Source organism: Tabrizicola flagellatus (assembly GCF_046295235.1).
Classification (GTDB): Bacteria; Pseudomonadota; Alphaproteobacteria; order Rhodobacterales; family Rhodobacteraceae; genus Tabrizicola; species Tabrizicola flagellata_A.
On record NZ_JBKBLV010000017.1, the window covers coordinates 33,381 to 78,203 of the forward strand.

At 66.8% G+C, this 44,823-nt stretch carries 43 protein-coding genes, 1 tRNA gene and 7 pseudogenes; 23 read left to right on the forward strand and 28 right to left on the reverse strand.

Features of this window, described 5'->3' with window-relative positions; translation table 11 throughout:
* Positions 1-498: 498 nt before the first annotated feature.
* The 3 genes from ACK4IU_RS09330 to ACK4IU_RS09340 are packed head-to-tail and all read right to left on the reverse strand — an operon-like array spanning position 499 to position 2,271.
* Positions 499-1,380, reverse strand: a complete 882-nt coding sequence (locus tag ACK4IU_RS09330; RefSeq protein ID WP_409734152.1) for an MBL fold metallo-hydrolase — start codon at positions 1,378-1,380, stop codon at positions 499-501.
* Between the two features lie 14 nt (positions 1,381-1,394).
* A complete protein-coding gene (locus tag ACK4IU_RS09335; RefSeq protein WP_409734155.1) occupies positions 1,395-1,826 on the reverse strand; it encodes a DUF6691 family protein in 432 nt (143 codons plus the stop codon).
* A gap of 1 nt (position 1,827) precedes the next feature.
* Complete coding sequence (locus tag ACK4IU_RS09340) at positions 1,828-2,271, reverse strand: YeeE/YedE family protein (RefSeq protein ID WP_409734158.1); 444 nt, start codon at positions 2,269-2,271, stop codon at positions 1,828-1,830.
* Positions 2,272-2,505: 234 nt separating this feature from the next.
* Here ACK4IU_RS09340 and ACK4IU_RS09345 point away from each other — a divergent pair.
* Positions 2,506-2,596, forward strand: a tRNA-Ser gene (locus ACK4IU_RS09345).
* 252 nt (positions 2,597-2,848) lie between these two features.
* On the opposite strand, the pseudogene ACK4IU_RS09350 reads toward ACK4IU_RS09345, so the two are convergent.
* The 5 genes and pseudogenes from ACK4IU_RS09350 to ACK4IU_RS09370 form a co-directional block, all read right to left on the reverse strand.
* Positions 2,849-3,973, reverse strand: a pseudogene (locus tag ACK4IU_RS09350) (IS5 family transposase).
* Between the two features lie 179 nt (positions 3,974-4,152).
* Complete coding sequence (locus ACK4IU_RS09355; protein WP_409734161.1) at positions 4,153-4,581, reverse strand: type 1 glutamine amidotransferase domain-containing protein; 429 nt, start codon at positions 4,579-4,581, stop codon at positions 4,153-4,155.
* Entirely contained in the window at positions 4,562-4,885 is a 324-nt protein-coding gene (locus ACK4IU_RS09360; protein ID WP_409734164.1) for a DUF2793 domain-containing protein, read from the reverse strand. Before ACK4IU_RS09360 ends, ACK4IU_RS09355 begins: the two co-directional genes overlap by 20 nt.
* An 11-nt stretch (positions 4,886-4,896) precedes the next feature.
* Positions 4,897-5,667: a LysR substrate-binding domain-containing protein gene (locus ACK4IU_RS09365; RefSeq protein ID WP_409734280.1), complete on the reverse strand. Its 771-nt coding sequence runs from the start codon at positions 5,665-5,667 to the stop codon at positions 4,897-4,899.
* A 3-nt stretch (positions 5,668-5,670) separates the two neighbouring features.
* A pseudogene (locus ACK4IU_RS09370) lies at positions 5,671-5,862 on the reverse strand (LysR family transcriptional regulator); the annotation flags it as partial.
* A gap of 74 nt (positions 5,863-5,936) precedes the next feature.
* Here ACK4IU_RS09370 and ACK4IU_RS09375 point away from each other — a divergent pair.
* From ACK4IU_RS09375 to ACK4IU_RS09415, 9 genes are all read left to right on the forward strand, one after another.
* The gene (locus ACK4IU_RS09375) at positions 5,937-6,569 is read left to right on the forward strand and encodes an NADPH-dependent F420 reductase (protein ID WP_409734167.1); all 633 of its coding nucleotides are present in this window, start codon (positions 5,937-5,939) and stop codon (positions 6,567-6,569) included.
* A gap of 3 nt (positions 6,570-6,572) precedes the next feature.
* On the forward strand, positions 6,573-7,283 hold the full coding sequence (locus ACK4IU_RS09380) for an SDR family oxidoreductase (protein ID WP_409734170.1): 711 nt from the start codon (positions 6,573-6,575) through the stop codon (positions 7,281-7,283).
* Between the two features lie 26 nt (positions 7,284-7,309).
* Positions 7,310-8,125, forward strand: coding sequence for a type 1 glutamine amidotransferase domain-containing protein (locus tag ACK4IU_RS09385; RefSeq protein ID WP_409734173.1), 816 nt, complete (start codon positions 7,310-7,312; stop codon positions 8,123-8,125).
* Positions 8,126-8,201: 76 nt separating this feature from the next.
* Positions 8,202-8,576 (forward strand): GFA family protein, encoded by a 375-nt coding sequence (locus tag ACK4IU_RS09390; RefSeq protein WP_409734176.1) that lies wholly within the window; start codon positions 8,202-8,204, stop codon positions 8,574-8,576.
* Positions 8,569-9,123 carry an antibiotic biosynthesis monooxygenase gene (locus tag ACK4IU_RS09395; protein ID WP_409734179.1) on the forward strand — a complete coding sequence of 185 codons (555 nt, stop codon included), beginning with the start codon at positions 8,569-8,571 and terminating at the stop codon, positions 9,121-9,123. The genes ACK4IU_RS09390 and ACK4IU_RS09395 overlap by 8 nt, the downstream gene beginning before the upstream one ends.
* 12 nt (positions 9,124-9,135) lie before the next feature.
* Positions 9,136-9,873 carry a type 1 glutamine amidotransferase domain-containing protein gene (locus tag ACK4IU_RS09400; RefSeq protein ID WP_409734182.1) on the forward strand — a complete coding sequence of 246 codons (738 nt, stop codon included), beginning with the start codon at positions 9,136-9,138 and terminating at the stop codon, positions 9,871-9,873.
* Positions 9,874-9,922: 49 nt separating this feature from the next.
* Positions 9,923-10,873 (forward strand): SGNH/GDSL hydrolase family protein, encoded by a 951-nt coding sequence (locus ACK4IU_RS09405; RefSeq protein WP_409734185.1) that lies wholly within the window; start codon positions 9,923-9,925, stop codon positions 10,871-10,873.
* A 5-nt stretch (positions 10,874-10,878) separates the two neighbouring features.
* Positions 10,879-11,700 (forward strand): aldo/keto reductase, encoded by an 822-nt coding sequence (locus ACK4IU_RS09410; RefSeq protein ID WP_409734188.1) that lies wholly within the window; start codon positions 10,879-10,881, stop codon positions 11,698-11,700.
* 4 nt (positions 11,701-11,704) lie between these two features.
* Positions 11,705-12,847 carry a low temperature requirement protein A gene (locus ACK4IU_RS09415; RefSeq protein WP_409734191.1) on the forward strand — a complete coding sequence of 381 codons (1,143 nt, stop codon included), beginning with the start codon at positions 11,705-11,707 and terminating at the stop codon, positions 12,845-12,847.
* A 7-nt stretch (positions 12,848-12,854) separates the two neighbouring features.
* On the opposite strand, the gene ACK4IU_RS09420 is transcribed toward ACK4IU_RS09415, so the two are convergent.
* Positions 12,855-13,583, reverse strand: coding sequence for a hypothetical protein (locus tag ACK4IU_RS09420; RefSeq protein WP_409734194.1), 729 nt, complete (start codon positions 13,581-13,583; stop codon positions 12,855-12,857).
* A 175-nt stretch (positions 13,584-13,758) separates the two neighbouring features.
* Between ACK4IU_RS09420 and ACK4IU_RS09425 the strand changes: the two are divergent.
* The 5 genes and pseudogenes from ACK4IU_RS09425 to ACK4IU_RS09445 all read left to right on the forward strand — a co-directional run bounded on the left by ACK4IU_RS09425 (position 13,759) and on the right by ACK4IU_RS09445 (position 16,795).
* Positions 13,759-14,551: pseudogene (locus ACK4IU_RS09425) on the forward strand (DDE-type integrase/transposase/recombinase).
* Between the two features lie 64 nt (positions 14,552-14,615).
* Positions 14,616-14,738 carry a hypothetical protein gene (locus ACK4IU_RS09430; protein ID WP_409734197.1) on the forward strand — a complete coding sequence of 41 codons (123 nt, stop codon included), beginning with the start codon at positions 14,616-14,618 and terminating at the stop codon, positions 14,736-14,738.
* A 38-nt stretch (positions 14,739-14,776) separates the two neighbouring features.
* Positions 14,777-15,391: an SDR family NAD(P)-dependent oxidoreductase gene (locus tag ACK4IU_RS09435; protein WP_409734200.1), complete on the forward strand. Its 615-nt coding sequence runs from the start codon at positions 14,777-14,779 to the stop codon at positions 15,389-15,391.
* Entirely contained in the window at positions 15,340-15,570 is a 231-nt protein-coding gene (locus tag ACK4IU_RS09440) for an SDR family oxidoreductase (protein WP_409734203.1), read from the forward strand. The genes ACK4IU_RS09435 and ACK4IU_RS09440 overlap by 52 nt, the downstream gene beginning before the upstream one ends.
* Positions 15,571-15,790: 220 nt before the next feature.
* Positions 15,791-16,795 carry a LacI family DNA-binding transcriptional regulator gene (locus ACK4IU_RS09445; protein ID WP_409734206.1) on the forward strand — a complete coding sequence of 335 codons (1,005 nt, stop codon included), beginning with the start codon at positions 15,791-15,793 and terminating at the stop codon, positions 16,793-16,795.
* A 19-nt stretch (positions 16,796-16,814) separates the two neighbouring features.
* Here ACK4IU_RS09445 and ACK4IU_RS09450 read toward each other — a convergent pair whose 3' ends face one another.
* The 17 genes and pseudogenes from ACK4IU_RS09450 to ftsH all read right to left on the reverse strand — a co-directional run bounded on the left by ACK4IU_RS09450 (position 16,815) and on the right by ftsH (position 34,676).
* Entirely contained in the window at positions 16,815-17,795 is a 981-nt protein-coding gene (locus ACK4IU_RS09450; RefSeq protein WP_409734209.1) for a hypothetical protein, read from the reverse strand.
* Positions 17,792-18,742: an ABC transporter permease gene (locus tag ACK4IU_RS09455; protein WP_409734212.1), complete on the reverse strand. Its 951-nt coding sequence runs from the start codon at positions 18,740-18,742 to the stop codon at positions 17,792-17,794. The genes ACK4IU_RS09450 and ACK4IU_RS09455 overlap by 4 nt, the downstream gene beginning before the upstream one ends.
* A gap of 3 nt (positions 18,743-18,745) precedes the next feature.
* Positions 18,746-20,266, reverse strand: coding sequence for a sugar ABC transporter ATP-binding protein (locus tag ACK4IU_RS09460; RefSeq protein ID WP_409734215.1), 1,521 nt, complete (start codon positions 20,264-20,266; stop codon positions 18,746-18,748).
* Between the two features lie 57 nt (positions 20,267-20,323).
* Positions 20,324-21,286, reverse strand: a complete 963-nt coding sequence (locus ACK4IU_RS09465) for a substrate-binding domain-containing protein (protein WP_409734218.1) — start codon at positions 21,284-21,286, stop codon at positions 20,324-20,326.
* A gap of 24 nt (positions 21,287-21,310) precedes the next feature.
* Positions 21,311-22,348 carry a carbohydrate kinase family protein gene (locus tag ACK4IU_RS09470; RefSeq protein WP_409734221.1) on the reverse strand — a complete coding sequence of 346 codons (1,038 nt, stop codon included), beginning with the start codon at positions 22,346-22,348 and terminating at the stop codon, positions 21,311-21,313.
* Complete coding sequence (locus ACK4IU_RS09475) at positions 22,345-22,995, reverse strand: D-lyxose/D-mannose family sugar isomerase (protein WP_409734224.1); 651 nt, start codon at positions 22,993-22,995, stop codon at positions 22,345-22,347. Before ACK4IU_RS09475 ends, ACK4IU_RS09470 begins: the two co-directional genes overlap by 4 nt.
* The gene (locus tag ACK4IU_RS09480) at positions 22,992-24,140 is read right to left on the reverse strand and encodes a Gfo/Idh/MocA family protein (RefSeq protein ID WP_409734227.1); all 1,149 of its coding nucleotides are present in this window, start codon (positions 24,138-24,140) and stop codon (positions 22,992-22,994) included. The genes ACK4IU_RS09475 and ACK4IU_RS09480 overlap by 4 nt, the downstream gene beginning before the upstream one ends.
* A gap of 2 nt (positions 24,141-24,142) precedes the next feature.
* Positions 24,143-24,955, reverse strand: coding sequence for a class I fructose-bisphosphate aldolase (locus ACK4IU_RS09485; RefSeq protein ID WP_409734230.1), 813 nt, complete (start codon positions 24,953-24,955; stop codon positions 24,143-24,145).
* Positions 24,956-25,196: 241 nt separating this feature from the next.
* Positions 25,197-25,826 (reverse strand): annotated as a pseudogene (cybH, locus tag ACK4IU_RS09490) (Ni/Fe-hydrogenase, b-type cytochrome subunit); the annotation flags it as partial.
* Positions 25,827-25,862: 36 nt separating this feature from the next.
* Positions 25,863-26,890 (reverse strand): annotated as a pseudogene (locus ACK4IU_RS09495) (IS3 family transposase); the annotation flags it as partial.
* A 54-nt stretch (positions 26,891-26,944) separates the two neighbouring features.
* Positions 26,945-27,109: pseudogene (locus ACK4IU_RS09500) on the reverse strand (IS5/IS1182 family transposase); the annotation flags it as partial.
* 717 nt (positions 27,110-27,826) lie between these two features.
* Positions 27,827-28,330 carry an Hsp20/alpha crystallin family protein gene (locus ACK4IU_RS09505; RefSeq protein WP_409734233.1) on the reverse strand — a complete coding sequence of 168 codons (504 nt, stop codon included), beginning with the start codon at positions 28,328-28,330 and terminating at the stop codon, positions 27,827-27,829.
* A 26-nt stretch (positions 28,331-28,356) separates the two neighbouring features.
* Positions 28,357-28,758 (reverse strand): Hsp20/alpha crystallin family protein, encoded by a 402-nt coding sequence (locus ACK4IU_RS09510; RefSeq protein WP_409734236.1) that lies wholly within the window; start codon positions 28,756-28,758, stop codon positions 28,357-28,359.
* Positions 28,759-28,775: 17 nt separating this feature from the next.
* Positions 28,776-29,198: an Hsp20/alpha crystallin family protein gene (locus ACK4IU_RS09515; RefSeq protein ID WP_409734239.1), complete on the reverse strand. Its 423-nt coding sequence runs from the start codon at positions 29,196-29,198 to the stop codon at positions 28,776-28,778.
* Positions 29,199-29,487: 289 nt separating this feature from the next.
* Positions 29,488-32,304: an AAA family ATPase gene (locus ACK4IU_RS09520; protein ID WP_409734242.1), complete on the reverse strand. Its 2,817-nt coding sequence runs from the start codon at positions 32,302-32,304 to the stop codon at positions 29,488-29,490.
* 36 nt (positions 32,305-32,340) lie between these two features.
* On the reverse strand, positions 32,341-32,853 hold the full coding sequence (locus tag ACK4IU_RS09525) for a phosphate-starvation-inducible PsiE family protein (RefSeq protein WP_409734245.1): 513 nt from the start codon (positions 32,851-32,853) through the stop codon (positions 32,341-32,343).
* 5 nt (positions 32,854-32,858) lie between these two features.
* The gene (ftsH, locus tag ACK4IU_RS09530; protein ID WP_409734248.1) at positions 32,859-34,676 is read right to left on the reverse strand and encodes an ATP-dependent zinc metalloprotease FtsH; all 1,818 of its coding nucleotides are present in this window, start codon (positions 34,674-34,676) and stop codon (positions 32,859-32,861) included.
* A gap of 158 nt (positions 34,677-34,834) precedes the next feature.
* Here ftsH and ACK4IU_RS09535 point away from each other — a divergent pair, with 158 nt between their 5' ends.
* The 8 genes from ACK4IU_RS09535 (at position 34,835) to ACK4IU_RS09570 (ending at position 42,520) form a co-directional block, all read left to right on the forward strand.
* Positions 34,835-35,410 (forward strand): NADH dehydrogenase ubiquinone Fe-S protein 4, encoded by a 576-nt coding sequence (locus ACK4IU_RS09535; protein ID WP_409734251.1) that lies wholly within the window; start codon positions 34,835-34,837, stop codon positions 35,408-35,410.
* Positions 35,411-35,515: 105 nt separating this feature from the next.
* Positions 35,516-36,268 (forward strand): rhomboid family intramembrane serine protease, encoded by a 753-nt coding sequence (locus ACK4IU_RS09540; RefSeq protein ID WP_409734254.1) that lies wholly within the window; start codon positions 35,516-35,518, stop codon positions 36,266-36,268.
* Entirely contained in the window at positions 36,259-37,086 is an 828-nt protein-coding gene (locus ACK4IU_RS09545; RefSeq protein ID WP_409734257.1) for an SDH family Clp fold serine proteinase, read from the forward strand. The genes ACK4IU_RS09540 and ACK4IU_RS09545 overlap by 10 nt, the downstream gene beginning before the upstream one ends.
* Positions 37,087-37,145: 59 nt before the next feature.
* Positions 37,146-37,571, forward strand: coding sequence for a thioredoxin TrxC (gene trxC, locus ACK4IU_RS09550; protein WP_409734260.1), 426 nt, complete (start codon positions 37,146-37,148; stop codon positions 37,569-37,571).
* A 260-nt stretch (positions 37,572-37,831) separates the two neighbouring features.
* Complete coding sequence (locus ACK4IU_RS09555) at positions 37,832-38,713, forward strand: RNA polymerase sigma factor (protein WP_409734263.1); 882 nt, start codon at positions 37,832-37,834, stop codon at positions 38,711-38,713.
* Positions 38,714-38,717: 4 nt separating this feature from the next.
* A complete protein-coding gene (locus ACK4IU_RS09560) occupies positions 38,718-40,154 on the forward strand; it encodes a phospholipase D-like domain-containing protein (RefSeq protein ID WP_409734266.1) in 1,437 nt (478 codons plus the stop codon).
* Between the two features lie 62 nt (positions 40,155-40,216).
* The gene (locus ACK4IU_RS09565) at positions 40,217-41,923 is read left to right on the forward strand and encodes a cation:proton antiporter (RefSeq protein WP_409734268.1); all 1,707 of its coding nucleotides are present in this window, start codon (positions 40,217-40,219) and stop codon (positions 41,921-41,923) included.
* A gap of 270 nt (positions 41,924-42,193) precedes the next feature.
* Entirely contained in the window at positions 42,194-42,520 is a 327-nt protein-coding gene (locus tag ACK4IU_RS09570; RefSeq protein WP_409734271.1) for a hypothetical protein, read from the forward strand.
* A 46-nt stretch (positions 42,521-42,566) separates the two neighbouring features.
* Here the strand turns inward: ACK4IU_RS09570 and ACK4IU_RS09575 are convergent, their stop codons facing one another.
* Both ACK4IU_RS09575 and ACK4IU_RS09580 read right to left on the reverse strand, forming a co-directional pair.
* Positions 42,567-44,039, reverse strand: a complete 1,473-nt coding sequence (locus ACK4IU_RS09575) for a DUF2793 domain-containing protein (RefSeq protein WP_409734274.1) — start codon at positions 44,037-44,039, stop codon at positions 42,567-42,569.
* A 194-nt stretch (positions 44,040-44,233) separates the two neighbouring features.
* A pseudogene (locus ACK4IU_RS09580) lies at positions 44,234-44,823 on the reverse strand (ParB N-terminal domain-containing protein); the annotation flags it as partial.

Genomic DNA, 44,823 nt, shown 5'->3' on the forward strand with positions numbered 1-44,823 from the left:
CCGGTGGTCCGGTCGTCGTCGAGGAAGAGGGTCAGCCCGAGGTTGTCGCGGAAACGCCGCGTTCCGGGTGGATCGTCCCGGTCGTGGTCGGCATCGTGCTGCTCTGCGCGCTGGCCTGCGGGAACGACGAAGAGGAACAGGCCGCGCCGACCTCGACCGCCACGGGGTCTTGATCCTTCGGGCAATCCCGGACCGGGGCGGCGGCCGGATGTGCCGCCGTGCCTGCCCCGGCGGTCTTGACACTGGCCTGTCATGGACGGGACCGTGAAATTCCCGAGTCCATCCGGAGGCTGTCGCGGAACGGTTTCGCGGTGGTGCGGCCTCGACCTGACGACCGCCTGCCGCGACGGGGCGGCGCTCTGGTGCCCAAGGTTTGCGTCGCGCTGAGAACCGGAGCAAAGCCTGACGCCGATCAGGTCATGGGCGCGTGGCGGCCTTTTGGCGGTCCGGCCCGGAGTGCCCGGTGCCAGACCATTCGCAGGCCAGCTTTGGGGCGGCCTAGAGCCCGTTGATCGGAACCTTGAGGAAGCGCTTCCCGTCCTTGTCGGGCGGAGGCAGGTCGCCGGCGCGCATGTTCACCTGCAGGGACGGGATGATGAGTTTTGGCATGGCCAGCGTCCGGTCGCGGGCGGTGCGAAGCGCGATGAACTCTTCGCGCGACTTGCCTGCGATGTGGATGTTGTGCGTCTTTTCCTCGCCCACCGTGGTTTCCCACCGGATGTCGCGTCCGTTCGGGCCATAGTCGTGGCACATGAAAAGCCGCATCGAGTCCGGCAGGGCGAGCACCTTCTGGATGCTGTCGTACAGCTGGCCCGCATCCCCGCCCGGGAAATCCGCCCGGGCCGAGCCTCCGTCGGGCATGAACAGCGTGTCGCCGACAAAGGCCGCATCGCCCATGATGTGGGTCATGCAGGCGGGCGTGTGGCCGGGAGTGTGCATCGCGATGCAGCGCATGCCTCCGACCTGGTAGGTGTCGCCATCGTCGAACAGCCGGTCGAACTGCGAGCCGTCGCGCTGGAACTCGGTCCCTTCGTTGAAGATCTTCCCGAAGGTGTCCTGGACGATGGTGATGTTGCGGCCGATGCCGATCTTGCCGCCCAGCTGCTTCTGGATGTAGGGCGCGGCCGAAAGGTGGTCGGCGTGGACATGGGTCTCGATCAGCCACTCCACCTTCAGCCCCTTTTCCCGGACATGGGCGATGATCTCGTTGGCGTGGTCATAGGTGATGCGCCCGGCGGCATAATCGATGTCCATGACAGAGTCGACGATCGCGCAGGCGTTGGAACCCGGGTCCTTCACCACATAGCTGATGGTGTTGGTTGCCGGATCGAAGAAGCCGGTCACCTCGGGCTTGACGGACATGTCAGGGGTTATGGTCATGTTGCCTCCAGCTGTCAGGCGGGTTTGCGGGCGGGATAGCGGGCCTGTAGCCACCGGGCTGCAAGCATTCCGGCGATCAGTGCCGCGACGAAGACGAAAACCGAAGCCTCCCCGGTGCCAAGCGCGGGCAACGCACCACCCGGACAATAGCCGGCGATGCCCCAGCCGATCCCGAAGGCGGCCGACCCCAGGATCAGCCGCTGGTCGATATGTTGGGTTTCGGGCAGTTCGAAACGGGGGGCGAGCGTCGGAAGCGGACGTCCGAGCACCAGTCGGTAGCCCGGGATGGCGACGGCGAGGGCCCCCGCCATCACGAAAGCGAGGCTCGGGTCCCAGGTTCCGGCAAGATCGAAGAAGTTCAGCACCTTGGCGGGGTCGATCATGCCCGAGATGCTGATGCCGAGACCGAAGATCAGGCCGATTGCGAAGGCTGAGACAAGGCGCATGTCAGGCTCCTACAACGTGGCGCACAACGAAGACGGTGGTGATGGCCGCGGCCATGAAGCAGGCGGTCGCCACGAGCGAGCGGCGCGATAGGCGCGCAATGCCGCAGACGCCATGGCCCGAGGTGCAGCCTCCGCCATAGCTGACGCCTATCCCGACGATCAGACCGCCCAGCACGATTTCGGCCAGAGACACCGGCTGGCTGATCTGGGCAGCGTTTCCCGACAGCAGGAAGAAGGCCAGCGGCCCGGATGCCATGCCGGCGACGATGGCCGCCCGCAGTGCCCAGTCCTGGGGGTTCCCCAGGCGCAGGAGCCCTCCAAGTATGCCGGTGGCCCCCATGATCCGACCGTGCAGACCCATCATCAGAACTGCCGCCAGTCCGATCAGAGCGCCGCCTGCCAATGCGCTCCAGGGAGTGAAATCTGTTGTCATAGGTTCCGCCATTCTGGTTTCCTTGCAGTATCTAGGGAATTTCGCTTGGGAATCCATGGCCTGTCATGCAGGCTTTTTCCTGGGCTGCGGCTTGCTTGGTCCGGGTCGTCGCTCTGGCGGGCCACGCTATCGCCCGCTGACTGATTGTCGGCTGACCGGATCGCGTCCGTCACCGGTCCTGGAACCCAGCAAACCGGAGTGCCTTTCCCCTTGCCCTTCGCTGAATTCCCCAATAGACGGGCAGGCGGAGACGTGGCCGAGTGGTCGAAGGCACGCCCCTGCTAAGGGCGCAGACCTCTAAAGGGTCTCGAGGGTTCGAATCCCTTCGTCTCCGCCATCACCACTAAATATAAGATTTAGCAAGAGAAATCCTGCGGATGTCCATAAGTTTTTTGTCCAGAATGCACCATATGACGGACAGCAAGGACGACATGCGCTATCTGATCCGGCTCCGAGGTGCGGGGAAGAGCTGGGCTTTCAGGATGCTCACACCGCGGCATTTGGTCGGGTTGCCAAATCCTTGGGACCGGAAACCGTCTCTGTTGCGCAAATCGGTTGATGGGCGGGGTTCCCCTTTCCCTGCACAGCCCTATCCGGCGGCTTCTGTGATGGGTGCTCCGAGCGCTGTGAAGCCGTTGAGCACGGCGACGCGGACCTGGAACTCTGCGACCTGACGGTCGAAGTTGCGGGCAGAGAGGCGCGGCCCCGGTAGCTTGCCGCGTGCATCGTGGTCTCTGCGCGGCTTCGGCGGCGATAGCTGCTCCATCGTTGCCAGATCGTGCGACCGACGCGCTTCGATGTCCTCAGGATTTGGTTTCGGGCGATGGCACCGGGGGGGCGCCACGGCTTGGCGTTCTTGCGGGGTGGGATGATCGCTGCGGCACCGCGCGCGGCGATGGCGTCGTGGCACTTGCGGGTGTCTAAGGCACCATCGGCGGTGACGGAGGCGATCTCCTGCTCGGGCGGGATCTGGTCGAGCAGTTGGGGCAGCATCCCTCGGCGGTTCGCGCGAACCGGTGGCACTCACCGGCTCGACATCGCCCACGTCGCTGGTGGTGATCTCGGCCGCCCGGATTTCCAGCCGTCGTCGGAGAAACGGTCCACTGGACCGTTTCCTGATCTTCCTCCATCGCGTCGATCCCGATGCGGATCTTGCGCCAGTCGAGCTACGGGTTCGCCACCGGTTCGAAAAACCATTGCGAGGGGCGCTTCGTGCCCCCATGCTTGCGGGCGTTCCACTCCCCTTCGCCTTCCACCTTGATCCCCCTCGCCATGGTCACTCGGACCAGTGGCGTTCCCGTGGCTCGATGTCGACCAAGAGGTGCAGCGGGCCGTCCAAGCCGCGGTAGGAGATGTTGACTTTCAGTGTTCGATGGGCCTACGCGGCCGCACTGCGGCCACGGTCCCATCTCACTCTGGCGCCGCGACAGCGTGCTGAAGTCGGGAACGGCCCAGTCCAGACCGATCAGGCGCAAGAGGCTTTCGACGAACCCGGTCGTCTGCCTCAGCGCCATGGCGAACAGCACTTTCATGGTCCGGCAGGTCTGGATCGCGGCGTCGCCCCAAGCGGGCTGGCGGCCACACTTGCCGGTGGGCGCGGCCACCCAGGTCATGGCGGGGTCGAACCAGATCGCCAGCGAGCCTCGGCTCTTCAGCGCATTGTTACAGGCGGGCCAGTTCCCGGTCTTGTCGCTCGGGGGGGCGGTCTGCTCATGCACCGCAGCTACCAGACTGGATTCACGAGATGAATCCACTCAGCCGATTTGTACAACAGAGCCTTTGCAGGGGGCACCAGCGCAAGCGCGTGCTCGGTGGACAGAAGGAAGCGGCGGGTCGGCATGGGAAGCTCTCTCGGAGGTGGCGCGGGCCGGGGTGCGGCCCGCGCGTCTGGTCTCAGCAGCCCAGCGTCTGGACGACGAGCTCTGCCGCTGCCCCGCCCGAGAACTGCTGCTGGCCAGTGATCAGGTTGCCGTCGCGCAGGGCGAAGGGCTTGAACATCGAGTTGACGACGAAGTTGGTGCCCTCGATCTTCTTCGCCTCTTCCTCGATCCAGAAGGGCTGGATCTTCCGGCCCACCCAGGCGTCGGCGAACGCCTCGTCGCTGTTGGCAAAGCCCGTCCAGGTCTTGCCCTTGACCAGAAGGTCGCCGTTCGACAGCCGGGTCTTCAAGAGGATGCATGTGCCGTGGCAGACGATCGAGACGATCCTGCCCGCCTCGTAGGCTTTCGCCACGAAGGCGTGCAGGGCTGCGTCGTCAATCATCGTGACCATAGGCGATTGCCCGCCCGCGAGGAAGATCGCGTCATAGGCGGTCGGGTCCACCTCGGCGACCCTCGGCCGCGACCCACGTGAGCCAGCCGGTGCGCGGGACGAGGCGGAGCCATGCGCCGTCCACCCAGAAGGCGATGTTCAGGTCCCACCCGGCCCAGAGGCCGGTGGCGCCCGAGGCCACGAGGTGTCGGTCGCCGTCTGCCGGGCTGGCGGGCGGCGCGGTGCGCGTGCGGTCGAGGACCGAGATCTGCACCATGGCGTCGAGCAGCCGCAGCGCCTCGTTGTGGGTGACATGCTTCTGCGCCTGGGCGGCCAGGAGGTAAGGCAAGCCCAAATGGGTCGTGGTGTCGGACATGGGAAATCCCGTCAGAATTGGAGGGTCACGGAGGCGGGCGTGCCGCGGCCAAGGCGGTTCGAGAGCTGGTAGATGCGGATCACAAGCGTTTGGCCGGGCCCGAGCGGCGCACCCCAATCGGCAGTCTGCTGGGCGGCGGTATATAGGACGGAGGTCGTGGTGCTGGTCAGCGTGCGCTTGACAAGGCCGAAGCCGGGGGCGAAGGCCTGTGCCACGCGGGCGGGCAGCGTCACCAGCGCGCGCACGGCGGCAACGGCGGCCAGTGCGGGCAGGAAGGCCGGAAGGCCCAGCACCACCCGGCGCGCGCGGCCCATGGCGGCCAACTGGTCGTCCACCACACCGCGCAGATCGCCGCCGGGGGAAATCAGCACGTGGTCGGCGGCGCAATAGGTGTCGAGGTCCAGCTTCGGCGCATGCGGCAGAACCTCGGGCCGGCCGGCGACCAGAAAGCCTTCGTCGTAGAGGCGTTCGCTGCGGATGGCCTCGGGCATCTCCCAGATGAACCCCAGGGCCAGATCGGCACGGCCTTCGGCCAGCGCCTCCATCGCCGCCGCGCGCCCGACCGGCAGCACCGTCAGCGTCAACCCCGGCGCGCGGGTGTGCAGCCTCGCGGCCAACGGCGGGATCAGCACCGCCTGTTCGGCATCCAGTGCCGCGATCCGCACCAGCCCCGTCGCGGTGCTGGGGTCAAAGGCCCGCGCCGCACCGAGTGCCCCGCGCAGGGCATCGACCGCCGCCGCCACCGGTGCCTCCAGGGCCAGCGCGGTCGCGGCGGGGTCCATCCCGTGCGGACGGCGCAGGAACAGCTCGTCCCCGAAGATGTCGCGCAGGCGTTTCAGCGACTGGCTGATGGCGGATTGCGTCAGGCCCAGGTCAGCCGCCACGTCCAGCGCCTTGCGGTGACGCAGAAGGCCGAGGAACACGAGGAGAAGCGTGAGGTCCAGCCACCTGAGTTCGGATGTGCTTAAGTCAGACATGAGAGCTATTCGTTACCATTTCTTTCGTTTCGCGCATATCTTCCTTTCATCGAATGAAGCAAGGAGAAAATCATATGCGGATCGCGATCATCGGCACCGGCAATGTCGGCGGTGCCATCGCCCGGGGACTGAAGGGCAAGGGCCATGCCGTGACCCTTGGTGCGCGCAGCCCGGACGATGCTGAGGTGAAGGCGCTCGCCGCAGAGACGGGCGCGGGCGTCGCCTTTCCCGCAGAGGCGTCAGCACGCGCCGATCTGGTGATCCTCGCGCTGCCCTGGGGCGTGGCCGAAGGCGCGGTCAAGGCGCTGGGCGACCTTTCGGGCAAGGTGGTGATCGACTGCATGAACCCTCTGGGCATGGTCGCTGGCGCGCTGGGGTTGACCATCGGCCACGCCACCAGCGGCGGCGAGATGGTCGCGGGCTGGCTGCCGGGCGCGCAGGTGGTCAAGACGCTCAACCAGGTCGGCGCCGAGATCATGGCGCAGAACGCCCATCTGCCGCATCGCCCGGTGATGTTCATGGCGGGCGACAATGACGCTGCCAAGGCGCAGGTCGCGGCCCTGCTGGCTGACCTCGGGTTCGAGCCGCTGGACGCGGGCGACATCACCAAATCCCGCCTGCTGGAGCCCTTCGGCATGGTCTGGATCAATCAGGCGCTGTTCCGCGGCAAGGGCCGCAATTGGGCCTTCGCGGCGGTGGAGGGCTGAGCGATGACTCTGACCAACACCCATATCCTGATCATCGGCGGCACCAAGGGCATCGGCCGGGCAACCGCCACGGCGGCCCTCGCCGCAGGCGCGCGCATCACCGTCACCGGGCGCAGCGCCGCCAGCCTGGACGCGCGGCCCGAAGGCGCGGCGGGCGTCGTGCTCGACTTCACCGAACCGGCCTCGGTCGCGGCTCTGGCCCACGGCATCGGCGCGGTTGACCATCTCGTGCTGTCGGCCTCAGACGCCGTCGCCTGGGGGCCCTTTGCCGAGGTGAGCGAGGACGCCCTGCGCGCCGCTTTCGACGCCAAGTTCTGGGGCTACTGGCGGGTGATCCGGGCGCTGGCCCCGCACTTGGCCGCCACCGGATCGGTGACGCTGGTCACCGGGGCGGCGGCGCGGGCGGCCCTGCCCGGTACCTCGGGCCTTGCGGCGGTGAACGGCGCGCTCGAGGCGATGGCGCGGGTGCTGGCGGTGGAGCTGGCGCCGCGCCGGGTCAACACCGTCTCGCCCGGCATGACCGCGACCGAGGCCTATGCTGGCCTGCCCGAGGCCGCCCGCGACGGCATGTTCGCCGCCACCGCCGCGCGCCTGCCCGCAGGCCGCATCGGCGCGCCCGAGGATATCGCGCAGGCGATCCTGCTGGCGGCCGCCAACCCCTTCCTCACCGGCGCCACGCTTGACGTGGACGGCGGCGCGCATCTGGCGCGGTGACTATCACCCCTTCAAGGAGAACCAACATGACCCTGACCCGCAGAACCTTCCTTGCCGCGGCCCCCGCCGTGGCCTTGACCGCCGGCACGCTGCCCCTTGTCACCAAGGCCCGCGCCGATGCCCCCGCCGCCGCCCCCGGCAACATCTTGATCGTGGTGGCGAACGAGATCGCGCATCCGACGATGGGCTTTCCGCTGGGCTTCTGGGCGGCGGAGCTGACGCATCCCTACGCCGAACTCGTCGCCCACGGCCACGCGATCACGATCGCCAGCCTGCAAGGCGGGCGGGTGACGGTGGATGCCTATTCCGACCCGCGCCACGAGTCGGGCTATTCGGCGCAGGACTTCGTCTCGCTGGGCTTCCTGACCTCGCCGAAACATGCGCCGCTGCTGGATGCCACCGCCGCGCTGGCCGACATCAACCCGGCCGATCACGCCGCGATCATCGTCGCGGGTGGGCAGGCGCCGATGTTCACCTTCCGCGAGAACACGGCCCTGCAAGGGCTGATCCGCGCCTTCTACGACGCGCGCAAGCCGACGGCGGCGCTGTGCCATGGCGTCTCGGCGCTGGTCGATGTGAAGCTGGACGATGGCAGCTACCTGATCGCGGGCAAGACCGTGACCGGGTTCTCGGCCGCCGAGGATGCCTATGTCGATGAGGTGCTGGGCGCGAAGCTCTTCAACTGGTGGGTGGAACCGGCGATGCGCGAGCGCGGGGCCAACTACACCGACCGCGGCATGTGGGCGAACTATGCCGTGGCCGACGGCAACCTGATAACCGGGCAGCAGCAGAACTCGGGCGGGTCGGTGGCGCGGCTGATCCTCGAACAGCTCGCATCCTGAGACAGCGCTGGTCCGGCGGCCCGACTGCCGCCGGACCCGTGGCAAACCAAACCCGTTCACATCCTGAGACAAGCCCATGACCCAGACCCTCACCGCCACCTGCCATTGCGGCGCCGTGCGGCTGACGCTGCCTGCCGAGGCGTCGGGCGTGATGGCCTGCCACTGCGGCGACTGCCAGAAGATGCACGGCAATTTCAACGCCTTCGTTGCCGCCCCCCGCGAAGCCATCGGGGTCGAGGGGGCGGCGGCGCTGGTCTGGTATCAGTCCTCGCCCGCCAGCCGCCGCGCGTTCTGCGGCACCTGCGGCGCGCGGGTGGTCAAGGAACAGCCGGGCCGCTGGCTGGTCTCGGCCGGGCTGATCGACGGGCCGACCGGGCGGCACCTGATGCGCAACCTCTGGGCGCAGTCGAAACCCGACTGGTATGCCCTGCCGGAGGTGCATCATGAGTGATCCCGTCACCATCGTCGTGCGCCGCAAGGTCAAGCCAGGGCGCGAGAAGGATTACGAGGTCTGGCTGGAACGCCTGACACGCGGGGCGGCGGAGAAGTTTGAGGGGTATCTGGGTGCCGAGTTCCACCGCCCCGCCCAACCCGGCGGCGAATACCGCAGCGTGTTCCGCTTCGACAGTCTGGAACATCTGGAGGTGTTCGAGCGGTCAGGCTTTCGTGCACAGATGCTGGCCGAGGCGTCGGACATGTTCGCTGCCGATGCCGCCTGGCAGCGGATGACGGGCCTCGAATTCTGGTTCGACCCGCCGCCGGGCACCAAGGTGCCGCAGCCCAGCCCGCACCGCATGGCGCTGGTGCTGATCGCGGTGGTCTTCGTGCTGGTGCTGATCCTCAACCTGATCCTCGGCCCGCTGATGACCGGCTGGCCGCTGGCCCTGCGCGTGCTGGTGACCGTCACCATCCAGGTATCGCTGATGACCTACGTCATCATGCCGCGCCTGACGCCGCTGATCGCGCGCTTCATCTATCCCTCCTCCAAAACCCTCTGAAAGGATTGCCAAATGTCTGCCTCCATCGACGTGCACGCGAAGAAGAAAGTCCTGATGATCGCCGCCAATCCCGGCACCTCGCCCACCACGGGCTGGCCCGTGGGCTTCTGGTGGGCCGAACTGACCCACCCCTACTGGACCTTCACCGAAGCCGGCTACGAGGTCGAGATCATCAGCGCCAAGGGTGGTGATCTCGTCGCCGACGGGTTCTCGGACCCCGAGGATGCCAGCGGCTATTCCGCCCACGACCTGATCTCGCTCGGCTTCAAGAAGTCGGAAAAACACGCGGCACTGCTGAAGGGCACCAAGTCCATCGCCGAGGTGGACCCGACCGCCTATGACGCGATCTTCCTGGCGGGCGGGCAGTCGCCGATGGTGACGATGATCGACGATGCGGCGCTGCACGCCTTCGTCGCCAAGGCCTATGAGGCGGGCAAGATCGTGTCGATCGTCTGCCACGGCACCTGCATCCTGCTGAAAACCCGGCTCTCGAACGGCGATCTCCTGGTCAAGGGCAAGACCTGGACCGGGTTCGCCAACAGCGAAGAGGCCTTTGCCGATGCCTGGGTGGGCCAGAAGATCCAGCCCTTCTGGATCGAGGAAGAGGCGAAGAAGATCGAAGGCACCAACTTCGTGGTCAATTCGATGTTCAAGCCCTTCGCGCTGCGCGACGGCAACCTGATCACCGGCCAGCAGCAATTCTCGGGCGGGGCGGCCGCCGAGCTGGTGGTGCAGACGCTGGGCCGCTGACGGCCAAGGGGGCGGGTTCCGGCCCGCCCCATATCCGAAAGGCCGATCCATGATCTCCCGCCGTATCCTCCTCTCCTCCGCGCTGGCGCTTGCGCTGGTGCCTCAGGCAAAGGCCGATCCGATGCTGCCCTATTCCCGTTTCGTCGTCTTTGGCGACGGCCTGTCCGATCAGGGCCGCTGGGGCCCGCTGACTGACTATCGCTATCCGCCCAGCCCGCCCTTTGCCGCAGGCCGCTGGACCGGCGGGCCGACCTGGGTCGAGCACCTTTCCGCCCTGTCGGGCGTGCCGCTGGAGGCCCGCGACAATCACGCCATGGGGGGCGCCATCACCGGCTGGTGGAACATCAACGAACCCCTGCGCGCGGCCCTCGGCCTGGCCGCCGATGTGCCGCTGCCCGGCCTGCGCGGGCAGGTCGAGGCGGCGCTGGCGGCGGGGCCGGCTGACCCTGAGGCGCTCTACATCCTCTGGGCCGGCGGGCACGATATCGGCAACTGGCTGGACTACGGCCAGCCCGACATCGCCGCCGAACCGCCCGCCGCCAACCTCCGCGCCGCCGCCCTTCGCCTGATCGGCGCGGGCGCGCGGCACATCCTGGTGGGCACCATGCCCGACATGGGGGCGACCGCGATCTATGCCGGCACCGACAAGGCCGCCCGCGCCACCGCGGCGACCGAGGAGTTGAACGCGGGCATCCGCGCATGGGCGCCGGAACTGTCAACGAACGGCGGGCAGGTGACCGTGCTCGACGGCGCTGCGGCCTTCGGCTCGGCCTTTGCCCGCGCGGGCGAGTTGGGCATCACCGTGTTCGACGAAGCCTATCTGCCCTACGACATCATCGACTTCGCCAATCCGCTGGCGCCTGCGCGCCCGGTGCCCGAGGGGCGCGACCCGAACGCCTATTTCAGCTTCTGGGCGGTCTCGGCCGGCCCGCAGGTGCACCGCGCCATCGCCGATTACGCGCTTGTCGCGCTGCGCGTTGCCGCGGGGCAGAAGGGATGAGGACCATGACCCAGGATGCACTGCCCCCGATCCCGCTCAACACCGGTGCCAGCATGCCCGCCGTCGGCCTCGGCGTGTTCCGGGCCACGCCCGACGACACCATTGCCGCCGTGACAGCGGCGCTGATGGCCGGCTATCGCCATATCGACACCGCGCAGGTCTATGGCAACGAGGGCGAGGTGGGCCGCGCGATCCGGGACAGCAGAGTAGGCAAGGCGCAGGTCTTTGTCACCACCAAGGTCGCCCCGGCGAACATGGCGCCGGACCGGGTGGCCGGATCGGTTGCGGCCTCGATCGCCGCACTCGGCTTCACGCCCGATCTGGTGCTGTTGCACTGGCCGCAACCGGAGGTTCGCCGCGACGCCTGGCGGGTGTTGGAAGACATGCATCTAGGCGGCGAACTGCCCGCCATCGGCGTGTCGAACTTCATGGCCGGCCACCTGCAAAAGCTGCTGGACAGTGCGCGGGTGATGCCGGCGGTGAACCAGATCGAACTGTCGCCCTTCCTGCAACAACGCCAGGTGCGGGCGGTCTGCCGGGCGGCCGGCGTTGCCGTCGCCGCCTATTCACCGCTGACCAAGGGCCGCAGGCTCGACCATCCGGTGCTGGCGCGCATCGCAGGCCAGCACGCGGCCACCCCGGCGCAGGTGCTGCTGCGCTGGGGACTCGATACCGGCGCGGCCGTCCTGCCGAAATCGGTCCGCCCCGCGCGGATCGCCGAGAACATCACCCTTTCGGCCCTGAGCCTGAGTGCCGAGGACACCGCCGCGCTGGACGCGCTGGAGGAAAACCTCGTCACCGGCTGGAACCCGCAAACCATCGTTTGAGATCATGACCCCGACATCCCAAATCCTGACCCACGACCACGGACGCAAGGCGACGTGGTTCGAGCTGTTCTTCGATCTTGTCTTTGTCGTCGCTGTCGCCGCGCTGGCCGGCCGGCTGTCGCAGCACTACGACTGGCAGGGCGCGCTGGAGTTCACCTTCCTGTTCCTCGTCCTGTGGTGGCTCTGGCTGGGGCATACCTTTCACGCCAGCCGTTTTGACAAGGATCGCCCCGACCAATGGGCGGTGGGCTTTGCGCAGATGCTGGCGGTGGTGTTCATCGCCTATGGGGCCGGGGATGCCCTGGGTGCGCGGGCCTGGGCCTTTGCCGGCGGGGTGGCCGCGTTCAAGGCGTTTCTGATGCTGGGCTACCTGCGCGAGAGGACGCGGCCGGGGCTGGCGCGGCTCTGCACGATCTATGGGGTGATCTACGGGGGGCAGGCGGTGCTTTGGGCCGGGTCGATCTGGGCCGACCCGGCGCTGCGCACCGCGCTTTGGGCCGCGGCTCTTTCGGTTGACGTCGTGACCCCCTTCCTCGTCGCGCGCGAAACCCATCGCGCCCCACCGCATCCCGAACATCTGCCCGAACGCTTCGGCCTTTTTACCATCATCCTGCTGGGCGAAACGGCGGCGGCAGCGGTGCATGCGCTGGATCACGGATCCGAGTTGCACGGCGACACCCTGGCGGTGGCGCTGCTTGGCGCCGCTCTCGGTTTTCTCTACTGGATCGGCTATTTCCAACGCGCGCGCGGCATGGCCGAACGGCACATCCGGGATGAAGCAGCGGGCCGCAACCTGCGTCTATGGGCTTACGGTCACATCCCGCTTTACCTCGGGATCGCCAGCCTCGGCGGGGGAACCGTGTATCTGGCGCATCACACGGCGCTGGTGGGGGCGTCACCATGGGTCTATTCCATCGGCGCCGCCCTTGCCATGGCAGGCGTTACGACCATCTCGCTCGCAACATACCGCCGACCCTTGACCAGCGGCTGGCCATACGTCCTGATCGCACTGGCCGCCACCGCGATGCCGGCCTTGGTCAGGACGGCGCCTTTCCTTCTCGGCGGTCTGGTCGCCATGGCCGCCGCTCAGATCGTCGCATCAATTCTCCTGAACCAGCGTCTGGCTGTCGCTGCAAACCAAGCCTGAAACATCGTCAGAAGTCGGTCTCGACATACACCCCCGAGCAGTCATAAGCGACTGCTGCCGCCGTTGCCCCGTTGTTCATGAACAGCCGCGGTGACAAGAACTGCGTGTTCGCTGGCAGATCGACCGTGATCTCCTGCTCGAACACCGCGCCCGAAACCTCGTCCACCACCCGCACCCAGACGGAACTGCCATTGGGCGGTGCCGCGATGAACATGGTCAGGACACCACCCGTCGCGATGGCGAAACTCGTCCCCATGTCGGTCAGCGTCGGCGCACCTGTGCCGTCGTTCGTCACCAATTGCCAGCGGGTGTGGGAGCCGCGCTGGAAACCGATGCCGATGCAGTTGATGGCCGTGGCCAGCGTCAGTGTGGTCGTCAGCGCGGCGATGGAACCGTAGAGGCCGAAAAAGCCCATGCCCGTCGCCTGAAGTGTCGTAAGCGAAATCCGAGTGACGAAGGTCCAGCCACCGAGGCCCGCAGCGTTGCCGCGCCAGCAGGCCCATCCGGCAGAACGCTGTTCTGCGGCCGAATCCACCACCGCCGCCGAAGTCAGCCGCCAGCGGCGCATGCTGGCGGCCAGGTTTGTGGCGGCCAGCGTGGGCGTTGACACGGTACCGACCGACGTGACGGGCAAGCCTTCGGTGGTGATCGTGCTGGTGACAGATGGCGACCAGTTGGCGATCCGGTTGACCCCGAAATGCGGTTGCAGCGGGAAGTCTCGGCCGGAGGGGCGCATCACGTCGATCCAAGGGGCCCCCGCTCGGTTACGGGCATACACGGCCGCCTTGCCAGTAGGCGGAGGAGACCGATACGCGACCAGACTTCCCGCGCCAGATCCCCGAGCAGCCGGAAGGCTTCACCCACGCCACCGACATCAGAATGCCCGTCTCACCGTTTACAGTCGAGTAGAGATCGTCTTGCGGATCGCGGCGGGCGAGACCGCGGCGCAGGTGGCGGCGGCCTTCGCAGTGTCCGTCCGCACCGTGCGCAAATGGCTGGCCCGGTTCCGCGCGGGCGGCTGGAGAGGGCGACGGCGGCGGTGATCGGGCATCTGCGTCGGACGCTGCGGATGACGGGGGCGGCGATTGCCGCAAAGTTGAGCCTGGCCGGCTCGACGGTGGCGCGCTGGCTGCGGCGCGAAGGGCTTGGGCGGCTGGCGCAGATCGACCCGCCCGAACCGGTGCGCCGCTATCAGCGGGCGCGGCCGGGCGAGCTGATCCATCTGGATATCAAGAAGCTGGGCCGGTTCGACCAGCCCGGCCACCGCGTCACCGGCACGAGGCTGGGATGCCGCAGCCGGGGCGCGGGCTGGGACTTCGTCCATGTCTCCGTGGATGACGCCACCCGGCTCGCCTATGTCGAGGTGCTGGGCGACGAGCGCAAGATCACGACCACCGGCTTCCTGTTGCGCGCCCTGCGCTGGTTCCGCGACCAGGGCATCCGGGTCGAACGGGTCATGACCGACAACGGCAGCGCCTATCGCTCCCGCCGCTTCGCCAAGGCGCTGCGACTGCTGGCCATCGCCACATCTTCACCCGGCCCTACACGCCGAAGACCAACGGCAAGGCCGAGCGGTTCATCCAGACCCTGCTGCGCGAATGGGCCTACGGCCTCGCCCATCCGACCTCGACAGCCCGAAACGCAGAACCTCCGCGGCAGCACTGCCGCCGCCGCCGCAGTGCTGTGTTTCGCAGTCCCGTTTGACGAAACGCTGATCACGTTGCTGTTGACCGGAACTGAAAGCACCTTTCCGGTGCGGCTGTGGGGCATGACCCGACTTGGCATCACCCCGGCCGCAAACGCCGTTCTGGCCATACTTTTGGTCCTGACCCTTGGCCTCGCGGCCCTGGTCATCGCGTTCCAAGCGAAGATGCGCCGCAAGGCGAGGTGAACGGATCGGATGACCTATCCCACTGAAGGACACTTCCCATGAACCGACCGCTGCCAAATGCCATTTATCCCGGGCTGAAGGGCCGGACAGCTTTTGTCACCGGCGGCGCGACGGGCATTGGCTGTGCCATGGTCACACCCTTCGCGCGTCAGGGTATGCGGGTGGGCTTTTGCGACATTGCAATACCGGAGGGCGAAGCCCTGGCGGCAAGTTTAGGCGCAGCAGGACACGAAGCCCGTTTTGACCCGGTCGATGTCCGCGACACCGATGCCTTGCAACAGGCCCTTAGAAACACCGCAGACCGCTGGGCCACGATCGACGTGCTGGTGAACAACGTGGCGAATGACAGTCGCCAAGATTGGCGAGACCTGACCTGCGCCGAGTGGGACAACGCGATGGCCATCAACTTGCGCCCCGCGTTTTTTGCAATTCAAGCGGTGCCTCCCGGCATGATCGCGCGCGAACACGGTTCGATCATCGACCTCGGCTCCATCTCGTGGAAGGCGAAATATGGCACGATGCCGGCCTATACCACCGCCAAAGCCGCAATTCACGGTCTTACACGGTCTTACACGGTCTTACACGGTCTTTCATACAGGAGATGGGGGAACACCATCTTCGTATCAACACGATCGTTCCCGGTTGGGTTCTGACCGAACGGCAATTGCGGGATCACTTCCACGCAGAAGGGGAACAGCTGCTTCATCAGAAGCAGTCGCTCGTAGGCACGATCCGCCCGGAAGACGTTGCTGCCTTGGCGCTCTTTCTGGCCTCGGACGACAGCGCGATGTGCTCGGGCCAGGAATTCACGATAGATGGTGACTGGATCTGAGAGGAAACTTCCTGAGCTGCCCCGGCTCTGTTGATGGCGTGCATGCCTGCGCCAGACGCACGCCACCCGAAAGCTGCCGATCTGTCGCCTGAGAACTGACGTCTTGCGTTTCACATCTGCCCGAAAGACAGGGATGGCAATTTTGCCGGGCAACTCCGCGCGTGACATCCGCAGCGGGTCCATGCCAATCAAAGGCTTGAACAGGCAGGAGTGGTGGCACATGACCGGGATCCGCGATATCGCAAAACGTGCGGGCACGTCGATTGCCACGGTATCGCGCGCCCTGAATGACAGCGGCTATGTGCGCGCCGACACGCGAGCCCGGATTGAACAGGCGATGCACGAGTTGCAATTCACCCCCAACGCCGGCGCGCGCCTGATTCGCCGCGGCACCAGCCGGGTGGTGGGGGTGCTGGTGCCGGCATTGGATGTGCACTTCTTCGGCATCCTTGCCCATACGCTGGAGCAAGAGTTGTTTGCCCGCGACTATCACGCCATCATCTGCTCGACCGCCGAAAGCCAGGAGCGGGAGATGCAGTATATCTCGGCGCTGCTTGCACAACGCGTGGATGGCGTGCTGGCGGTCAGTGTCAGATCAGACGGCGGGCCGTATCGGCGGCTGGTGGAAAAGGGCATCCCCGTGGTGGCCTTGGACCGGACCCTGCCGGGCATCACCGACGTGACCGTCACCTCGGATCATGCCTTGGGCGGGCGGATGATGGTGCGGCACCTGCGTGCGCTAGGCCACCGGCGGATTGCCGTGGTGGGGGCGCCGGAGCACAGCGCGCCGATCCAGGACCGCCTGCGCGGCGTGACCGAGGAACTGGCGCTGGAGGGCCTGTCCCCGCTTGCGGTGCATCTGGGCCGGGTGCACACGTTCGAGGAGTGCCGCGAACTGGCGCTGGCGATGCTGGCGGGTGGGGCTGCGCCCACCGCCATCATCGGCACCACGGATATTGCCGCAATCGGTGCCGTGCACGCGGTTGTGGCGCAGGGCTTGTCGGTGCCGGGCGATATTTCGGTGATCGGCTTTGATGATCTGCCGGCGGCCCGCTACGTCATTCCGCCATTGACCACCGTGGCCCAGCCGCTGCGGGCTTTGGGCCGGGTGGCGGTGGCCCGGCTTTGCGGCCTGATGGCGGGCCGTTCACCGACCGAAGCTGATGCCACCGACCTGAGCCTGCGGCTGGTGGAACGCGGCACGACCGCCCCGGTCCGGGTCTGACCGGGCGCGTCGGCCGGGGTTACAACGGCTCGACACCAATCCGATACGACGTTCTCCATGGCGATCCGGCCTGCAAGGCGATAGCCGTCGCAGCGCCGGATCGGGTCAGCGGGTTGTCCTGCGCCGAAATCGCGGTGCCAAGGTCGAAGGCCGCACAGCACGGCTCGACCCCAAGCGCCAGATGCCGCCCCTGCCACGGCGCGTCGGCGCGGCCACGGTTGCTGACCCACAGCATCAGATGCGGAAAGGCGGTGCTGTCCCAGTCCAGCACAGCCCTGTAGCCTTCGGCCGGATTGTCGAGCGCAAAGCGGCCACTGGCGCAGGTCAGCAGGATGCGGCTTTCGCTGGCTTGCGCCAGGGGCAGATGCGTCATGTCCACCGTGCCGCCATCGCGCCCCGGCAGGGTGGCCAACGACGTGGCGGTGCTGTCCGGGCGCAGCGGACAGGGATCGGGGGACTGCGCCGGATGGGTCCAGATCAGGCCATGCGCGCCGGGGTTCAGGAGGGCCTTGCCGGGGGGGACGGGCAGCCGGAACACCGGATGCACGGCCACCGGCAGCCGGCAATCGCGCCGGGGGATGATGGTGAGCGTCATCTCGACCCCGCCCGCACAAGGGGCCACGCTACGTGTCAGGGCCGCAACCGGGTGATCCTCGGGATAGCGGATGTCGGCGCAAAGCCGGTTTTCGTCGCGCCAGACCCGCCAGACCTCGTTGGCGGCGAACCCGTGCGGCAGGCCGTGCGGGGCGCCTTGCCCCACCTGCCAGCGGTCGGGCAAGGGGGCCGGGTCGTCGGCTCCGAACGGCACGCAGGGCCATTCACCGCGCAACCGCCGCAAGATGCCGGGCAGCGCATCGGCCCCTGCTTCATCGGCCCAAGGGGCAGTGTGCAACGGATGCACCCTGCGCCCGTCCGGCAAATCCAGCGCCAGGCCGTCCAGCATCGCGCCCAAGGCTTGCAGGCCGACCGTGCCGCCGTCCCAGTCCAACCTTGGCATCATTTGCGGTCGATCACAAAGTTCACCAGCACCGCGCCCAGGATCAGCGCGCCCTTGACGACTTGCTGCGCATAGGGGTTGAACCCCCACAACGTCATCGCGTTCAACAACACCCCGAGAAACAGCACGCCGACAAAGGCCCCCCAGATCGACCCCTTGCCACCGAACAGGCTGACCCCGCCGATGATGACGGCCGAGATCACCTCAAGCTCCAGTCCGCGGGCGATGGTGGAATTGCCCGAGTTGATCAGCGAGGAATAGACGATGCCGCCGATCGCCGCGAACACGCAGGTTATCATCAGGCAGATCGTCTTGACCCGCCAGACGTTGATCCCCGACAGCCGCGCCGCCTCGATGTTGCCGCCGACGGCATAGATCTCGCGCCCCAGTGCGGTGTGGTTGGTCAACACCCAGGTCAGCACAAAGGCCAGCATCAGCAGATAAACCGGCACCGGCACATGGAACAGCCGGCCCGAGCCGATGACGTAATACCAGGACGGAAAGCTCTCGATGGGTGCGCCGCCGGTGATCAGGTTGGCCATCCCCGCCAACGTCGCCATCATGGCCAATGTCGAGATGAACGTCGGCACGCCGATCTTCTGGCGCAGAAGTCCGTTGAACCAGCCCACCGCGGCGGCAAAGCCGACCGTTGTCAGCATCGCCGCCCCCACCACCCACACAGATGCCTCGAATGCGCCGCCCGACAGCCAATCGACCATCCAGGCGGTGATGCAGGCCGACACCGCCACCATCGAGCCGACCGACAGATCGATCTCGCCCACGATGATCACCAGCGCCATGCCGAAGGCGATCATCCCCGGCACAGCCACATTGCGCAGGATGTTCAACTGGTTGTCCAGCGTCAGAAACCCCCGCCCGGTCAGGGCCACCAGGATATAGAACGCGATCAGGATCAGCAGCATGGAATGCTGGCGCAGCAGGTTCGACATGGCTCAGGCTTTCTCGGTTACGGGTTCGGCTTGCGCCAAAGGGGTCATCGTGGCGGCATACAGCGACTTGGGCTCAAGCGCCGCGCCGGTGAACTCTGCGGTGATGCGCCCGCCACGCAGGACGATCACCCGGTCGCAACATTCGGCCAGGTCTTCCAGTTCGGTGGACACGACGATGCTGGACACGCCGCGCGCAGCCTGATCCCAGATGATGCGGTAGATCTGGCGCTTGGCCTGCACGTCCACGCCGCGCCCCGGCTCATCCAGAAGCAAGACGCGCGGCGCGGTGTTCAGCCAGTTGCCCACCACGATCTTTTGCTGGTTGCCGCCCGACAGGCTGGCCACCGGCAGCATCGGGTCGGCCACCTTGATCTGAAGGTCCGCGATCTGGCGGGCAACATGCGGGCGCTCGCGGCCCAGCGAGGTAAAGCCGCGCAGGGCCATCTGGCGCAAGGAGGCCAGCGACAGATTGGCATGCACCGAATGGTCCAGCACCAGCCCCGCGTGCTTGCGGTCTTCGGACGTATAGGCCATCCCGGCTGCCTTGCGCGCCGGCAGGTCATCGTCCGAAACATCCCGCCCAAGCAGCACAACTCGCCCCGCATCGAAGCGGCGCGCGCCGAACAGGCCCAGCAAAAGCTCGGTGCGCCCCGACCCCAGCATGCCGGCAATGCCCAGCACCTCGCCCGCTGCCAAATCGAAACTGACATCGGTCAGCCAGGGTGCCATCGCCAGATTGCGCGCGCTCAGCACCGGGGTACCGGCGGCCGGCGCGCGGATTGGCCGGTCCAGCGGCGGTATATCGCCGAACATCATGTCCAGAATGACCTGCGGCGTCGCCTCGGCCATCGGCACAGACCCTGCGAACAGCCCATCGCGCAGCGCGGTCACGGTATCGGCGATCTGCGGCAGTTCGGCCAGCCGGTGCGAGATGTAGATCACCGTCACCCCCCGGTCGCGCAGGCGGCGCACCAGCGCAAACAGGCTGTCCACCTCGGTCGCGGCCAGCGCCGACGACGGCTCGTCCAGCAGCAGGATCCGCGGCTCCAGACTGCTGGCCTTGACGATCTCGACCAGTTGCTGGCGGCCCAGCGACAGCCGTTCGACCGGCATCCGGGCGTCGATGTCGCTGGCCCCCATGTCGGCCAGCAGCCTGGACGCGCGCTCAAAAAGCTGCGGCCAGTCGATAAGACCGTGCCTGCGCGGCAACCGGCCCAGAAAGATGTTTTCCGCGACCGAAAGGCCCGGCACCAGGCTCAGTTCCTGATAGACGGTGACGATGCCCGCGCGCAGCGCCTCTTGCGGAGTGCGAAAGCGCAAGGCGGTGCCGTTCACCGCGATCTCGCCCGAGGTCGGCTCGACCGCGCCCGACATCATCTTGACGAAGGTGCTTTTGCCCGAACCGTTCTTGCCGATCAGCGCATGCACCTGCCCTGCGGCAAACCGGTGCGAAAACCCCTCCAGCGCGCGCACAGTCCCATAGTGCCTGGTCAGCCCGCGCAGTTCCAGATCGAAACCGGACATGCTCCCCCCTTTCCGTCGATCCCTGCCGCCGCCATGGGCGGCAGGGAAAGGCTGCACTTATTGCAGCGTGGCGAGGAATGCCTCGACGGCGGCGGGGTCACGGCGGGTCAGCAGCAGCGTCGGCACGGTGGTTTGCGCCTCGACCGCCTCGCCCTTCAGCACCTTCAACGCAGCCTCTGCCCCCATGCGGCCCATCTCGACCGGCGATTGCGCCGTGACGGCTTGCAGCACGTTGTCGCCCGCCATCAGGCCCTTGGCCAGTTGTTCCGACCCGTCCACACCGAACACCGCCACCTGCCCCGCACGGCCGGCATTGCGCACCGCCTGCATCGCACCCACAGTGCCGCCTTCGTTGGCGGCAAAGATCACGTTGATCTCGGGGTGCGCGGTCATCATGTCGGTGGCCACGGTCACGGCCTTTTCCGGCAGCCAGGCGTCCTGCTCGGAGACCACCTCGATGGTGGTGCCCACCGCTGCGGCCTCCTTGAAGCCGCCGGTGCGCTGGCCGCTTTGTTCCGGCAAGAGCGACGAGAAGCCTAGGATGCCCACCTTGGCGCTGCCGCCCAGGTTGTCCTTGATGTAGGCCGCTGCCTCGATGCCGCTGGTCTTGCCGAGGTCGGCGTTGGCGGTCGAGAAGGTGGCGGCGGCGATGCTGCCATCCTCAAGTCCGCCGTTCAGCGCGATCACCACGATCCCGGCATCCTTGGCGCGTTTCAGCGCCCCGGCCGAGTTGGTGGCCGACAAGGGCGCAATGACGATGGCCTGCACGCCGCGCGCGATATACGTGTCGATCGCTTCGGCTTCCTTGGCCTGGTCGCCGTCGATGTTGATCTCCAGCACCTCGGCACCGCCCGCTTCGGCACCTTCCCTGATGCCCCGTTGCAGCGATTTCATGAACTGGTCGCCCTGGAACACCACCGAGGCGATCACCGGCTTGTCCTGCGCCACAACCGGCTGGCCCAGGCTCAGCGCCAGCACGGCAAGGGTCGTTTTCAAAAGGCCGCGTTTGGTCAGTTGCATGGTCTTTCCTCCCTGAAAGGTTGCTTACGTCTCTTTCCCCTCGATGATCCGTTGCCCGAGCGGGGGATGATCGGGCATCAGCCGCGCCAGCGGCGGGATGGCATCGGTGGCGGTCGCGCCGCGCAGCGCCGCCGCCGCGGCCCGGTGGGCAAGGGTCAGCGCCACGTCGGGCGTCCAGCCTTCGTGAACGGCCAGCAGGACGCCGGCGCAAAAGGCATCCCCTGCCCCCACCGGGCTGACGATGTCCTGCGGCGGCACCGGCAGCGCCGGGCGGGTCAGGCGCAGACCGTCCGCCCCGGCCCAGAGGGCCAGATTTGCCGTGTGCATCACGACAGCCCGGCAGACGCCCCGCATCAGCAGATGATCGGCGGCGCGCAGCAGACCCGCGGCATCATCGGGACCGCTGACCGCAAGGCCGGTGGCGCGCGCGGCCTCGACCTCGTTGAGAAACAGATAGTCGATCTGCGGCAGGGCAGCCTCGACCGAGGCCCGGAAGTCCGGGTGGTCACGCGAGACCAGATCGACGCAGGTCGTCAGGCCTGCCGCCCGCGCCCGCGCCAACAGGCGCGCGGCACCGGTGCTGCCCGCGTCCAGCGCATCCAGCCGCGCCAAGAGGTTGAGATAGCCCAGGTAGAACAGCCGCAGCCCCGCCATGTCCTCGACCGGCACCTCGGGTTCGGCCAGCAGATCGTTGCTGCCGGGGTGATAAAAGAAGGTCCGGCTGTCGCCCGGCACGGTCATCACATGGGTATGCGCGGTGGGGGCGGCCTCGGTCGCGCCCAGCCAGCGCGTATCCACCCCCGCCGCCGCGCAGGCCCGCCGCACCGTCTCGGCGTGACGATCCTGGCCCAACAGCCCGACGCCAAACACTGGCAGACCGGTATCGAACGCCGCGAGATCCAGAGCCACGTTTGCGGCGCCGCCGCCCACGCCCTCGGCCTCGGCATGGATCTGCACCAGATCGCTTTTCGCCGGCCAATGGTCGATGCTGTGGACCACATCGACGATCCAGTTGCCCGCACAGGCGATGCCGCGCCGCGTCATGTCCGGGCTGCCGCTCATCGCGCAGCCTCGTTCCACAGGGGATAGAGCGGGGCTTCGTCCTCGTCGATTTCGGCAAAGCGCCCGACCGGTTCCAGAAAGAAATTGTCGGCGTGATCGTCGTTGCACTGGCTGACTTCGGCCACGAAGGCCGGCGCGCCCTCGGCCCAGAACCGGTGCATCAGCCCGCGCGGAATCGTCACGCTTTCGCCCGCGTTCAGGCGGATCGGTCCGGCAAAGGCGTCCACCCGCCGCCCATCGACCCAGACCGGGGCATCGGGTTCAAAGCTGCCTTCGCCCGTGAACTCCACCACCAGCGTGCCGCCGCCGCGCAGGATGATGTCCTCCAGCTTGACCTTGTGGCAATGGAACGGGGTTTCCTGATCGACCCCGACAAACAACAGCTTTTCGGCATAGGGCCGCTCAGCCGCATCGCCCTGGATGCCGTTGCGCACGCAGAACAGCACCAACCCCCGCCGCGCGAAATCGCCCGAGCCGAAATCGGTGACATCCCAGCCCAGTTGCCGCGCCTTCAGATAGGCCGATTGCGCGGGGTTGGCCGCATGATCGGCCGCCCCCCAGCCCGCCCAGGCGGGCAAGGCCCAGTGATGCGCCGCCAGCACCGCCTGCGCCTGCCGCAGGGCCGCATTGATCTCTGACCGCTTCATGCCGCCGCCCCATAATCGACCGCCACCACCTGGCGCGTCGTGCCGGCCTGCAACGCTGCAGTTAGGATGGCGTGATGCGCCGCGGCCTCGTCCGGCGTGGCGCAGCCAAAGCCGCGCGCATCGCCGCCCGCCAGTTCATCGACAAATGCCGCCCACATCTGCTGGATTGCGTCGGTAAAGCCGAATTCAAAGATGCCGCCGGTGATGGTGGGAAACAGCGACTGATAGCCCAGATCCTCGACCTGCCAGGCCTGCGGGCCGCCGTTGCGATATTCCAGTTTCTGCCACTGCCGGGGATGCTTGGTAGTGAAGAACGCGCTGCCCTGCATCCCCAGCACCCGGATCGACCACGTGTTGGATTCGCCCGGCGCGATGCGCCAGGTTTTCAGCACGAGGGGGAAATCGCCCGCCGCCACATGGCCGGTGATCGTGGCATTGTCCCAGGTCTCGCAAGCCACACGCGCGCCTGAGCCGTCGGGTCGCGTGGAGACGCGCTTCATCAGACTGGCCGACACCGCATCGGGCCGCCAGCCCAGCCGCAGCGGCACATGCAGCACATGCATCCCCAGATCGCCCATGCAGCCATAGGCGCCGTTCACCCCCACCATCCGTTTCCAGTTGATCGGCTTGTCGGGGTTGATGTCCGAGGAATGCAGGAACGCCGCCTCGACCTCGATCACCTCGCCCACGGCCCCGGACCGGACAAAGTCGATCACTCGCTGCGCGCCCGGATAGAAGGGCATTTCCGACGAACAGCGCACGACCAGTTCGGGGTGTGCGGCAATGGCGGCGGAAATCACCCGGTTCTGCGCCAGATCCATGCCAAAGGGCTTTTCCCCAAGCAGGTGCTTGCCTGCCGCCAGGATCGCCGGATAGATCTCGGCATGCAGCACATGCGGCACCGCGCAATAGACCGCGTCCACGTCGGGGTTGGCCAGGAGGGCGCGATAATCGGTGACGGCCTGCGTGACCGACGGCACATGGTCGGCAAACCACCCCATCAGGCTTTCGTTGACGTCGCAGACCGCCACAATCTCGGGCCGCGCGCGCATGCTCGTCAGATGCATCCAGCGCGCCGCCGCACTGGCGAATTCGCGGCCCATCAAGCCGCAGCCGATGATGCCGAAGCGGATGACCCGGCCCATCCTTACGCCCCCAACATCGCCAGCGCCGCCTCGGGCGTGGCGCCGTGGTGCACGATGGCCATCAGCGCCCGCGTCATGCCGCCGGGATTGGCGTGCTGGATGACGTTGCGGCCATAGACGATACCGCGCGCGCCCTGCGTCATCAGCCGATGCGTGCGCGTCAGGATCTCGGCGTCCGACACCCGCCCGCCGCCGCGCACCAGTACGGGCACGCGCTGCGCGATCTCGATCACCCGGTGATATTCGGACACGTCATCGCAGGGGTCGGCCTTGATGATGTCGGCCCCAAGCTCCACCGCCTGCCGCACCAGCGGCAGGATCTGCGCAAGGTCGCCATTGACCATATAGCCGCCGCGCGTGTTGTCCTGCATCACCAGCGGCTCGACCATCAGCGGCATGCCGTAGATCTCGCACTCGCGCTTGAGCGCGTTGATGTTGCGGATGCAGGCGCGATAGACCTCGGGCTGGCCGGGCAATTGCAACAGGTTCACCACCACGCAGGCCGCATCCAGCACCAGGCCCTGCTCCACCGGCCGGTCGATCACCTCGGAAAACAGCGCCGAGGGCAGCGGCGTGCCATAGACGTTGGCAATGTCGGTGCGCAGCACCAGCGCGGGGCGGTCCTTGCCAGGGATGGCTTGCAGGATCGGCGCGGTGCCCGGCGGCAACTGGATGGCGTCGGGCCGGGCCTCGGCCACGATCCGTATCGCCGCATGCATGTCCTCGATCCCGGCCAGAAAGCTGCCTTCATTGAACATGCCATGGTCGATAGCCACGTCGAAACAGTTCCCCGAAGGGCCAAACAAGCGGTTCATGCGTGCGGATTTCATTCGGGCTATCCCTCGTTTGTGTAAACGTTTCCATATCAGTATCGCCGCAAATCGCGCCTGTCAAAGCCTTTCGTTTCGGGGATGGCAAAAAGTTCGGGGCAAGGCTGGCCGCGTCCCGGCCACACCCGGCCGACCGCGTGGCACGCGCGCGCACGCCGCACCGCCGGCATGAAAAAGCGGCCCCGGGCAATCGCCCGAGGCCGCACCGGCAGGAAATCCGCAAGCGTCAGTCGGGCCGGTCGTCCTTGAAGCTGCGGTGCCCCGAGATCATCGTCGAGACGATGGACTGCCGGCTCATGATATCCTCGCGGATCGCCACGTAGATGTGGATGATCTTGAAAATCACGATCCACCACATGCCAAGGTGATGCAGCGTGTGCAGCCGCTGGCTGTTCCAGGTGAGCCCGTGCACCCAGCCGAACAGGTGATGCGTCAGGCTGCCTTCCTGCGCGCCCTCGGCGTAAAGCGCGAGGCCGGTGACGACCATGAAACCGACGCCAAGCGTGATGAAGAAGAACATCGCCGTTTGCGCCAGGGGGTTGTGGCCGATGTATTTCTTCGGCTCGCGTTCCAGAAACAGATACCAGCGCAATTCGAACGCCACCTCGCGCCAGAAATGGCCGCTCCAGAACGGCACATAGAACAACTGCCGCGCGTGGTGATTGCCGAAGAAGGCCCAGTAGATCCGGCCCAGAAAGCCCAGCGTAAGCACCATGCCGGCGGCGAAATGCGCAAAGCGGATGTAGCCGAACACGAATTGCTGCGTCGCATCGCCGATCTGCATCGAGGGCGGCGGCGAGCCGATGAAATAGCCCGAGACGATCAGCACGGTGATCGCGGCGGCATTGACCCAGTGGTCTTGTCACGTATTTGTGCCGCCCCGAGTGCTCGTTTAAGCCACTTTCCGCTCGAAGGCGACCGGGCTTTTCCAGCCCAGTGTTGAATGGCGTCGTCGCGGATTATAGAACCCGTTGATGTATTTGAAGATTGCCATCTCAGCTTGCCGCCGGGTTGCCCATGACCGCCGCCAAATGAGCTCGGCCTTGATGGTTTTGAAGAACGTCTCGATGGCCGCATTGTCATAACAATTACCTTTGCCGCTCATGGAGACTTTGAAGCCATGCTGGCGCAGGATCTTCTGGTAGTCATGCGAACAGTATTGGCTGCCGCGATCGCTGTGGAAGATGCAGCCTTTGGGTGGCACTCGGAAAGCGATGGCCATTTTCAGGGCCCGGATCGCCAGGTCACGCTTCATGCGATTGCTGACTGCCCAACCAATGACACGCCGGGAATGCAGATCGAGGATCACCGCCAGATACAGCCAACCCTCACGGGTCCAGATGTAGCTGATGTCGCCCGCCCATTTCTGGTTCGGCTGATCTGCTTTGAAGTCGCGATCCAGCAGGTTCGGGGCGATGTTGAACGTGTGATCGCTGTCTGTGGTCGCCTTGAACTTGCGCGTTCTTTCAACGGTAATCTCGTTTTCGCGCATCAGGCGACCGACGCGCCGGTGCCCGACATCGACACCGACCTCCTTCAGTTCTTCGGTCATTCGTGGGCGGCCGTAGCTGCCCAAGCTCAGATGCGACTGTTCCCTGATATGCGCCAGAATAACCATATCCGTGCGCTGTCTGCGGCTGGCCGGGCGGCTGCGGAAAGCCCGCAACCCGCGAGGGCTGACGTTCATGACCTGACATAGCCGGTCGATCGGGAAGGCACCACGCTGTTCTTCGACGAACCGAAACCTGATGGCTTTTGGCTCGCGAAGAACTGGGTGGCCTTTTTTAGGATATCCCTCTCCTCCTTGAGGATGCGGTTCTCGCGCCGAAGTCGTTCGTTCTCCCGCGCAAGCTCGCGATCCTCGGGCGATACCACATCCGTGTCGCGGTTAGCCGTCACCCATTTGTTCAGGGTCGAAAGGGCTTTGTTGCGCAAATCGCGTGATGGTCGGAGTTCCCCTTTCCCTTGACAGACCTATCCTGCGCGCTGCGTGAGGGGTGTTCCGAGGGCGGTGAAGCGGTTCAGGATCGCCGCCCTGATCTGAAGCTCGGCCACCTGGCGATCGAAGTCGCGGGACATGACGCGCTCGCCCAGGAGGTTCACGCAGTGCATTTTCGTCTCTGCGCGGCTTCGGCGGTGGCAGGGTTCTGGCTCGCTTCGGACGCTTCCGCCGGACTTCGGGATCGGCCGCCACGGAGCCGTCCTTCTGGCCGCCCTGCGCCCTCGTGTCCGTCTCCGTCACCGGATTAACTCGCGAACGGGACGACCCCAGGAGCGCCGCAACCCATTGGAAATGCGAGGACGTTTCACACCGTCCCGTGACCGTTGAGGGGCGCTCGAAGAGAGACGCGGGCCATTCGGAGACGCATTCTGCGTCAAGCGTCCAGTCTCCGAAGGGCGGATGGACCTGCCAACGTCCTTTGAAACAAAAAGAAAAAAGGCCCCAATCGGGGCCCCTGGACGGATTCGGTGTCTGAATGTGGCGGAGGGAACGGGACTGAAAGACAACCTTCTCCGCCTGAGCAGTCCATTCAGCACCAGGCACCTAAGCGATAAAACCGAAGCTCGGGGAAGGTCCGAAATGGGTGCAGGCTTGCAGGGTGCGAGCCGAAATGTTTGTGGTGGCGAGGCCGCCGAACGATCCGGCAAGCGCGCCCGAGGTCAGTGCGTTCTACGCTCCGCCGCTTTAAGATCAATAGGGATAATCTTCGATCAGACGGGATGGCGCTGCAGGCGATGTTTGTCCTTTCCGAGCCGCAGCGGCAAACTGCCCGATGACGTATCGAGGCGGAATTGCGTTCATGACCGGGGCGCCGCCGGCCCTGTTTGACCCCGGCGGCGCCCCGGCAGATCGCCTTAACCGGCCTTGACCTCGATGTGCTTCACCTTGGCCTGCGCCTCGGGCGTTTGCGGCAGGCGGACGGTCAGCACGCCGTTCCTGAAGCTTGCCTCGGCCTTGGAGCCGTCGGTGCCGGGAGGCAGCGGAATGGTGCGCCAGATCGCGCCGTAGCTGCGTTCGGACAGGTAGTAGCCCTTCTTCTCCTCCTGCCGCTCGATCTTCTTCTCGCCCTTCACGGTCAGCATGTCGTCGGTCACCGTGACCTCGACATCCTCCATCGCCATGCCGGGCAGTTCGATCGAGATTTCCACGGCATTGTCGGTCTGGACCACGTCCGACTTCGCCTCGCCATGGCCCCAGGGCCAGTCGATCTCGCCCAGACCCTTGCCGAAGCGGTTCCAGAACCCTTCGAAAACCTGGTTCATCTCGCGCTGCAGCGTGGCGATGGGGTTGTCCTGCGCGCTGTCTGGACGGGCGGACTCATCCTTACGCGCCCAGGGGATCAGATCCTTGATCTTCATGGTCGTTCTCCTTTTCGCGGTTCGGGTCAGGCGGCCTTGACCTTGATGCTGCGGGGCTGGGTCGATGCACTGCGCGGCAGACGCAGGATCAGCACGCCGTTCTTCATCTCGGCTTCGATCCGCTCGGCGTCGAAATCGTCCGACAGGGTGAAGGCGCGCTCATAATCGCCGGCCTCGTATTCGGCATGTGCGAGGCGCAGCTTGTCGGGCACGGTCACGCCCGAGCGCGCGCGGATGGTCAGGACGCGTTTTTCCAGTGCCACGTCCACATGCTCGGCCGCGACGCCGGGCAGTTCGATCATCAACGTCACGCCGTCCTTCGTCTCGACGATATCGGTCAGCGGGCGCCACACCGGACGATTGCGGGTGGCCGGGGCGCCGATTTCGGCCGGAGTCTGTTCGGGGGCCTTGGTCACTTCGGTGCTCATTTCTGGGTTCTCCTCTTTCAGGCGGCCTTGATCTCGATGCGGCGGGGCTTGTCCTCGTCGGGGCGGCCTACGGCAATGCGCAGCACGCCTTCGGCAAAGCGGGCCTCGACCTTTTCGGGATCGACGCGGAAGGGCAGACGGATCGCGCGGGTGAAGCGCCCGAAGGCACGTTCGCGCCGATGCCAGGTGGCGCCTTCGGGCAGGTCCGGCGCCTTGCGTTCGCCCGAGAGCGTCAGGACATTGTCCTTGACCTGGATGTCGATGTCGGCGGGCTCGACCCCGGGCAGCTCGGCGGTGATCGCCGCGGCCTCGTCATTTTGCCAGACATTGAGCGCGGGAAAGGCGCGGGTGCCGCCGAAGGCCATCCGGTCGAGGTCTTCCGACAGGCGTCGCATCAGCGCGAAGGGATCGGCGGGGTAGAGTGCAGAACTGTAGATCATGGACACCTCCTTCTGAATGGCCCTGCGGCGCACACGAAGGACGGGCCAGGGCGCCAAGGGCGGCACCCTTCTCTTGCATCAGACGTCACCCTGCGGGGACCGAACTGGCACCCCCGGTGGCTTGCCGTCTCGGCCAAACCCGTCGTCTTGCGTGAACCCCGTTCGGGCGTTCGACATTGATTAAGGAAGCTGCGACGGTGAATTCAAGAGGCGCAAAATCCGAAAATTCCAATGCCTTTTCATATGGTTGCAAGAGAAAGCGGCGGCCTGCGCCACCGCCGTTGATCCTTCAGGCGCCGGGTTTCGCATCCTCGGCCGCAGGCAGGCTTTCCGCCGGCGCCGTCGCCGTCACCGGTTCGATCCGCACCTGTTCGGCCCCGGCGTCCCAGCCGATCCGCACCCGGTCGCCCTGCGCCACCTCGCCGCCCAGCATGGCGCGGGCGAGCCGCGTCTCGACAAGGCTGCGGATCTGGCGCTTGAGCTCGCGCGCCCCGTATTCGGGGCGGAAGCCTTCGGCGGCCAGCGTGTCGATCAGGCTGTCGTCGAAGGCGATCTCCACGCCTTGCGTAGCCGCGGTCCGCCGCACCCGGTCGAGTTGCAGCAGCACGATCTGGCGGATTTCGTCCCGTGTCAGACTGTGGAAGACGATGATGTCGTCCAGCCGGTTCAGGAACTCGGGCCGGAAATGGCCGCGCAGCACCTCCATCAGCTCGGCCTTCAGCTTCTCGGGCTGCTCGGCCGCCGTGCCGCGCAAGAGAAGCCGCTTCTGGATCCGGTCGGCGCCAAGGTTCGAGGTGGCGATGATGATGGTGTTGGTGAAGTCCACCACCCGGCCCTTGCCGTCGGTCAGCCGGCCGTCGTCGAAGACCTGCAACAGCACGTTGTAGACATCGGGGTGCGCCTTCTCGATCTCGTCGAGCAGGATCACCGAATAGGGCTTGCGGCGCACCTTCTCGGTCAGCTGTCCGCCCTCGTCATAGCCCACATAGCCCGGCGGCGCGCCGATCAGGCGGGCGACGGTGTGCTTTTCCATGTATTCCGACATGTCGATGCGGATCATCGCATCCTCGTCGCCATAGACGACCTCGGCCAACGCCTTGGCGAGTTCGGTCTTGCCCACCCCGGTCGGCCCGAGGAAGAGGAAGGTGGCGACGGGCTTCGAGCCCTCGCGCAGCCCCGCCCGTGCCAGCCGCACCGCGTCCGAGACGGCCCGGATCGCCTCGTCCTGGCCGATGACCCGTTCGTGCAGCCGCTCCTCCATCTTCAGCAGTTTCGCGCGTTCCTCCTCGGTCAGCTCGTCCACCGGGATGCCGGTCAGCTTCGAGACGATCTGTGCCACATGGGTCGCCAGCACCTCGGCCGACCCGGTGGCGCGCGCCTTTTCCCAGGCCTCGGTCAGGTCCTTCAGCGTCGCTTCCTTCGCCTCGATCGTCTTTCCGATCTCGGCCGCCTTGTCATAGTTCTTGCGTGCGGCGGCATAGTCCTGCTCGCGCCGGAGCTGGTGCAGTTCGGCCTCGATCTCCTGCACTTCGACCGGCCGGGCGGTGGCCGAAAGCTTCACCCGTGCCGCCGCCTGGTCGATCAGGTCGATCGCCTTGTCGGGCAGGAAGCGGCCCTGGATGTAGCGGTCGGACAGTTCGGCCGCGGCGACGATGGCCTCGTCGGTGATCGTGACCTTGTGGTGCGCCTCGAAGGTGTCGCGCAGCCCGCGCAGGATCATCATCGCCTGGGCCACGGTCGGCTCGGGCACCATGACCGGCTGGAAGCGGCGTTCGAGGGCTGCGTCCTTCTCGATGTGCTTCTGGTATTCGTTCAGCGTGGTCGCGCCGATCAGGTTCAGCTCGCCCCGCGCCAGCATCGGCTTGAACACGTTGGCGATGTCGAGGCCCCCCTCGCCGCCGCCCTGGCCCGCACCGACGATGGTGTGCAGCTCGTCGATGAACAGGATCATCTCGCCCTGGTGGTCGGTGATCTCCTTGAGGATCTTCTGCACCCGCTCCTCGAACTCGCCGCGGTATTTCGACCCCGCGACCATCGAGTTGATGTTCAGCTCGACCAACCGCTTGCCGCGGATCGCCTCGGGCACCGAGCCCTCGACGATGCGCTGCGCCAGCCCCTCGACGATGGCCGTCTTGCCCACGCCAGGCTCGCCGATCAGGACGGGATTGTTCTTCTTGCGCCGGGCGAGGATCTCGATGGTTGTCTCGATCTCGGCGGCGCGGCCGATCACCGGGTCGAGCTTGCCGTCCTGCGCCATCTTCGTCAGGTCGCGGGAATACTTGTCCAGCTCGGGCGTGTTCGTGGGCGCATCGGCGCGGCCGTCCTCGGCACCCGACTTGCCCACCACGCGGGAAACCTGCTGGCGCAGTGCCTGCGGCGTCAGGCCGAGCTTGCGCAGCATGTTGGCAGCAAGCCCCTCGCCCTCTTCGGCCAGGCCGATCAGCAGGTGTTCGGGGCCGACGTAGGAATGACCAAGATCGGTCGAAGCGCCGAAGGCGCGGCTCAGCGCGTCCTTCACCCGCGGGCTGACGCCGATCTCGCCCTCGTGGGGTTTCTCGCCGCGCTTGGCCTCGGCCTCGATCTGCGCCTTGAGCTGATCGACCGAAATCTTGAACTGGTCGAGGACCGTCTTCACCACTTCCGAGCCGGTCAGCGCCAGCAGCAGATGCTCGGTGTCCACCTCGGCGCGGCCCATCTCGGCAGCGTTGCGCGCGGCCTCCTGCAACAGCTTCTCGGCCTGCTCGCTGATCTTGCTGGCGAAGCCGCCGCCCTGACGACGCGCGCTGCGAGCGCGGGGGGCTTCGTCGCCGAAGGTGGCGTCCACCACCGCGTCATCCTCTGCAACTCCGCGGCCCGATCCGATCTGCGGCAGATCGAAGCCCGCATCCCCCATCAGACTGCGGAGGGGACCGTCGCCGAAGAACTCCTCGAACAGGCTGCCGCGTCGGCCGAAGAGCGACTCGAGCGGCGAGGCCGTGCGCCCCTGCCGGCGCAGCACCTCGCGGTAATGCTCGTCGCAAAGCTCCATGTTCTGCGTGCGCCCGTTGACCGAGGCGCGGACCCGTACCGTGGCCGGCTTGCCGCAGATGTCGCATTTTCCTTGCATTGACTTTCTCCTGTGCCAGACGACACGTTGTGGGGTTCAAGAATTGGGCACGGATGAAGGCTCATCCGGGCTTGGCGGAGACGGGGCGTGCCGCGCTCGATCCTGTTGGCGGATGATCCAGAAGATGCCCCCCAACGTCAGGGTTGCAAAAGCAAGGGCTGCGATGGTGCCTGCGCCGGTCTTTTCGAGGTCGAGGATGATGAACTTGCGCAACAGCGCCAGCAGCGCCACCAGCACGACGGTGCGGACATGGAACACCGTGTCGTGGCTTTCGATCGAGACCACGATCGAGCGCTTGAACTCGAGCGCGATGATGACGGTGAAGATCGACCCGAACACCGCCTGGAACACCTGATGATCGGTCGGATCGAGCGAACCTTGCAGCACCAGTCCGACCACCACCCGCAGGAACAGGTTCCACATCGCGGCGAGGATCACGAGGATCAGAAGGAGCGAGAGCGCAATCGTCACGACCTGCTCGAACCGCTGATAGAGCGTCAGGACCGCCCAGCGGTCGCCGAAGTCCTTCCACTCGGAGCGGATCGACATGGCCTCTACTCCGCCGCGATCGGCATGGGTTTCAGCGGCGGGAAATCATCGGGCGTGATCGTCTCGCGTTCAAGCAGCAGCTTCGTGCCGGCTTCGAGGTCGGCCCGCCGCTCGGTCAGCACCTGTTTCGCCCGCGCATAGGCCGCGTCGATCAGCTCGCGCACCGCCAGGTCCACCTCGCGCGCAGTGGCCTCGGAATAGTCGCGCGGCGACAGGCCCGGCGCGCCGTCCTCGCCCAGAAAGCTCGCCCGCTGCGCTTCCAGCACAGCCTGCCCGAGCTTCGGATGCATGCCGAAGCGGGTGACGATCTGCCGGGCGATATCGGTCACGCGGGCAAGGTCGTCGGCGGCGCCGGTCGAGATCTCGCCCAGCACCAGATCCTCGGCCGCGCGTCCAGCCAGCAGCACCACCATGCGGTTCTCCAGATCGGCCCTCGTGATGAGGAAGCGGTCCTCGGTCGGCCGGGTCATGGTGTAGCCGAGCGCGCCGATGGTGCGCGGAATGATCGAGACCTTGTGCACCGGATCGGCCCCTGGCAGGCTGGCCGCGGCCAGCGCATGGCCCATCTCGTGCCAGGCGACCGCCTCGCGTTCCTTCGGGTTCAGAAGCCGCCCCTTGCGCTCGAGCCCCGCAACGATGCGCTCGATGGCGGCGGTCACATCCTGCATCGTCACGGCCTCGGCCCCCCGCCGGGTGGCCTGGATTGCCGCCTCATTGACCAGGTTCGCCAGTTCCGCACCGGAAAAGCCCGGTGTCAGCGCGGCGATCTGGTCCACGTCCAGACCCTCGTGCTTCACCTTCTTGAGATGCACGCGCAGGATCGCCGCACGGCCCCCCTTGTCGGGCCGGTCCACCACAACCTGCCGGTCGAAGCGGCCGGCGCGCAGAAGCGCGGGGTCGAGGATCTCGGGCCGGTTCGTGGCGGCCAGCAGCACGATCCCCTCGCGGGGGTCGAAGCCGTCGAGCTCGGTCAGAAGCTGGTTCAGCGTCTGCTCCTTCTCGTCATGCCCGCCGCCGAAGGCGCCCTCGCCGCGCTTCTTGCCCAGCGCGTCGAGCTCGTCGATGAAGATGATGCAGGGGGCGGCCTTGCGCGCCTGCTCGAACAGGTCGCGCACCCGCGCCGCACCCACGCCCACGAACATCTCGACGAATTCCGAGCCCGAGATCGAGAAGAACGGCACCCCTGCCTCGCCGGCGATGGCGCGGGCGACCAGCGTCTTGCCGGTGCCGGGGGGGCCCACCAGCAGGATGCCCTTGGGAATGCGCGCGCCAAGACGGCCGTATTTCTGCGGCTCCTTCAGGAAGCTGACGATCTCCTGCAGCTCGGCCTTGGCTTCGTCGATCCCGGCCACGTCGTCGAAGGTCACGCCCGTGTCCTTCTCGACATAGACCTTGGCCTTCGACTTGCCGACCGTCATCATGCCGCCGAAACCCTGCTTTTCGGCGAAGCGGCGGAAGAAGAACGACCACAGCGCGAACAGCAGGACGATCGGCACGACCCAGGACAGCAGCGTGGACAGGAAGGTGTTCGTCACCGTCCCGTCGTATTCGGCGCCCGACTGTTCCAGCCGCCGGGTCAGGTCCTCGGGCACAATGTTGGTGATGAAATGGGTCCGCCCGTCGATCGGGTCGCGGTAGCGGCCGACGATCCGCTCGGGCTGGACCTGCACCTCGGCGATGCGGTTTTCCTCGAGAAGCTGCAGAAAGCGCGAATAGGGGATGCGCTCGGTGACGGACGCCCCCTGCCACCAGGACTGGAACAGCATCAGCAGCAGGAAGGCCGCGATCCAGTACCAGATGTTGATCTGTTGTTCCTTGTTCACGCTACGGCCTCTTGCGTCGGACAGGGGCATGCATATCGCACAGCAATTACGGCTCTTTGCGATTTTAGACTATCGTTCGGAAACCACGATGCCGTCTTGCCGGAATCTTCCCAATGTTTATGAAGGTGTAAGCAAAAGATTCTTAAGGTCAATGACCGATGTCGATCGCGAACCGTCCCTCTGTCGCCCCGCGGATCCCCGGCACCGATCTGCGCTCGGGCGCGGTGCCGCTGGCGATCATCCGCCGGCCGGATCGTTCGGTCACGCAGTCCGCGCCGCGCCCGCGCGGCTGGGTGCTGGAGTTCGAGCCATCCCGCGCCCCGCAGATCGACCCTCTGATGGGCTGGACCACCAGCGCCGACCCCTATCGCACGATCCGCCTGTCCTTTCCCGATGCGGCCAGCGCGATCCGCTTCGCCGAGGCCAACGACTGGCGCTACATCGTGCTCGAGGACGGCGCCCGGGACACGGGCGCGCAGGATGCGGCTGGCAAAAGCCGCCACCGGCTGCACCGGGGGGCCGATGTCCCCGGGACTCGGCGTCTGCCCTATTCGGCGGCCCCCGCGGCGACCATACGAACGCCGCCACAGACCTCGCCGCTGCGGAACGCCCACGTCGCCGATGCTGAAGCGCTTGACCCGGTCGAGGAAGCCGCACGCGAGTCCTTCCCGGCTTCCGATCCCCCGGCCTGGACCGGCGTCACCATCGGCCCAGTCAGCCCGAGGACGGAATGAACCTCCCTCCGCTGCACCCGGTGGCGATCGATCCTCTGTCCCAGCCGTCAGCAGAAAGCGCCCCGAGCCGCCGCGACGCGGCTCCGTTGAAGATCGGGGGCGCTGATGCTGCCCTATAGCGACGGCGTGGCCAGGCGCTATCCGCCGGTGGTGGTCTGGCTGCTGATCGCCATCTGCGCGCTGGTCTTTCTGTATCAGACCGCGCTGCCGCCGCACGCGCGGGAGCGGTTCCTGTTCCACACAGCGCTGGTGCCGGCGCGGTTCCTCGGCGATCTTCGTCTGCTCGCGCCGGGCGATCCCGTGGTGTTTCTGACCAACATGTTTCTGCACGGCGGCTGGCTGCATCTGATCCTGAACATGTGGACGCTGTGGGTCTTCGGCCCTGCGGTCGAGGATCGGCTTGGACCGGGCCGGTTCCTGTCCTTCTACCTCGTCTGCGGCCTTGCCGCGGGCCTCGCCCATGCCTTTGCCAACCCGTCCTCCGTCGTTCCCGCCCTCGGCGCCTCCGGCGCGATCGCGGGCGTGATCGGCTGCTATGCGCGGATGTTCCCGGCCGCGCGGCTGGTGGTGATGATCCCGATCGTCATCGTGCCGTTCTTCTTCGAATTGCCAGCCATTGCCTTTGCGCTGATCTGGTTCGCGATGCAGGCAATCCCCGGCCTGTTGTCGCTGGGCCAGCAGGCGGATGCCGGCGGCATCGCCTGGTGGGCGCATATCGGAGGGTTCGCCGCGGGCTGGCTGCTCGCGCCGTTGGTGCGCCGCCCCCGGCGCAGCTATCGCGCCTATTACGGCGACGAGGGACGGTATGGGTTCCTGCCGGACGGCCGGCGCAACGGAGGACGCGGACCATGGGGCTAATGGACCTTCTCTGGCTTTTCTTCATCGTCTCGGCGCTGCAGCCGGCGCTGCAGCGCCGCTATCTGGATGCGATGCGGGTGCGCAAGATCGCCCAGATCGAGAGGGCCCGCGCCAGCCGCGTCATCCTGCTGGTCCACCGGCAGGAGACGATGAGCCTGCTGGGCTTCCCCCTCGTGCGCTACATCGACGTGAACGACAGCGAAGAGGTGCTGCGCGCCATCCAGCTGACCGACGACGAGGTGCCGCTGGACATCGTGCTGCACACGCCGGGCGGGCTGGTGCTGGCGGCGACGCAGATCGCCCGGGCGATCCAGGGGCACAGGGGCAAGGTGACGGTGTTCGTGCCCCATCATGCGATGTCCGGCGGCACGCTGATCGCCCTTGCCGCCGACGAGATCGTCATGTGCCGCCACTCGGTGCTGGGCCCCATCGACCCGCAGCTGAACGGCATGCCGGCGGCCTCGGTGATCCGCGTGGCCGAGGACAAGCCCATCGCCGAGGTCGAGGACCAGACGCTGATCCTTGCAGATGTCGGCCGCAAGGCGATCGCTCAGGTGACCGAGACAGCGCGCGGACTGCTCGCCGCGAGAATGGGCGCCGAGGCCGCCGAGACGCTAGCCACGCGGCTGGCCACCGGAATCTGGACCCATGACTACCCGATCAGCGCCGCCGAGGCGAAGGAGATGGGCCTTCCCGTCAGTCTTGAGATGCCTGCCGAAGTGATCGAACTGATGACGCTCTACCCGCAGCCGGTGCGGCGGCAGGCAGGCGGCGTCGAGTATCTGCCCGAGCGCCGCCAGCGCGCGCTGCGCCAGTAAGCCGGACGGATCGCCGCATCGACGCGGGCGACCGAAACGAGATGGAAGGAATAGCGCTCATGCCCACCGTTGCCTGCCCCGAGTGTTCGGCCGTCAATCGCGTCCCCGACGCCCGCCTGGCAGAAGGGCCGAAATGCGGACGCTGCGGCGCGGCGTTGTTCCAGGGCCGGCCGGTCGATCTGACCTCGGCAAGTTTCGCCAAGCATCTGAACGCCGAAATCCCGCTCCTGGTGGATTTCTGGGCCGCGTGGTGCGGCCCGTGCAAGATGATGGCGCCGCAGTTCGAGACAGCGGCGCGCATGCTCGAGCCGCATGTCCGGCTGGGCAAGCTCGACACCGAGGCCGAGCCAGAGATCGCCGCGCGCCACAATATCCGCGGCATCCCGACGATGATCCTGTTCTGCTCGGGTCGCGAGATCGCCCGACAGAGTGGCGCGATGTCCGCCGCCGACATCGCCAACTGGACGCGCGGCCAGCTTGGTTGATCCGACACCTGTTCACGGGCGGCTGCCCCGACCATCCGCACAACTGCCTTAGAGGATAGAGAAAACGCACATGCGAATTGTCCCACGGCTGACAAAAGGCGCCGACCATGAAGGTCCGGCGCTTGCGCAACTGATCGAGCTGTCCGCGGAGGACCTGTTGGCGCCGCTGCTGCGCAGGCACGGGGCCGAGGATCGAGTGCTGCACGCAGTGCTGACCGAACTGCAAGGCCCCCCCCCCGCGTTCGAGGCTCGATCTGCAGATGACCCTGCCGCGCGACCGGATCGTGACCGCGTCGGGCGAAGGCACCGATCCCGAGGTCGCTGTTGCGCAGGCCGTGCATCGCCTGTTCCGCGAGGCGAAGGGGCATTTCGACCGGCTCAACGACCGCAAGCGTCAGCGCCGGCAGGCGCGGCAGACAGCCCGTGCCGCGATCGCCTCGCGCCTTGCCGCGTTGCCCGCTGCCACCGCTCCCGCGTCGCAGGCCGGCATCGCGCCCCTGCTCGACCGGCTGCGCACGGTGGCCCGGCGCGAGCTGGCCTACCTGCGCGCCAATGGCGATCTGGCGGCCGACTGGCCGACGCTGGACGATCTGGTCGATGAAGCTGCCGTCGCCACCCGCGAGGCCTGGGATCCGACCCGGCCGGACGAAAAGGTCTGGCTGTCGCTCCTGCGCAACCTCTTCAAGGTGCTCAATCGCGAGGTGGCTGCCAACCGGGTCTTCGGGCAGGCGGTGTCGCTGGATGCCCCGCCGCCCGAGGATGCCGAGGATCAGGCCGAGGCCATGGTCGAGGAGGAGTTCCTGGAATTCCATCAGCCCGACGAAAGCCTGACGCTGGCGGATGTGCTGCCGGACGACACCGCGTCGGTCGCCGACGCGCCCGCAGAGGACGAAACAGCCGCTGCGCAGGCCTTCCTCGCCGATGTCGTGAAGGATCTTCCGCTGGCTTGGCGGCGGGCCTGGTTGCTGCGGGATCTCGAGGGCCTCTCGGCCTCGGCCATCGCAGAAGTGCTGGAGACGACCGAGGCCCGAGCCGAGACCTCGATCGCCGAAGCCGAGGCCTTCCTGTCGGCCCGCCTGGACGATGCCGGCATCGTCCAGCAGGCAGGGCTGCGGCTGACGCTGCGCCGCACCCCGGGCTGACCTAGTGGGCCCGACCGGCCTTCAAACTGTCGAGATTGCCTCGCTCGTCGGCGGGGCGGTCACGTTCCTGCTGGCGGTCGGGGCGGTGGGGCACGCGCTGGTCACCAAGCGCGATCCGCGTTCGGCGACGATCTGGCTGCTGGCGATCCTGCTCCTGCCCCTGGTCGGTGTGGTCCTCTACGTCCTCTTCGGCATCAACCGCTATCGCCGTCGTGCGATCCGGATACGCGAGGATCATCCGCGGCTTGTGCCTGCGCCGCCGCCCGACACGGCGACGGCCCCCGCCGCCTTTGCCGGGCTCGACAGGTTGGCCGAGCAGACGACGGGCCTGCCGCTCGTGCCCGGCAACCTTGTGACGCCGCTGGTGGACGGGGCCGAGGCCTATCCGGCCATGCTTGCGGCGATCCGGCAGGCAAGGGCCAGCGTGGCGCTGCTGTCCTTCCTCTTCGACGGCACGGGCATCGGAGAAGAGTTCGTCGCTGCACTTGCGGCGGCGCAGCGTAGGGGGGTGGCGGTGCGCGTGCTCATCGACGATGTGCATGTGCGGCTGTCGCGGCGGTCCGCCTTCCGGCCGCTCCGGCGCGCGGGCGTGCCGTTCGCGGCCTTCAACGCCACGCTGGTGCCGGCCCGGCTGCATGCCGCGAACCTGCGCAACCACCGCAAGATCCTGGTGCTGGACGGGGCGACGGGCTTCACCGGGGGCACCAACATCTTCGCCCCCTACTGGCGCCCCGAGGCGCCCGGGCGCGCCTTCCGCGACCTGCATTGCCGGATCGAGGGGCTGGCAGTCCTCCATCTGCGCGACTGCTTTGCGCAGGACTGGGCCGACACCACGGGCGAGGTCCTCGGCAGGGGCTTCTGGCGCGGGGCACCCGCGCCGGTGCCGGGCGGGGCCCCGGCCCGTGGCATCGCGGCGGGGCCGGACGAGGCGCTGGACCGCATGCGCTGGCTGTTCCTCGGCGCCATCGCCACGGCGCGCCGCAGCATCCGCATCCGCACGCCCTATTTCGTGCCCGATCAGGCGACGATCGCGGCACTGTCCGCCGCCGCCCTGCGCGGCGTGGCCGTCGAAATAATGGTTCCGGCCGAAAACGACCATGCCTTCGTGCACTGGGCCGCACAGGCGCATTTCTGGCAGGTGCTGGAACATGGCGCGCGCGTCCACTCCCGCCGCGGCCCCTTCGACCACAGCAAGCTGATGCTGGTGGACGATGCCTGGGTCTGCCTCGGCTCGGCCAACTGGGACGCGCGCAGCTTGCGGCTGAACTTCGAATTCAACGTCGAAGTTTACGACCCGGCCCTCAGCGCGCGGCTCGCCGCCGATTTCGACCGCATCCGCGCCCAGGAGTGCGACCCGGTGACAGCCGAAACCCTTGCCGCACGATCCCTGCCCGTGAAACTGCGCGACGGCTTCGCCCGGCTTTTCGCGCCGATCCTCTAGAAATCCAGACCCGTCGCGCCCACTTCCGCGTGGCCCCCTGAAAAAACGGAGAATTCGCCACGATGTCGCTGCCCGAACTCGGCACCTTCTACGAAATCGCCCTGCTGATCGGGCTGGCCACTCTGCTCGGCATTGTCGGCACGCTCCTGCGCCAGCCGATGATCGTGGCCTTCATCGCCGCGGGCCTTCTGGCCGGGCCGGATGTGCTGAATATCGTCCGGTCGACCGAGGCCGTGGCCCTTCTGAGCCAGATCTCGATCGCAGTACTTCTGTTCCTCGTGGGGCTGAAGCTCGACATGACCCTAGTGAGAAATCTCGGCCGGGTCGCTGTCGCCACGGGCCTCGGGCAGGTCGGCTTCACTTCGGCGATCGGTTTCGTCCTCTGCCTCGTCATGGGCTTCGACTGGGTGACGTCGATCTACGTTGCCGTGGCGCTGACGTTTTCCTCGACCATCATCATCGTCAAACTGCTCTCCGACAAGCGCGAGGTCGACTCGCTGCACGGCAAGATCGCGCTGGGCTTCCTGATCGTACAGGATCTGTTCGTGGTCTTCGCCATGGTCGTGGTCTCGACGCTCGGGATCGGCGGCCCCGAGGCGCATGGTGGGGGCGGCCTTGTCACGCTGGTCATCGGCACCTTGGCCCTTGCAGCATTGGCCGGGGTCTTCATCCGCCATCTGGCCGAGCCGCTGATCCGCCTGCTCAGCCGCTCGGGCGAACTTCTGGTGATCTTCGCGGTTGCCTGGGCGGCGGGGCTTGCGGCCGTCGCCGATCTGGTGGGGCTTGGCAAGGAACTGGGCGGGCTGCTCGCCGGGGTGACGCTGGCCTCGACCCCGGTGCGCGACCTTCTGGGCGCGCGGCTCGCGGCGCTGCGCGACTTCCTGCTATTGTTTTTCTTCCTGTCGCTCGGCGCGGGCATGGATCTGGGCACGCTTGGTGCGCAGGTCGGCCCGGCCGTCGCGCTGTCGCTTTTCGTGCTGATCGGCAACCCGCTGATCGTGCTCGCGATCATGGGTTACATGGGCTATCGCAAGCGCACAGGGTTCCTCGCCGGGCTGACGGTGGCCCAGATCTCCGAATTCAGCCTGATCTTCATGGCCATGGGCATCGGGCTCGGCCATGTCGAAGCCGAGGCGATGGGTCTCGTTACCCTGGTCGGGCTCGTGACAATCACGATCTCCGTATACATGATTACCTGGTCGCAGCAGCTTTACGAACTCTGCGCGCCGCTTCTGGGCATCTTCGAGCGGCATACTCCTTTCCGCGAACTTGCCGAAGACACGCCGGGCGCTGAGGACCGGCCGCATGACGTGCTCGTGCTGGGGCTCGGCCGCTTCGGGGCCCGGATCGCCGGAGGGCTGAGGGCCGCGGGTCTGCGCCCGCTCGGGATCGATTTCAACCCGGAGTCCGTGCGCATGGCGCGAGAGGAGGGTTTCGACGCGATCTTGGGCGATGCACAGGACCCCGAGTTTCTCGCGCATCTGCCGCTTGGCAGCTTCAGCGCAGTCGTCTCGGCCACACCGCGGATCACCGGTGCATTGACCGAGGCGGACGGTCACGCCGCGGCCACGTTGGCCCTGCGCGAGGCGGGGTTCCGGGGCCTGATCGCCGTCACGGTGGACGATCCCGCGCGATCCGTCCGCTATCGGACGATCGGCGCGGATCTGGTGCTGAGCCCGTTCGACGATGCCGCCGAGGTATCGGTGACGCGCCTGCTCCACAGGCTGCGCGGGCGGGAGGACGCACCCACGAGCGGAGGAATAACGTGAACGAGGTCACGGCGCTCTCCGCGAGGCCGCGCTGTGATCCCGTATAGCCGCCTTCTGGGCAACGGTTGTTCGCGCCCGAAGAATGCGGATACGGACCGTCAATCCGAAAGGAGTTTCGGCATGAAGATGCTGAACGATCTTCCCCCAAACAGCCGAGCTGCTGTGGTGGAGCGACTGAAAGCCCGTCTCGCGGGCGCGCTTGATCTGACGCCCTGCGTCAAGCAGGCCCACTAGACCATTTGGGGCGCGGGCTTCGTCGCCCTGCAGGAAATGCTCTACGGGTTGCGCGCATCGCTTTACGGCGAATTCGATACCATTTCCGAGCGTATCGCCTGGTTCGTCTTTCCCGCACAGGGAACTATGAAGGCGATCCAGAGGACTGCATCGTTCGATCCTTATCCGCTCGAAGAGGTTGATATCGGCAAGCATCTGGCCGCAGTCGCCCGGTGTTGCGCAGCCCGCGGAGGCGCAGTCTGCCGCGACATGGCGACCCGCGACCAGATGGACTATCCGGCCAGTGCCGATATCATGGAGGGAGCCGTACGCGTACTCGACAAGGGATTACGGTCCCTTGAATCACTCCTTCCTCTCGCTTGACGAGCCATCCCGGCCACCCGCACACACTCCTCGTCGGGAAGGTTCCTCAATAATCCGTCTCCACATATACCCCGGCGCAATCGTAGGCGACGGCGGCGGCGGTCGCACCGGTGTTGAGAAAGAGGCGCGGCGACAGGAATTGCGTCGCCGCGGGCAGGTCGGCGGTGATCTCCTGCTCGAAGACCGCGCCGGAGACCTCGTCGACCACGCGCACCCAGACTGAGCTTCCGTTCGGCGGCGCGGCAATGAACAGGGTCAGCACGCCGCCCGTCGCGATGGGGAAGGACGCGCCCATGTCGGTCAGGCTGGGCGCCCCGGTGCCGTCGTTCGCGACCATCTGCCAGCGGGTGTGCGTCCCGCGCTGGAAGCCGATGCCGATGCAGTTGATAGCCGTGGCGAGCGTCAGGGTGGTGGCCAGCGCGGCGGTGGAGCCGTAGAGGCCGAAGAACCCCATCCCGGTCGACTGCAGCGTCGTCAGCGAAATCCGCGTAACGAAGGTCCATCCGCCGAGGCCCGTCGCATTCCCGCGCCAGCAGGCCCAGCCTGCGGATCGCTGGTCGGCGACCGAATCCACAACGGCAGCAGAGGTCAGGCGCCAGCGCCGCATGCTGGCGGCCAGGTTCGTCGCTGCGAGGGTGGGGTGCGACACGGTGCCAACCGAGGTGATCGGCAGACCCTCGGTGGTGATCGTGGTGCTGACCGAAGGCGACCAGGTCGCGATCCGGTTCACCCCGAAATGCGGCTGGAGCGGAAAGTCCCGGCCAGAGGGGCGCATGACGTCGATCCACGGCGCCCCGGCGCGGTTGCGCGCATAGAGGGCGGCCTTGCCTGCGGGCGGTGGCGACGGCGCAGCGGTCAGCCCCGGCAGGACCGTCGGCTGCGGCAGTTCCACGCGACCGTTGGTGCGATCGACCTTGAATGCGTCGAAGAAGGCCGAGCCATCCGGGCTGACCTTGAAGCTGAAGTCGTCATTGCCGAGGAGGCCGATCAGCGCCCGGGCGGAGAAGCCGGTCTTAAAGGCGAAGGCTGCGTCGTTCGCCGGGGTCGCCTTGTTGACGGTCGCCTCGATCCCTGCGCCCGCATTGTTCAGCAGCGCGGCCGGTGTGTTGATAGAGAGGCGATTGTAGCTGTCGGCGGTCGCCCCGCCGAGGCCCAAGAGTTGCGCGGTCAGGTTCGCCTGGGGCATGGCGACCTGCGTGACGGCATTGGCGAAGGTGACTGTGGGCGTATTGATGACGGTCGTGCCGCCCGCCCCGGCGGTCGCCGAGCCGATGTTCACGACCGTCGTGGACCCAGATGTGCCGCCGGTGCCGAGGTTCACGGTCTTGGTCACGCCCGTCGCCGTGGCCCCTGTCCCCATTCCATAGGTCGCGGTCCCGGTTGCCGTCCCAATGGTCGCTGTGGCCCCGGACGTCGTCACCGTTCCCCAGGCGGTTAGCGTGCCGGCGAAGGTCTTGTTGCCGGTGAAGGTCTGGGTGCCCGCGAGGATCGCCAGTTCCGACGAGGTGTTCGGCAGCATGTAGGTCCGGGTCTGGCCGGTCGAAATCGAGGCCAGAGAGAAGACTGCCTTCTTCGTTGGATCGGCGTCGTTGACAAGGCTGAAGAGGCTGTCGGGCACGTCGCGGGGCTCGCCAACGCTGGCCCAGCTCGAGCCAGACCAGACCAGAAACAGCCCCTCGGCTGCGACCCACACCAGCCAGCCGGTGCGCGGCACCAGTCCTTGTTCCGGGTCGGATGGTTCGAGCCGTCGTAGTCGACCAGATAGGGCGGGTCCGTCGCGAACAGGATCGCCCGCTCGCCATTCATCAGGCGGCGCACGTCGGTCGCGCTGGTGCTGTCACCGCACAGCAGCCGGTGATCGCCGAGGATCCACAGATCGCCGGTCCGTGACGCCGGGTTGCGCGGCGGTTCGGGGATGGTCACCGGCGGCACCGAGCCCCCGGCGCCACCGTCTTCCCCGTCCCCCTCCGGCACGAAGGCCAGCAGCTTGTCCAGCTCGCCATCCGAGAACCCGACCAGCGACAGGTCGAAATCCTCGGCCAGCAGATCGTTCAGTTCCGCCGACAGCAGCGCCTCGTCCCATGGACTCTCAGCCAGCCGGTTATCCGCGATCCGGTAAGCCCGCCGCTGCGCCTCGGTCAGATGCCCAAGCACGATCACCGGCGCTTCCGTCAGCCCCAGTTGCGTGGCGGCCAGCACGCGTCCGTGGCCCGCGATCAACTCGCCATCCTCGCCGACGAGGCAGGGCACGGTCCAGCCGAACTCGGCCATGCTGGCGGCGATCTTGGCGACCTGGTCCGCGC

Coding starts and splice junctions, on each gene's coding strand:
- ACK4IU_RS09505 (WP_409734233.1), bottom strand. CDS start 28,330: ATGAAGATCAAGGATCTGATCCCCTGGGCGCGTAAGGATGAGTCCGCC.
- ACK4IU_RS09360 (WP_409734164.1), bottom strand. CDS start 4,885: ATGTCCGACACCACGACCCATTTGGGCTTGCCTTACCTCCTGGCCGCC.
- ACK4IU_RS09385 (WP_409734173.1), top strand. CDS start 7,310: ATGACCCTGACCCGCAGAACCTTCCTTGCCGCGGCCCCCGCCGTGGCC.
- ACK4IU_RS09335 (WP_409734155.1), bottom strand. CDS start 1,826: ATGCGCCTTGTCTCAGCCTTCGCAATCGGCCTGATCTTCGGTCTCGGC.
- ACK4IU_RS09470 (WP_409734221.1), bottom strand. CDS start 22,348: ATGAGCGGCAGCCCGGACATGACGCGGCGCGGCATCGCCTGTGCGGGC.
- ACK4IU_RS09540 (WP_409734254.1), top strand. CDS start 35,516: ATGCTGCCCTATAGCGACGGCGTGGCCAGGCGCTATCCGCCGGTGGTG.
- ACK4IU_RS09440 (WP_409734203.1), top strand. CDS start 15,340: ATGGGGGAACACCATCTTCGTATCAACACGATCGTTCCCGGTTGGGTT.
- ACK4IU_RS09400 (WP_409734182.1), top strand. CDS start 9,136: ATGTCTGCCTCCATCGACGTGCACGCGAAGAAGAAAGTCCTGATGATC.
- ACK4IU_RS09465 (WP_409734218.1), bottom strand. CDS start 21,286: ATGCAACTGACCAAACGCGGCCTTTTGAAAACGACCCTTGCCGTGCTG.
- ACK4IU_RS09340 (WP_409734158.1), bottom strand. CDS start 2,271: ATGGCGGAACCTATGACAACAGATTTCACTCCCTGGAGCGCATTGGCA.
- ACK4IU_RS09410 (WP_409734188.1), top strand. CDS start 10,879: ATGACCCAGGATGCACTGCCCCCGATCCCGCTCAACACCGGTGCCAGC.
- ACK4IU_RS09365 (WP_409734280.1), bottom strand. CDS start 5,667: ATGGACCCCGCCGCGACCGCGCTGGCCCTGGAGGCACCGGTGGCGGCG.
- ACK4IU_RS09520 (WP_409734242.1), bottom strand. CDS start 32,304: ATGCAAGGAAAATGCGACATCTGCGGCAAGCCGGCCACGGTACGGGTC.
- ACK4IU_RS09430 (WP_409734197.1), top strand. CDS start 14,616: ATGACCCGACTTGGCATCACCCCGGCCGCAAACGCCGTTCTGGCCATA.
- ACK4IU_RS09395 (WP_409734179.1), top strand. CDS start 8,569: ATGAGTGATCCCGTCACCATCGTCGTGCGCCGCAAGGTCAAGCCAGGG.
- ACK4IU_RS09525 (WP_409734245.1), bottom strand. CDS start 32,853: ATGTCGATCCGCTCCGAGTGGAAGGACTTCGGCGACCGCTGGGCGGTC.
- ACK4IU_RS09390 (WP_409734176.1), top strand. CDS start 8,202: ATGACCCAGACCCTCACCGCCACCTGCCATTGCGGCGCCGTGCGGCTG.
- ACK4IU_RS09330 (WP_409734152.1), bottom strand. CDS start 1,380: ATGACCATAACCCCTGACATGTCCGTCAAGCCCGAGGTGACCGGCTTC.
- ACK4IU_RS09545 (WP_409734257.1), top strand. CDS start 36,259: ATGGGGCTAATGGACCTTCTCTGGCTTTTCTTCATCGTCTCGGCGCTG.
- ACK4IU_RS09420 (WP_409734194.1), bottom strand. CDS start 13,583: ATGCGCCCCTCCGGCCGAGACTTCCCGCTGCAACCGCATTTCGGGGTC.
- ACK4IU_RS09450 (WP_409734209.1), bottom strand. CDS start 17,795: ATGATGCCAAGGTTGGACTGGGACGGCGGCACGGTCGGCCTGCAAGCC.
- ACK4IU_RS09485 (WP_409734230.1), bottom strand. CDS start 24,955: ATGAACCGCTTGTTTGGCCCTTCGGGGAACTGTTTCGACGTGGCTATC.
- ACK4IU_RS09535 (WP_409734251.1), top strand. CDS start 34,835: ATGTCGATCGCGAACCGTCCCTCTGTCGCCCCGCGGATCCCCGGCACC.
- ACK4IU_RS09575 (WP_409734274.1), bottom strand. CDS start 44,039: ATGCTGCCGAACACCTCGTCGGAACTGGCGATCCTCGCGGGCACCCAG.
- ACK4IU_RS09435 (WP_409734200.1), top strand. CDS start 14,777: ATGAACCGACCGCTGCCAAATGCCATTTATCCCGGGCTGAAGGGCCGG.
- ACK4IU_RS09510 (WP_409734236.1), bottom strand. CDS start 28,758: ATGAGCACCGAAGTGACCAAGGCCCCCGAACAGACTCCGGCCGAAATC.
- ACK4IU_RS09375 (WP_409734167.1), top strand. CDS start 5,937: ATGCGGATCGCGATCATCGGCACCGGCAATGTCGGCGGTGCCATCGCC.
- ACK4IU_RS09475 (WP_409734224.1), bottom strand. CDS start 22,995: ATGAAGCGGTCAGAGATCAATGCGGCCCTGCGGCAGGCGCAGGCGGTG.
- ACK4IU_RS09460 (WP_409734215.1), bottom strand. CDS start 20,266: ATGTCCGGTTTCGATCTGGAACTGCGCGGGCTGACCAGGCACTATGGG.
- ACK4IU_RS09380 (WP_409734170.1), top strand. CDS start 6,573: ATGACTCTGACCAACACCCATATCCTGATCATCGGCGGCACCAAGGGC.
- ACK4IU_RS09445 (WP_409734206.1), top strand. CDS start 15,791: ATGACCGGGATCCGCGATATCGCAAAACGTGCGGGCACGTCGATTGCC.
- ACK4IU_RS09455 (WP_409734212.1), bottom strand. CDS start 18,742: ATGTCGAACCTGCTGCGCCAGCATTCCATGCTGCTGATCCTGATCGCG.
- ACK4IU_RS09555 (WP_409734263.1), top strand. CDS start 37,832: ATGACCCTGCCGCGCGACCGGATCGTGACCGCGTCGGGCGAAGGCACC.
- trxC (WP_409734260.1), top strand. CDS start 37,146: ATGCCCACCGTTGCCTGCCCCGAGTGTTCGGCCGTCAATCGCGTCCCC.
- ACK4IU_RS09515 (WP_409734239.1), bottom strand. CDS start 29,198: ATGATCTACAGTTCTGCACTCTACCCCGCCGATCCCTTCGCGCTGATG.
- ACK4IU_RS09405 (WP_409734185.1), top strand. CDS start 9,923: ATGATCTCCCGCCGTATCCTCCTCTCCTCCGCGCTGGCGCTTGCGCTG.
- ACK4IU_RS09570 (WP_409734271.1), top strand. CDS start 42,194: ATGCTCTACGGGTTGCGCGCATCGCTTTACGGCGAATTCGATACCATT.
- ACK4IU_RS09565 (WP_409734268.1), top strand. CDS start 40,217: ATGTCGCTGCCCGAACTCGGCACCTTCTACGAAATCGCCCTGCTGATC.
- ACK4IU_RS09415 (WP_409734191.1), top strand. CDS start 11,705: ATGACCCCGACATCCCAAATCCTGACCCACGACCACGGACGCAAGGCG.
- ACK4IU_RS09480 (WP_409734227.1), bottom strand. CDS start 24,140: ATGGGCCGGGTCATCCGCTTCGGCATCATCGGCTGCGGCTTGATGGGC.